Annotated in this window: 44 protein-coding genes and 1 pseudogene (2 of these 45 running past the window's edge); 26 read left to right on the forward strand and 19 right to left on the reverse strand. The window is 66.8% G+C overall.

Annotated features, from left to right (window positions below; all coding sequences use genetic code 11):
- The 3 genes from PSEWESI4_RS13545 to PSEWESI4_RS13555 form a co-directional block, all read left to right on the forward strand.
- Positions 1–377: the end of a D-serine ammonia-lyase gene (locus PSEWESI4_RS13545; RefSeq protein WP_187671732.1), read on the forward strand. Its footprint begins 979 nt before the window's first position; 377 of the gene's 1,356 nt are visible here — the last part of the coding sequence; the start codon falls outside the window, past its left edge; it ends in the stop codon at positions 375–377.
- A gap of 503 nt (positions 378–880) precedes the next feature.
- Positions 881–2,737, forward strand: coding sequence for a DUF1302 domain-containing protein (locus PSEWESI4_RS13550; protein WP_187671733.1), 1,857 nt, complete (start codon positions 881–883; stop codon positions 2,735–2,737).
- 26 nt (positions 2,738–2,763) lie between these two features.
- On the forward strand, positions 2,764–4,128 hold the full coding sequence (locus PSEWESI4_RS13555) for a DUF1329 domain-containing protein (protein WP_187671734.1): 1,365 nt from the start codon (positions 2,764–2,766) through the stop codon (positions 4,126–4,128).
- A 547-nt stretch (positions 4,129–4,675) separates the two neighbouring features.
- On the opposite strand, the gene PSEWESI4_RS13560 is transcribed toward PSEWESI4_RS13555, so the two are convergent.
- The 8 genes from PSEWESI4_RS13560 to PSEWESI4_RS13595 form a co-directional block, all read right to left on the reverse strand.
- Positions 4,676–6,100, reverse strand: a complete 1,425-nt coding sequence (locus tag PSEWESI4_RS13560; RefSeq protein WP_187671735.1) for a DUF1254 domain-containing protein — start codon at positions 6,098–6,100, stop codon at positions 4,676–4,678.
- Positions 6,101–6,125: 25 nt separating this feature from the next.
- On the reverse strand, positions 6,126–7,085 hold the full coding sequence (locus PSEWESI4_RS13565) for a SphA family protein (RefSeq protein WP_187671736.1): 960 nt from the start codon (positions 7,083–7,085) through the stop codon (positions 6,126–6,128).
- Positions 7,086–7,093: 8 nt separating this feature from the next.
- Positions 7,094–8,602 carry a DUF1254 domain-containing protein gene (locus PSEWESI4_RS13570; protein ID WP_187671737.1) on the reverse strand — a complete coding sequence of 503 codons (1,509 nt, stop codon included), beginning with the start codon at positions 8,600–8,602 and terminating at the stop codon, positions 7,094–7,096.
- A gap of 36 nt (positions 8,603–8,638) precedes the next feature.
- Positions 8,639–9,463: an SDR family NAD(P)-dependent oxidoreductase gene (locus PSEWESI4_RS13575; protein ID WP_187671738.1), complete on the reverse strand. Its 825-nt coding sequence runs from the start codon at positions 9,461–9,463 to the stop codon at positions 8,639–8,641.
- Complete coding sequence (locus tag PSEWESI4_RS13580; RefSeq protein WP_187671739.1) at positions 9,460–10,494, reverse strand: NAD-dependent epimerase/dehydratase family protein; 1,035 nt, start codon at positions 10,492–10,494, stop codon at positions 9,460–9,462. Before PSEWESI4_RS13580 ends, PSEWESI4_RS13575 begins: the two co-directional genes overlap by 4 nt.
- 2 nt (positions 10,495–10,496) lie before the next feature.
- Positions 10,497–11,030: a 2,4'-dihydroxyacetophenone dioxygenase family protein gene (locus PSEWESI4_RS13585; RefSeq protein WP_187671740.1), complete on the reverse strand. Its 534-nt coding sequence runs from the start codon at positions 11,028–11,030 to the stop codon at positions 10,497–10,499.
- A gap of 171 nt (positions 11,031–11,201) precedes the next feature.
- A complete protein-coding gene (locus tag PSEWESI4_RS13590) occupies positions 11,202–12,857 on the reverse strand; it encodes an arylsulfatase (RefSeq protein WP_210768850.1) in 1,656 nt (551 codons plus the stop codon).
- Positions 12,858–12,912: 55 nt separating this feature from the next.
- A complete protein-coding gene (locus PSEWESI4_RS13595; RefSeq protein WP_235978937.1) occupies positions 12,913–13,917 on the reverse strand; it encodes a formylglycine-generating enzyme family protein in 1,005 nt (334 codons plus the stop codon).
- Positions 13,918–14,077: 160 nt separating this feature from the next.
- Between PSEWESI4_RS13595 and PSEWESI4_RS13600 the strand changes: the two genes are divergently transcribed.
- The gene (locus tag PSEWESI4_RS13600; RefSeq protein WP_187671741.1) at positions 14,078–15,043 is read left to right on the forward strand and encodes an AraC family transcriptional regulator ligand-binding domain-containing protein; all 966 of its coding nucleotides are present in this window, start codon (positions 14,078–14,080) and stop codon (positions 15,041–15,043) included.
- Between the two features lie 72 nt (positions 15,044–15,115).
- Here the strand turns inward: PSEWESI4_RS13600 and PSEWESI4_RS13605 are convergent, their stop codons facing one another.
- Positions 15,116–15,826: a Crp/Fnr family transcriptional regulator gene (locus PSEWESI4_RS13605; protein ID WP_187671742.1), complete on the reverse strand. Its 711-nt coding sequence runs from the start codon at positions 15,824–15,826 to the stop codon at positions 15,116–15,118.
- A 154-nt stretch (positions 15,827–15,980) separates the two neighbouring features.
- On the opposite strand from PSEWESI4_RS13605, the gene PSEWESI4_RS13610 reads away from it, so the two are divergent.
- The 11 genes from PSEWESI4_RS13610 (at position 15,981) to PSEWESI4_RS13660 (ending at position 30,201) form a co-directional block, all read left to right on the forward strand.
- Positions 15,981–16,568, forward strand: coding sequence for an HD domain-containing protein (locus PSEWESI4_RS13610; RefSeq protein WP_187671743.1), 588 nt, complete (start codon positions 15,981–15,983; stop codon positions 16,566–16,568).
- Between the two features lie 45 nt (positions 16,569–16,613).
- Complete coding sequence (locus PSEWESI4_RS13615; RefSeq protein ID WP_187671744.1) at positions 16,614–17,381, forward strand: class II aldolase/adducin family protein; 768 nt, start codon at positions 16,614–16,616, stop codon at positions 17,379–17,381.
- A gap of 11 nt (positions 17,382–17,392) precedes the next feature.
- A complete protein-coding gene (locus PSEWESI4_RS13620; RefSeq protein ID WP_187671745.1) occupies positions 17,393–18,370 on the forward strand; it encodes a 2-hydroxyacid dehydrogenase in 978 nt (325 codons plus the stop codon).
- Entirely contained in the window at positions 18,367–18,672 is a 306-nt protein-coding gene (locus PSEWESI4_RS13625; RefSeq protein WP_187671746.1) for a Dabb family protein, read from the forward strand. The genes PSEWESI4_RS13620 and PSEWESI4_RS13625 overlap by 4 nt, the downstream gene beginning before the upstream one ends.
- Positions 18,673–19,115: 443 nt before the next feature.
- A complete protein-coding gene (locus tag PSEWESI4_RS13630; RefSeq protein WP_187671747.1) occupies positions 19,116–20,459 on the forward strand; it encodes an MFS transporter in 1,344 nt (447 codons plus the stop codon).
- Positions 20,460–20,597: 138 nt separating this feature from the next.
- The gene (locus tag PSEWESI4_RS13635) at positions 20,598–21,686 is read left to right on the forward strand and encodes a M14 family metallopeptidase (RefSeq protein WP_187671748.1); all 1,089 of its coding nucleotides are present in this window, start codon (positions 20,598–20,600) and stop codon (positions 21,684–21,686) included.
- 90 nt (positions 21,687–21,776) lie between these two features.
- Positions 21,777–23,477: a long-chain-fatty-acid--CoA ligase gene (locus PSEWESI4_RS13640; protein ID WP_187671749.1), complete on the forward strand. Its 1,701-nt coding sequence runs from the start codon at positions 21,777–21,779 to the stop codon at positions 23,475–23,477.
- Positions 23,478–23,504: 27 nt separating this feature from the next.
- Positions 23,505–24,311, forward strand: coding sequence for an esterase/lipase family protein (locus PSEWESI4_RS13645; protein ID WP_210768851.1), 807 nt, complete (start codon positions 23,505–23,507; stop codon positions 24,309–24,311).
- Between the two features lie 27 nt (positions 24,312–24,338).
- Positions 24,339–25,961, forward strand: coding sequence for a WS/DGAT/MGAT family O-acyltransferase (locus PSEWESI4_RS13650; RefSeq protein WP_187671750.1), 1,623 nt, complete (start codon positions 24,339–24,341; stop codon positions 25,959–25,961).
- A 159-nt stretch (positions 25,962–26,120) separates the two neighbouring features.
- Positions 26,121–27,557, forward strand: coding sequence for an amidase (locus PSEWESI4_RS13655; RefSeq protein WP_187671751.1), 1,437 nt, complete (start codon positions 26,121–26,123; stop codon positions 27,555–27,557).
- A 49-nt stretch (positions 27,558–27,606) separates the two neighbouring features.
- A complete protein-coding gene (locus tag PSEWESI4_RS13660) occupies positions 27,607–30,201 on the forward strand; it encodes a LuxR C-terminal-related transcriptional regulator (RefSeq protein ID WP_187671752.1) in 2,595 nt (864 codons plus the stop codon).
- On the opposite strand, the gene PSEWESI4_RS13665 is transcribed toward PSEWESI4_RS13660, so the two are convergent.
- Positions 30,194–31,165: an AraC family transcriptional regulator gene (locus tag PSEWESI4_RS13665; protein ID WP_187671753.1), complete on the reverse strand. Its 972-nt coding sequence runs from the start codon at positions 31,163–31,165 to the stop codon at positions 30,194–30,196. The two genes, PSEWESI4_RS13660 and PSEWESI4_RS13665, sit on opposite strands and share 8 nt — an antisense overlap.
- Positions 31,165–31,698: an OsmC family protein gene (locus tag PSEWESI4_RS13670; RefSeq protein WP_187671754.1), complete on the reverse strand. Its 534-nt coding sequence runs from the start codon at positions 31,696–31,698 to the stop codon at positions 31,165–31,167. Before PSEWESI4_RS13670 ends, PSEWESI4_RS13665 begins: the two co-directional genes overlap by 1 nt.
- Before the next feature lie 320 nt (positions 31,699–32,018).
- Here PSEWESI4_RS13670 and PSEWESI4_RS13675 point away from each other — a divergent pair, with 320 nt between their 5' ends.
- Positions 32,019–32,831, forward strand: coding sequence for a class I SAM-dependent methyltransferase (locus PSEWESI4_RS13675; RefSeq protein ID WP_187671755.1), 813 nt, complete (start codon positions 32,019–32,021; stop codon positions 32,829–32,831).
- A 67-nt stretch (positions 32,832–32,898) separates the two neighbouring features.
- On the opposite strand, the gene PSEWESI4_RS13680 is transcribed toward PSEWESI4_RS13675, so the two are convergent.
- Positions 32,899–33,687, reverse strand: coding sequence for an IclR family transcriptional regulator (locus PSEWESI4_RS13680; protein ID WP_187671756.1), 789 nt, complete (start codon positions 33,685–33,687; stop codon positions 32,899–32,901).
- Between the two features lie 101 nt (positions 33,688–33,788).
- On the opposite strand from PSEWESI4_RS13680, the gene hmgA reads away from it, so the two are divergent.
- Both hmgA and fahA read left to right on the forward strand, forming a co-directional pair.
- On the forward strand, positions 33,789–35,084 hold the full coding sequence (gene hmgA / locus PSEWESI4_RS13685; protein ID WP_187671757.1) for a homogentisate 1,2-dioxygenase: 1,296 nt from the start codon (positions 33,789–33,791) through the stop codon (positions 35,082–35,084).
- A gap of 1 nt (position 35,085) precedes the next feature.
- Positions 35,086–36,390 carry a fumarylacetoacetase gene (gene fahA, locus PSEWESI4_RS13690; protein WP_187671758.1) on the forward strand — a complete coding sequence of 435 codons (1,305 nt, stop codon included), beginning with the start codon at positions 35,086–35,088 and terminating at the stop codon, positions 36,388–36,390.
- A gap of 599 nt (positions 36,391–36,989) precedes the next feature.
- Here fahA and PSEWESI4_RS13695 read toward each other — a convergent pair.
- The 4 genes and pseudogenes from PSEWESI4_RS13695 to PSEWESI4_RS13710 form a co-directional block, all read right to left on the reverse strand.
- Positions 36,990–37,133: pseudogene (locus PSEWESI4_RS13695) on the reverse strand (SDR family oxidoreductase); the annotation flags it as partial.
- Between the two features lie 132 nt (positions 37,134–37,265).
- The gene (locus PSEWESI4_RS13700; RefSeq protein WP_187671759.1) at positions 37,266–38,351 is read right to left on the reverse strand and encodes a hypothetical protein; all 1,086 of its coding nucleotides are present in this window, start codon (positions 38,349–38,351) and stop codon (positions 37,266–37,268) included.
- A gap of 360 nt (positions 38,352–38,711) precedes the next feature.
- Entirely contained in the window at positions 38,712–41,021 is a 2,310-nt protein-coding gene (gene pvdQ / locus PSEWESI4_RS13705; RefSeq protein ID WP_456243216.1) for a bifunctional acylase PvdQ, read from the reverse strand.
- Between the two features lie 90 nt (positions 41,022–41,111).
- On the reverse strand, positions 41,112–41,639 hold the full coding sequence (locus PSEWESI4_RS13710) for a sigma-70 family RNA polymerase sigma factor (protein WP_187671761.1): 528 nt from the start codon (positions 41,637–41,639) through the stop codon (positions 41,112–41,114).
- Positions 41,640–41,826: 187 nt separating this feature from the next.
- On the opposite strand from PSEWESI4_RS13710, the gene PSEWESI4_RS13715 reads away from it, so the two are divergent.
- Positions 41,827–42,822 (forward strand): FecR family protein, encoded by a 996-nt coding sequence (locus tag PSEWESI4_RS13715; protein ID WP_187671762.1) that lies wholly within the window; start codon positions 41,827–41,829, stop codon positions 42,820–42,822.
- Positions 42,823–43,000: 178 nt separating this feature from the next.
- Positions 43,001–44,656, forward strand: coding sequence for a cyclic peptide export ABC transporter (locus PSEWESI4_RS13720; protein WP_187671763.1), 1,656 nt, complete (start codon positions 43,001–43,003; stop codon positions 44,654–44,656).
- A 219-nt stretch (positions 44,657–44,875) separates the two neighbouring features.
- On the opposite strand, the gene PSEWESI4_RS13725 is transcribed toward PSEWESI4_RS13720, so the two are convergent.
- On the reverse strand, positions 44,876–46,003 hold the full coding sequence (locus PSEWESI4_RS13725; protein ID WP_187671764.1) for a cupin-like domain-containing protein: 1,128 nt from the start codon (positions 46,001–46,003) through the stop codon (positions 44,876–44,878).
- 235 nt (positions 46,004–46,238) lie between these two features.
- Complete coding sequence (pvdP, locus tag PSEWESI4_RS13730) at positions 46,239–47,840, reverse strand: pyoverdine maturation tyrosinase PvdP (RefSeq protein WP_187671765.1); 1,602 nt, start codon at positions 47,838–47,840, stop codon at positions 46,239–46,241.
- A gap of 500 nt (positions 47,841–48,340) precedes the next feature.
- On the opposite strand from pvdP, the gene PSEWESI4_RS13735 reads away from it, so the two are divergent.
- From PSEWESI4_RS13735 to PSEWESI4_RS13760, 6 genes are all read left to right on the forward strand, one after another.
- A complete protein-coding gene (locus PSEWESI4_RS13735; protein ID WP_187671766.1) occupies positions 48,341–49,678 on the forward strand; it encodes a dipeptidase in 1,338 nt (445 codons plus the stop codon).
- Positions 49,679–49,775: 97 nt separating this feature from the next.
- Entirely contained in the window at positions 49,776–50,636 is an 861-nt protein-coding gene (locus PSEWESI4_RS13740) for a formylglycine-generating enzyme family protein (protein WP_187671767.1), read from the forward strand.
- A 125-nt stretch (positions 50,637–50,761) separates the two neighbouring features.
- Positions 50,762–51,625: a dihydropyoverdine dehydrogenase gene (gene pvdO, locus PSEWESI4_RS13745; RefSeq protein WP_187671768.1), complete on the forward strand. Its 864-nt coding sequence runs from the start codon at positions 50,762–50,764 to the stop codon at positions 51,623–51,625.
- Between the two features lie 49 nt (positions 51,626–51,674).
- A complete protein-coding gene (locus PSEWESI4_RS13750; RefSeq protein ID WP_187671769.1) occupies positions 51,675–52,532 on the forward strand; it encodes a formyltransferase family protein in 858 nt (285 codons plus the stop codon).
- 257 nt (positions 52,533–52,789) lie between these two features.
- Positions 52,790–54,127: a lysine N(6)-hydroxylase/L-ornithine N(5)-oxygenase family protein gene (locus PSEWESI4_RS13755; RefSeq protein WP_187671770.1), complete on the forward strand. Its 1,338-nt coding sequence runs from the start codon at positions 52,790–52,792 to the stop codon at positions 54,125–54,127.
- 191 nt (positions 54,128–54,318) lie between these two features.
- Positions 54,319–56,724, forward strand: a complete 2,406-nt coding sequence (locus PSEWESI4_RS13760) for a TonB-dependent siderophore receptor (protein WP_187671771.1) — start codon at positions 54,319–54,321, stop codon at positions 56,722–56,724.
- A 493-nt stretch (positions 56,725–57,217) separates the two neighbouring features.
- On the opposite strand, the gene PSEWESI4_RS13765 is transcribed toward PSEWESI4_RS13760, so the two are convergent.
- Positions 57,218–57,671, reverse strand: partial view of a non-ribosomal peptide synthetase gene (locus PSEWESI4_RS13765; protein ID WP_187671772.1) — the 3' end only. It continues 12,584 nt past the right edge of the window; the window shows 454 of its 13,038 coding nt (coding positions 12,585–13,038); the start codon falls outside the window, past its right edge — the gene reads right to left on this strand; the stop codon is at positions 57,218–57,220.

The raw sequence follows: 57,671 nt of genomic DNA on the forward strand, positions 1-57,671 counted from the left end.
ACCGCACCGAGGCCGACGGCCTGGCGGTGGGCCAGGCATCGCCGCTGGTCAGCCCGCTGATGGCCGCGCAACTGTCGGGGGTGTTCACCGTCAGCGACCAGCAGCTCTACATCTCGCTGTTCCGGCTGGCGCAGAGCGAAGGCATCGCCCTGGAACCGTCGGCCGCCGCTGGCGTCCCCGGCCCGAACTGGCTGACCGCGAGCGCAGCGGGACACGACTACCTCGGGCGCCACGGGCTCGAGCGGGTGCTGCACAACGCCACCCACGTGATCTGGACGACCGGCGGATCGCTGGTGCCACGACAGGAGCTCCAGCGCTTCCAGGCCGAAGGCCTGCGGCTGTGCGCCAAGCGGCCGCAGAGCGAGTACTTTCCGTAGCCCGAACGTCCGGTATTGCCGCTCTCTCGGTGCGCACGGCGCACCCTACCCGGATTGCATCCGGGCTACGCCTTGGGATTCCCGTGTTCGCGGGAATGACCTGGAAGGAGGCTTCACATTCGACCATCACCCTCGCCCGATGGGTACGGTCGCTCCTGCCCGCACGGCTTGCCCCCTCTCCCCCCGGAGCGGGGCGCGCAGCCAGGGCCGGGGTGAGGGACGGAGGTGTGGGCTACTGCAGTGCTCAACCCCCCCCGCGATACGGAAACTCCAGCATCCAACCGCCATCCCCCTACGCGAGCCGCCGCTAACACGGGGACCCAGTAAACAATGATGATGGATCATTCAAGCCGCTACTGATCCCGGCAAAGCCCTGTAGGACGAGGCTTCGCAGGGCACTCATACTTTCTTCCGACCCCCAAAATACAACCTAGGTGCGCTTATCCGGCCACTACCCGCTGAGTACGGTGCCATCAGAAACACAACACTCATCGGAGAGCCGCATGACAACAACAAAACGGCCCGGATTCTTCCAGCCAAACACCCTCGCCCTGGCCGTCGCTCTCAGCGCCGTCGCACCGCTGGCGCAGGCCATTACCTTCAACATCGGGGAGATCGAAGGGCAGTTCGACTCGTCGCTGTCGCTCGGTGCGAGCTGGGCGCTGCGCAACGCCGACCCGGACCTGGTCGGCAGCAACAACGGCGGCAAGTCCGGCACCCACACCACCGACGATGGCCGCCTGAACTTCAAGAAGGGCGAGACCTTCTCGAAGATCTTCAAGGGCATCCACGACCTCGAACTCAAGTACCGCGACACCGGCATCTTCCTGCGCGGCAAGTACTGGTACGACTTCGAGCTGAAGGACGAGAGCCGCCCGTTCAAGGACATCAGCGACCACAACCGCAAGGAGGCCTCCCAGTCTTCCGGCGCGGAACTGCTCGACGCCTTCATCTACCACAACTACGACATCGCCAATCAGCCGGGCTCGGTACGCCTGGGCAAGCAGGTGGTGAGCTGGGGCGAGAGCACCTTCATCGCCAACAGCATCAACTCGATCAACCCGGTCGACGTGGCCGCCTTCCGTCGCCCCGGCGCGGAGATCAAGGAAGGCCTGATCCCGGTGAACATGTTCTACGTCTCGCAGAGCCTCACCGAGAACCTGGCCGCCGAAGTCTTCTACCAACTGGAATGGGACCAGACCGTCCTCGACAACTGCGGCACCTTCTTTGGCAACGACGTGGTGCCCGATGGCTGCGACAACAACCACCGCAACCTCGTGGGACCGCAATTCCTCAACGCCTTCGAGCCGATCTTCGCCGCCGCCGGCCATGGTTATCAGCTCCAGGACGCCGAGGGTGCGCTGCTGCCCCGTGGCGGCGACCGCGACGCGCGCGACAGCGGCCAGTGGGGCCTGGCCCTGCGCTGGATGGGCGATGCGACCGAGTACGGCGCCTATTTCATGAACTACCACAGCCGTACGCCCTACTTCAGCACCCAGCCGGCCAGCCAGGCCTACCACAATGACCTGCCGGGCATGCTCGTCGGTCCGGGCGGCGTGCTCGAAAACTGCCTCGGCATGGGTCTCGGCGCCGCCTGCGGGTCGGTGCTCGAAGGCACCGCCTTCACCTCGCTGCTGGGCAACTCCAACTACTTCATGGAGTACCCGGAAGACATCAAGCTGTACGGCCTGAGCTTCGCCACCACCCTGGAGAGCGGCACCGCCTGGTCGGGCGAGATCAGCTACCGGCCGAACATGCCGCTGCAGATCAACACCGCCGACATCACCCTGAGCTTGGCCGACTCCGCCACCGGCATTCTCGGCGCACCCGCCCTGAGCCCGATCGGCAGCAAGCCCGGCGTCGACACCCACGGCTACCGTCGCAAGGAAGTGACCCAGGCCCAGACCACCCTCACCCACTTCTTCGACCAGGTCATGGGTGCCGACCGCCTGACCCTGGTGGGCGAGCTGGGCGTGACCCGCATCGGTGGCCTGGAAAGCCGCCGCAGCCTGCACGATGGCCTGAGCTACGGTCGCAACCCGGAAGTCGGCCAGTGGGCCCCGAACAACCAGCACGGCTTCTACACCTCGACCTCCTGGGGCTACCGCGCCCGCGGAATCCTCGAGTTCAACAACGTGTTCGCCGGCGTGAACCTCAAGCCGAACCTGGCCTGGTCTCACGACGTGGACGGCTATGGCCCGACCTTCAACGAAGGTTCCAAGGCCATCAGCCTCGGGCTGGATGCCGACTACCGCAACGTATACACCGCCAGCCTGTCGTACACCGACTTCTTCGGCGGTGATTACAACACCTCGATCGATCGCGACTTCGTCGCCTTCAGCGTCGGCATCAACTTCTGATCCGGCGTAGCAGAGAGAACCGCACCATGAAAGCACAAAAGCTCATCACTGCCCTGACCCTGTCCCTGCTGGCCGGTAGCGTCCTCGCCGCGGTCTCGCCGGAGGAAGCCGCCAAGCTCGGCACCAGCCTGACCCCGCTCGGCGCGGAAAAGGCCGGCAACGCCGACGGCAGCATCCCGGCCTGGAACGGCGGCCTGCCGAAGAACGCCGCACCGGTGGACGCCAAGGGCTTCCTCGGCGATCCGTTCGCCAACGAGAAGCCGCTGTTCACCATCACCGCGCAGAACGTCGACCAGTACAAGGACAGGCTGTCCGAAGGCCAACTGGCGATGTTCAAGCGCTACGCCGACACCTACAAGATGGCGGTCTACCCCAGCCACCGCACCGTGGCGGCACCCGAGCACATCTACAAGGCGGCACACACCAGCGCCCTGAAGACCACCCTGGTGGAAGGCGGCAACGGCCTGAAGAACTTCACCGACAGCCGCTTCTACGCCTTCCCGATTCCCAAGGACGGCCTGGAAACGGTGTGGAACCACATCACCCGCTACCGTGGCACCAACATCCTGCGCGTCTCGGTCTCCACCGCGCCGCAGACCAACGGCGACTACACCCTGATCCGCTACGACGACGACCTGGCGGTGCCCACCGGCATGGCGGACCTCGACCCGGCCAAGGCGGAGAACCTGCTGTACTACTTCAAGCAGCGCGTCACCGCGCCGGCGCGCCTGGCCGGCACCGTGCTGCTGGTGCACGACACCCTCGACCAGGTCAAGGAACCGCGCATGGCCTGGCAGTACAACGCCGGCCAGCGCCGCGTGCGCCGCGCCCCGCAGGTGGCCTACGACAGCCCGACCTCGCAGGTCGACGGCCTGCGCGTATCGGACAACCTGGACATGTTCAACGGCGCGCCCAACCGCTACGACTGGAAACTGATCGGCAAGCAGGAGCTGTACATCCCCTACAACAACTACAAGGCCGCCTCGCCGCAGGTGAAGTACGCCGACCTGATCAAGGCCGGCCACACCAACCAGGACCTGGTGCGCTACGAGCCGCACCGCGTCTGGGTGGTCGAGGCCACGCTGAAGCAGGGTGAGCGCCACGTCTACGCCAAGCGCCGCTTCTACATCGACGAGGACTCCTGGACCATCGCCATCTCCGAGCAGTACGACGGTCGCGGCCAACTCTGGCGCGTCGGCGAGGCCATGCTCCTGCAGGACTACAGCGCCCAGGTGCCGTGGTACGCCTACGAGACCCTCTACGACCTGATCGCCGGCCGCTACGCCACCGCCGGGATGATGAACGAGGAGAAGAACTGGATCCGCTTCGACGTCCCGACCTCCGCCTCCCAATTCACCCCAGCCGCCCTGCGTAGCGCGGGCGTGCGCTGATTCCAGCGGGCTACTCCGTTTAGGCGGCCTTTGGGCCGCCTTTTTTTATTCGCAAGACCCGCAAGGCCATACCCGTAGGGTGGGCTTCAGCCCACCGGAAGGAGTCCGACCATGGCAGGGGCTGTCTTCTGGATTCCCGCGTTCGCGGGAATGACGTGAGGGAAACTCCATCGCCCAATCGTCGTCCCCGCGAACGCGAGGAGTCAGATGAGGCGGACACTCGACGGTCACGATGGGTTATCACCCATCCTACGAGCTGGCACCCACGACGTAGCCCGGATGAAATCCGGGCCACGCGCGCTCCCGTAGGGTGGGCTTCAGCCCACCGGAAAGAGGTCGGCCATGGCGGGGGCTGTTTCTGGATTCCCGCGTTCGCGGGGAACCAGAAGACGCGGCGATATCGCTGTGCTCCCTCCAAACGAAAAAACTCCGCGGGTGGAGCACCCCCGCGGAGCAGCCGTCTCGACTATGTGATGCAGAAGCCCGGCCGCGATAGCGAGACGTAAACCGGACCGTGGCCGAGGCCACGGTTGCTGATGCGGCCCTGCTACATCTTCTTCACCTGCGGCAACGGATAGGTGCCATCGAGAATCGCCTCGTTCGGCTGGTACAGCCGGAGGAGCAGGTAGAAGTTCCCCTTCGGCGCCGGCAGCCAGTTGGCCTTGTCCGCTCCCTGGGGTTCGTCGCGCTGGATCGGGATGCTGAAGGAGCCGTCCTCGCGGATGCGCAGGCCGGCGGTATCCGAACCCACCTTGTAGCGGCCGATGGGATTGGCCACGAGCATCTTGTCGTCGGCGTTGTAGATCGTCAGCGACCAGAACGCCCCCACGGGCGGGGCCTTGGTGAAGGCCACCTCGTAGCGGTTGGTGCCGTCCAGGGGCTTTCCTTCGGCGTCGGTGTAGCGGATGGGATAGGTCGCCTCCTCGGCCAGGTTGCCGCCCAGGTAAGGACCGGACATCAGCGCGCGGCCCGGGTAGTTGAAGCCGAACTCGGTCACCAGGGTCATGTACCAGCCATTGCGCAGTACGCTCGCCGCCGCGGTTTCCTTGCCGGCTACCAGTGGCGCATCCTCCAGGGCGCGCTTGAGCCCCTTGACCTGCTCGGGCGCCAGTTTCGCCTGGTCGAAGCCATGCTCCCAGGTCAGGCCGATGCGTTCGAACTGGCCGACCAGCGCCTCATCGCCCGGCTTGAGCTGGTTGTGCCGCATGGCATAGCCGAGGTGGGTGAAGAAGCCCAGGTCGTTGCCCTCGATCGCAGGCAGCGATGCGAGCGTAGCCGGCGGCGCGACGTAGCTGGCATTGTCGAGTTGGCTCAAAGGGCGCAGATCGAACCCGGCCTGCAGGGCCCGTACCGGTTCCATCGCTTCGCCCGGGGTGACGTGCAGCCGTCCCCACAGCCAGACCTTGTCGGTGGTCGCCGCGAGGGCTTTCACGCCTGCGGGCAGCGTGCCTTGCCAGCCCGGCGGCACTATCGCGAAACGGCCCGCCTGGGTGCCGGTGGCGCGCCGGCCGATGTAGTGCTCCAGGTCGTGGTACATGCTGAAGACGTTGACCACGTAGTAGCGGTCGGCCGTGTCCGGCACGCTCAGCACATAGGGCTCGGTCAGGTTGACGACGGCGCTCATGTAGAGCGTGTCGTGGTTGGCGGTAGGCATGTCCTTGTCGGCCGGGGTCGACAGTTCGGTGGCCCAGCCGATCTGGTTCAGCGGCGCACGGTAGCTGGTGGCCGGTTTGTCGGCCGGCACGTCGATGTATTCGCGGATGATCCGCTCCAGGCGCACCAGCGGGTAACCCCAGCTATAGGCCATCACGCCCAGGGCGTAGGCTTCGGCCTCCCGCGCCTTGACGGAGTTCTCGGCGTTCATCACGGTGGTGATCAACGGATCGGGATAGGGCGCGGCGGCCAGCGCATGGGCCGAACAGACGGCCGAGGCCGCGACAAGGGTGGCGATCAGGGTTTTCAGTGGTTTCATGCGGCTTCCTCGCTTTCGTTACGGCTCAGATCGGGCTCAATGGCACCGAAAGGGTGATGAACGTCGCCGTGCCTTCCAGGCGGTTTTCGGTCGACTGTTCCTTGTAGTTTTTCAGGCGCAGCGACCAGGGCTGGCGATCCACCTCGAAATGCCAGGCGGCGGTGACGCCGAACGCCCGCGCGCGGCCCTTGAACGGCCCGAGGTTCGCGCCCCGGCCGCTGTCGTCCGTCAGTTGGCGGTAGTGGTAACCGAGCAGGCCGGCGGAGAAGTGCCGGCCGAAATGCTGTTCGGCGGCCCATTCCAGGTGGAATTCGTTGCCGCTGCGGTAGTCGGTGTGGGGGTTGCTGGCGTTGAAGGTGACGCCGGTGGCGGCCGACAGGTCCAGGCCGATCGCCGGGTCGAACCAGGTCAGCGCGGCGAAGGTATCGGCGCCCCAGTGGTTGAAGGCGACGTTGGCCAGGGCGTCCTCGTCGTAGTCGCCAATCGGAACGTTCAGCGCCACCCCGCCCTGCCAGTGGAAGTTGCCACGGTGCCAGCCGAGCATCGCCGCCAGCACCGGGTCGCCATAGGTGTAGTTGGAAGCATGCACGTCACTGGCGAAGCGGTTGCCGAGCGGCCCGGTCAGCTCGGCCGCGAAGTCGATGCTCGGCCCGCCCAGCGGCTGGCTGACGGAAAGCCCCAGGTTGCCGCCCAGCAGCGTCAGCGGCGTGGACCACAGCAGCGTCGGCATCGCCAGCCAGATGTCGGCATCGACGCCCGCGACCACCTGGCCATTGAAGGGAAACGCGTGCGAGACGCCGGCGCTGCCCGAGTAACGGTAGAGATCGTTCTGCAGGTACAGGCCGGGCGGCGGCAGCACGCCAGCCATCGGGCCACGGGAACCCAGCAGATAGAAGCCGGCGCCGTTCTCGGCCGCCAGCACCTGGCCGCTGCCGAACAGCAGGCAGCCGGCCAGGCAAGCGCCTCCACGCGATATCGCCCTCATCCTTCGCGTCAAGGCAGCAGCGGGCTGTTCATCGTCAGGCCGGGAAGCCCGTCGGCCGACGGCACGCGGGCGGTCTTCGCCTCGACGCGCTCGAAGTCCGGCATCTTGAAGCGCTTGTCGAACAGCTCGTCGCTCGCGCCATAGAAGCGCAGCGCCGGCAACGGCCGCTTGCCGCTGGTGGGAATCCAGTTGGACTCCAGCCCTTGCGGGGCTTGCGGCCCGACGTACAGGGTGACGCTGCCGTCGGCGTTCTTCTTCATCTTGTCGACGCCGTAGGAATCCAGCGTGGTGCGGCCTTCCCGGGAGTAGATGAACGCCATGGTCGCGCGGTCGTAGACCGTCAGCGACCAGAATTGCTTGACCGGCATGTCGGCCGGCACCACCAGCTTGTAGGTGGCGCCCGCCTCCAGCGGCCGGCCCTGATTGTCCGCCATGGCCATCAGGTAGTAGGCGGCCGGTCGCTCGGGGATCCGCCGGGGCACCAGGGTGCACCAGAAGAACGCCAGCGCGCGGCCGTCGATGTCGATGCGCTCCGGGTACTCGAAGCTGAAGCCGCGTTCGCTGTCCGGCAGCAGCAGCGGCACATACTGGCGGTCGGGCCAGTAGTACGTGTCCCTGGGCAGGTTGTCGAAACGCTCCTGCATGTAGTGCCAGACGTCCACCACCGCCTGGCGCATCGCCTTGCGGGTCTTCTCGTCCGGCTGGTAGGGCTTGCCGCGCTCGATGCCGAGGGACGCCAGCAGGCCGATCATGTGCCGGTCCTGGGGCCGCACCGGCTCGTAGGTGATGGTGTCGTGGAGCAACTGGAAGTAACGCTCGTCCTGCGGCAGCAGCGACGAGAAGCGCTGATCGACGGGGTCGACGAAGCGTTGCGCCGGTGGATTGCCCGCCTGCGACAGGTAGTACATCTTCAGGCGCTTCGAATAGGCGTAGGCATCCTCGGCGCTCTTGCCCGGCGCGCGCACCGAGCGGAAGGCGAAGATGATCCGATGGGTCGGCGACTCCACGTGCAGGTAGCCGGCCGGCACCTCGCCTTCGAAGTCCGGGCCGGTGAGCAGCAGCTTGCCGCCCTTGCCGGCGTCGATGCCGGACGGGCCGATGTCGGCGATGGTCATCTGCCAGGCGTCGACCACCTGCCCGTAGAGGCTGCCATCGGCGCCGGCCGGCGGCACTTCCAGCACCACCGGGCCCGCTTTCAGGTCGGAATAGGCGAAGACATAGGGGGTCGAGCTGTTCGCCGTCCAGGTCTCGAACTTCGGCGTGGCCATCCCGGACATGGCGACGATGTCGTTGTCCTTCATGTCCAGTCCGCCCAGGGTGGCCACCCGGCCACCCTGGGTCTGCACCGACGGCAGCGACCAGAGCACGGCCTCGAAGGCGCGCTGGTACTTCACCTGGTAGTCGAAATCGCTCACCGAACGGCGGTCGCCGGGCGCGGGCTGCCCGCCCACCGGTTCATCCGCCTGGGCCAGGGGCATGGTCAGCAACAGCGAAGTCAGAATGCATCTACGAAGCATGAGAACGTCCTCTCCTGGTAATGATCAACGTCCGTGTCAGCGGCGCTCGGCCTGCAAGGCCTTGGACAGGGTCTGGTCGGTGATCCAGCGCAGCAGTCCGCTGGTCTTGCGCGCCATGGCGCGCAGCAGTCGCGCCCGGAACCCCGGGGTGACCATGAACTGGCGCTTCTTCAAGCCGGCCAGGATGCCGGCCACCGCCTCCTCGACGCTGAGCACGCCGGCGGTGGCGTTGAGTGCCTCGGTGACCTTGCTGCCATGCTGGCGCTCGTAGGTCAGCAGCGGCGTGGCGATCTCACCGGGGCACACCACCGACACGTCGATGCCGCGCGGCTTCTGCTCCAGGCGCAGGACTTCGGCCAGGCCGACCACGCCGAACTTGGAGGCGCAGTAGGCGGCCTGGGTGTAGCCGCCGATGATCCCGGACAGCGACGCCACCAGCACCAGGTGGCTGCCTCGCGACATGTAGCGGAGCACGCCGGCGGCGAAATTGCGGCTGCCGATCAGGTTGATGCGTACCACCTGCTCGAAGGTTTCCGCCGGCAGCTCGGTGAACAGCGCAGTGCGCAGGATGCCGGCGGAGTTGAAGGCGAAATCGGGCACGCCCAGCATTTCCACCGCGTTGCCGATCGCCGTTTCCACCTCTGTGGACTGGGAGATGTCGACGGTGAACGCCTCGACCGCCTGCCCCGCCCTGATCCGCAGCCCTTGCAGCTCGTCGAGCACCGCACCGTCCACCTTCAGGTCGAACAGCGCCACGCTGGCGCCGTCGGCAACCAGCGCCTTGGCGATCTGCAGGCCGATCCCGCTGCCGCCGCCGGAAATGAAAGCGACGCGCGGAGTACCTTGTATCCACTTGCTCATACTCGATTCCCCATTTGCATGATCTGCCCGGCCTCGCCCGGCAGGCGCTGGCCGGCGAAGTGTTCCGCCAACTCCTTCATCGCCGCCTCGAAGCTCACCGGCGGCCGGTAGCCCAGCAGACGCCGGGCCTTGTCCGTGGAGAACTCGTTGGGGCCGCCCATCAGGCGGAAGGTCTGGCGGGTGAGGTGCGGCCGCTGCTGCTGGTTGCGCAGATGTCCCCACCACTCCAGCAGCGAGGCCATGACCCGCGCCAGCCAGTTCGGCATGCTCTTCGGCGCTGGCGTCCGGGCGGCCTTGGCCAGCGCTTCCAGGTAGGTCTTCCAGGTCACCCCGAAGCCGTCGGCGGCGATGAACACCTCGCCCTTGTCGTAGCCGGAACGGGCCGCGGCGATCAGCAGCGCGACCAGGTTGTTCACGTGCACCAGCCCGGCGTCCCAGTTGCCGGAACCGAGCAGGCAGGGCGCGCCCTCGCGCATCACCTGCACCAGGGACGTCACCCAGGGCAGGCTGCCGACGCCGAAGACGTTGGCCGGCCGCACGATGCTGGCCTTCAGGCCGCGCGCCACGCCGTCGAGGGTGACCCGCTCCTGTTCCTGCTTGCAGAACTCATAGGCCGACGAGGGCTCGCCGAGCGGGCTGTCTTCGTCCAGCCGGCCCTTGGCCAGGGCGCTGGCGAAGGCGCAGACGCTGGTGGTCACCACGAAGTGCGCCCCCCAGCCCAGCGCCAGCTCGATGGCCTGCTCGGTGCCCTTGACGGTGACGTCGACGTGGGACTGCGTGCTGCCCCAGTCGCTGACCACCGCCGCGAGGTGGAAGATGGCGTCCACCTGGCCGATCTCGCCGCGCAGCTCGACCAGCCGGCGCACGTCGCCGATCACCACCTCGACCCGCTCGCCCCACTCCGCCGGCACCGGCTCGCCGGGCAGCATCAGGGCGACCACGCGGACCTGCTCGGCCAGCAACTGGCGCACCAGGTGGCGGCCGATGAAGCCGCCGGCGCCGGTGACGAATGCACTGTGCATCTGGCTCATCGTCACTCACCAACCACGATGAGGTTGTCGCAGGCCTTGCCCTCGATGGCGCAGAGCGCGCGATAGACCGCCAGCGCCTTCTTGGCGTCGAGGATGTTGATGACCTCGCCCTTTTCGTTGATGTCGACGTTGCTGCCGAAGATGGCGAACCAGACGTCGGCGATCTCCTCGGCGTCCTCGGCCACGCACAGGGTGTGGATGGAATGCGCCGGCTCGTACAGGTAGGAACCGGCCTTGTTCACCTTGTCCGGGTATTCCTTGTAGAACCACTCGCCCTGCAGGGTGACGGCGAACACCGGGCCGGTGTGGTAGTGGGTGTCGACGCCGAAGCCCGGCTTCATGCGGGTGCGGTTGATCCACAGGTTCTGGTTCAGGTCCACGTGCAGGAGCTGGATGGTCGAGCCGTCCGGCAGGCTGACCCAGGGCAGGTCGTCTTCCAGCAGCAGGATGGCTTCGCGGGCGTGTTCGCGGGGTACGACCGGGCCTGCCTGCATGGCGGCGAGGAATTCCAGGGCGGCGTTTTTGGTCTCACTCATCGGGTTTCTCCAATCTTGTTGTGGTGTCGCGGGCTTGTCGTTCGTGTTGCGGGGTCAATCTCGAAGCGAGCGCTGCCCGGGCGCCCGCCATGACGGAACGGGCACCGGGAGAACATCCTTCGGGAATCGGGTCGTGGCGCGGCCGGGCTCAGTGGCCGAGCCGGGACGTCATCACTGCTCGGCCTGCTTGAGGATCTGCTCCTTGAGCTTGTCGAAGCTCAGCGACATGCCTTCCTGCGCCGGCGGGAACTCCTTGAAGGTCTTCAGGTGCTCGACGATCAGGCCGGTCATCGCGTGGAACACATGGGCCTTCTTCTGCACCATGTGGGTACGCGGGCCGGGCGCCTGGTCGTAGCTCTCGAAGGGGTCCTGGCGGATATTGAACAGCCACGGGATTTCCAGCGTCGTGGTGCTGCCGTAGTAGCCGTCGCGGGTATAGAAGTGGGCCTTCCACTGGTTCAGGCGCACCGCCTGCAAGCGGCTCTCGGAGTAGTAGAACAGGGCGTTGCGCGCCGACTGCTCCTGCTTGCCCTGCCAGTAGTCCAGGTTGTTCAGGCCGTCGATGTAGTTCTTCTTCACCACGCCGGTGCCGAAGTCGTCGCCCTTGGCCAGGCGCTCGCGCACGTCGGGCACGCCGGCGGCGACGGCCAGGGTGGTGAACACGTCCTCGTGCGACTGGATGCCGTTGAGCTCCGCGCCCGCCGGGATACGGCCCGGCCAGCGGGCCATCATCGGCACGCGCACACCGCCTTCCCAGGTGGTCATCTTGCTGCTGCGGTAGGGGGTGGTGGCGCCCTCGGGCCAGGTCTCGTGTTCCGGGCCGTTGTCGGTCGAATAGACCACGATGGTGTTGTCGGCCACGCCCAGGTCTTCGAGCTTCTTCAGTACCGCGCCGACATCGTTGTCGTGTTGCAGCATGCCGGCGCAGTGCACATCCTCGCCGCTGGTGTACTGCTTGCAGCGCTCCAGGTACTCGGCGGGGGCATGGGTGTAGACGTGCATGCGCGTGGTGTTGATCCAGGCGAAGAACGGCTTCTTCTCCTGCACCGCCTTGTCCATGAAGGTGAAGGACGCCGCGGTGAACTCCTCGTCCACCCGCGTCATCCGCGCGCGGGTCAGCGGCCCGGTGTCCTCGCAGCGCTGCTTGCCCCACTTGCCGAAGCGCGGGTCATCTCCCGACGGATCGCCGCCCGACTGCTCCTTGTCGGTGGCGTAGCAGTGCAGCACGCCGCGTGGGCCGAATCGCTCCTTGAATTTCGTATCGGTCGGGTAGTCGACATCCTCCGGCTCCTCCTCGGTATTGAGGTGGTAGAGGTTGCCGAAGAACTCGTCGAAGCCGTGCACCGTCGGCAGGTGCTCGTTGCGGTCGCCCAGGTGGTTCTTGCCGAACTGGGCGGTCGCGTAGCCCTGGCTCTTCAGCACCTGGGCCAGGGTCACGGTCTGCGGCTTGAGCCCCACCGGGCCGCCCGGCAGGCCCACCGCGGTCATCCCGGAACGGATCGGCAACTGCCCGGTGATGAAGGCGGCCCGCCCCGGGGTGCAGCTCGGCTGGGCGTAGTGGTCGCTGAAGATGGCGCCTTCCTTGGCTATCCGATCGATATTGGGCGTGCGATAGCCCATGGCGCCACGGCTGTAGGCGCTGAGGTTCCAGAAACCGACGTCGTCGCCCCAGATGACCACGATGTTCGGCTTGTCCGCCGGCTTCGCGAAGGACACCGTCGGCAGCAGCGATACCCCCATGGCCAGGGCGATGGCGCGCAGGCCGGGCAGCCTGCGGAGGCGCTTCAGGGCCGGCGGGACGAGTGGAGTTATCGAGCCATGGCTCATCTTGTTGTTCTCCTGGTGCAGGTACGGGGTGTCGAAGGCGTTGCCCGGCACCCTTTCAAATGGGCGGCTTGCCGCGTACCACGCAGCGAAAGCCGACGTGGCTGGTGGAGGTGTCGACCGGCTCGGCATGGCGCGCGGCCGGGCGATAGCGGAGGCAGTAGTTGGGCGCGCACAGGTGCGAACCGCCCTTGAGCACCTTGCGCGGAATGCGGATATGCGGCTGACGGGGATCATGGCTGTCGTGCTCGCGGCCGCCCCGTGGGTTCTTCGGGATGCAGCACGGCTTGGCCGCGTCCGCCTGGTGCTGCGCCGAATACCAGTCCGCGGTCCATTCCCAGACATTGCCGATCATGTCGTAGAGGCCATGGCCGTTCGGTGCGAAGGCGCCCACTGGCGAGGTGCCGGCGAAACCGTCGCTCTCCAGGTTCTCGTGGGGGAAAGTGCCCTGCCAGGTATTGGCCAGGTGCAGGCCACCGGGCGAGAGCTCGTCGCCCCAGGCGTACTCGGCGCCATCGAGCCCGCCGCGCGCGGCGAACTCCCATTGCGCCTCGGTCGGCAGCTCCTTCCCCGCCCAGCGGGCATAGGCGAGCGCGTCGGCATGGGCGACATGCACCACGGGATGGTCGTCGAGCCCGTCGAGGCTGCTGTGCGGGCCATGCGGATGGCGCCAGTCGGCGCCCTTCATGAAGTGCCACCACTGGCCCCAGTCGCGCAGGTCGACGGGCTGCGCAGGCGCCACGAACACCAGCGATCCCGCGTACAGCATGTGCGACAGCGCGCCGGGATAGTCCTGCGCCCTGGGCGGGATTTCCGCTACGGTGACGTGACCGGTCTCGCGCACGAAGCGGGCAAACTCACGGTTGGTGACGGGCGTGCGGTCGATCCAGAAGCCGTCGACGGTCACCCGATGGGCAGGGGCTTCCTCCGGGTAGTGGTTGTCCGACCCCATCAGGAAGGTCCCGCCGGCGATCCAGGCCATCTCCGGATGCACAGGTCGATCGCCTCTGGCCATGGCCACGTACTGCTTGGCGGCCTGGTCGGCCTGGGGCGTCTCGATCATTGCTGTTCTCCGAAGCTTGCTTATCATCGGACGCGCAGGCATCGTCGCCCGTATCGATCACGACAATGCCCAGGCCCACCCGCCGCAGATCCACGCCCGTTGGGAGCTGGAGCGGATGCGTCCGACGGCCACATGAGACTCCAGGCGGCCAACGGAGAACATGCTCGAAACTGACAATAATCGACCAGAAGTCGCCAAAAACCTGCCCCGCCGCCTCCACCACGGCGCCATGGGCCAGGTGCTGCAGCGCTTCCTCGGCCAGCACGGCGAAGACCGGGCGTTCGACCTGATGCAACTGGAACAGCTCTGGCAGCAGGCCGCGTCGATCGACCCGGCCATCGGCCTGCACCTGTTCTCCCACTTCACGCCCAGGGACCGCTACATCCTGGTCTACCTCGCCCTCGCCAGCGCCACCTGCGGCCAGGCCCTGCGCTTCTGGGAGCGCTACGCCGTGCTCGGCACCGAGCTGGAACAGCGCCCGATCCTGTTCGAGACCGCGGAGCAGATCGGCATGGAAGTGCGGATAGAAGGCTCGGACAACCTGCGCCGGCATGTCGGGGAACATTGCCTGGTCATGACCATGACCCAGATCCGCGAAGGCTGTATCCAGCCGGTGCTGCCGCGACGCGCCGAGTTCGCCTGGCCGCGCCCGGCCTATCACGCCGAATACGAGCAATGGTTCGGTCCCTCGCTGCACTTCTCCAGCCAGCGCACCTGCCTGCTGTTCGACAAGGACGTGCTCGACCAGCCGATGCGCGGCCATCACCCGGGGCTCGCCGAACTGATCGCCAGCGGCCTGGAACAGCGCCTGGCGCGCCAGCAACAGTTCGGCGGCCACGCCGCCAAGGTGGCGGAGCATGTCCGCAGGGCCCTGAGAGTGGGCAGACAGGCCAGCCTGGAAAGCGCCGCCGAGGCCCTGCACCTGAGCCCGCGCACCCTGCACCGCCGCCTGCGCGAGCAGGGCCTGAGCTTCCGCCACGTACTCGCCTCGGTGCGCTCCGAACTGGAACAGAACCTGGAACTGCAGGGGCTGAGCCGCAGCCAGATCGCCGAGCAACTGGGCTACGCCGACAGCATCGCCTACCTGCGCGCCCGCAAGCGCTGGCAGGAGCACAAGGAAGACTGATCACAACGTTTCCGTGCGGGAGCCCTGGCGGTGCGCACGGCACACCCTACAAAAGCGTCATGAGCGGCCCTCTCACTCCTGGGCCAACTCCTCCAACCGGTCCTGGTCGAGCACCACGATGCGTCCGTACCTCTGCTCGATCAGGCCTTCCTGCTCCCACTTCTTGAGCAACTGGTTGATCCGCTGGCGGGTGGTACCAAGGAGCTGTGCCAGGGTCTCCTGGGACAGGCGCAGCTCGATATTGAGCCCGCCCTGGGGCATCGGCGAGCCGAAGGCCGAGGCCAGCGCCATCAGGCGGCTGGCGAAGCGCTGCTCCAGCGACTGGGTGGAAAAGGCCTCGAAGCCGACCAGCAGCGCGCGCATCTGCGAGCTCTGCAGGTGCAGCAGAAACCGACAGAAAGGCGGATGGCGGGCGATCAGGGTTTCGAGGTCCGCCGGGGTGATCTGCAACACCAGGGAGGCTGTGACCGCCTGGGCGTCGTGGGCGCGCGGCAGGCCATCGAGGGCCGATACCGCACCGATCCAGCAGCCCGGCTCGTAGAAGTTCAGCACCGCCTCCAGCCCATCGCGGGAGGTGCCGCTCACGCGCAGCGACCCCTCCAGCACGATGTACAGCCCGTCGGGCTTGTCGCCCCGGCGGAACAGGGTCTGCCCCGCCGCCAGGCGGCGCTGTCGTCCATGGATCAGCACGTCGTTGCGGACGACGTCCGACAGAGCGGCGAACTCGGGGTTGGCCAGCAACGCACGATGGTGGTTTTCCGACAGCACCGAAGGGGAAGTCATACCTGATTCACCCGCATCTCCGTAGTGCAAATTCCCGACAGTCTTCTGCGACCTCTCGCCGCACCATTCTCCGGCGATCGTGGAGACCGCACAAGCCGATCGATACCGTGCGCACCTCCCCTCCACTACAACAACAAATCGCCCGGAGACCACCATGCACGCCCGCGCCACCTTCACCCGCATGGAAGACAGCACCAAGGAAGACTTCGACATCATCGTTCCCGAAGCCATGGCCTACGCCCAATCCCTGCCGGACCGGGTACTGGCCCACCTGAAGCTGCTGCAAGGCGACTTCGGCGGCTGGCCCATCGACCGCTACGACCATTGCCTGCAGACCGCCACCCTGGCGCTGCGCGACGGCCGCGACGAGGAATACGTGGTCTGCGCCCTGCTGCACGACATCGGCGACAGCCTCGGCTGCTACAACCACGCCGACATCGCCGTCGCCATCCTCAAGCCATTCGTGTCCGAAGCCAACCTGTGGATGATCGAGAACCACACGGTGTTCCAGGGTCACAACTTCTTCCACCACGTGGGCCTGGATCGCAACAAGCGCGACAAGTTCAAGGGGCACCCCTACTACGAGCGCGCCGCCGAATTCGTCGAGAAATACGACAACCCGGCCTTCGACCCGAACGGCGAGATCCTGCCGATCGAAACCTTCGAACCCATGCTGCGCCGCCTGATGGCACAACCCAGGCGCTCGGTCTACCTCGAAGACGAACAGGTCGGCGCGCGCTGACGGCGTACCCGTCCCCTCCATTCACATGACAAGAAGAGCCCAACGATGACTACCCTGCACAGCATCCCCAGCGTCAAGGACCAGGTTTGCGCCGAAGAATGGCAACTGCGCGTCGACCTCGCCGCCTGCTACCGCCTGGTCGCCCTGTACGGCTGGACCGACATGGTCTTCACCCACATCAGCGCCCGCGTGCCCGGCCCCGAGCACCACTTCCTGATCAACCCCTACGGACTGATGTTCGACGAGATCACCGCCTCCAACCTGATCAAGATCGACCAGGACGGCAACAAGATCCTCGACACGCCCTACCACGTGAACCGCGCCGGCTACACCATCCACAGCGCCATCCACGACGCGCGCCATGACATCCAGTGCGTGCTGCACACCCACACCCGCGCCGGCGTGGCGGTGAGCGCGCAGAAGTGCGGCATCCTGCCGATCAGCCAGCAGTCCACCTTCGTGCTTTCCTCCCTGGGCTACCACGACTACGAGGGCGTGGCCCTGCGCGAGGACGAGAAGCCGCGCCTGCAGGCCGACCTCGGCGACAAGCTGTTCTTCATGCTGCGCAACCACGGCCTGCTCACCGTGGGCCGGACCGTGGCCGACGCCTTCCTCAACATGTACACCTTCGAGAGCACCTGCCAGATCCAGCTCTCGGCCCAGGCCGGCGGCGAGTTGATCGAAGTCGACCCGCAGATCATCGAAGGCGTGGCCGAGGTCGCCAGCAAGCAGACCAGCGGGCTCGGCGGCGAATTCGTCTGGCCGGCGCTGCTGCGCAAGCTGGACCGACTCGACACCAGCTACCGCAACTGAGGAATCCACCGATGCCCTACAAGGCCTGCATCGCCCTCTCGCGCCGGGTGCCCGAGATCCTGCTGGAGCGCCTGCGCGAGCACGCGGACATCCGCATGCCCGAGTCCGACGCGCCGCCCGACCTCGTCAGCCTGATGCGCGAGGCCGACTATGCCCTGGTCATTCCCGGCGACCGGGTCGACCGCGCCCTGCTGGACGCCTGCCCGCGGCTGAAGATGGTCAGCACCGTCAGCGCCGGCTTCGACCACATCGACGTCGACGCCTGCACCGCCTGGAACGTGCGGGTCTGCAACACGCCCGGCGCGGTGGTGGCCTCCACCGCCGACATGGCCTTCGCGCTGCTGTTGTCGGCGGCGCGGCGTGTCGTCGAGGCCGACGCCTTCGTGCGCGCCGGTCGCTGGAACAAGGAGGCGGCGCCGCTCTTCGGCATGGATGTACACCACAAGCGCATGGGCATCATCGGCCTGGGCCGCATCGGCATGGAGCTGGCCAAACGCGCACGGGGCTTCGACATGGACGTCGCCTACCACAACCGGCGCCGGCTGAGCCCTGAAGAAGAAGAGCGCCTCGGCGTGCGCTACCTCAACCTCGACACCCTGCTGGAGCAGAGCGACGCGGTGATGGTGCAGGTGCCCTACGGGTCGGCCACCCACCACCTGATCGGCGCACCACAACTGGCGCGCATGAAACCCTCCGCCGTGCTGGTGAACACCTCGCGCGGCGGCGTGGTGGACGACGCGGCCCTGGCCGAGGCCCTGCGCCAGGGCCGGATCGCCGCAGCCGGGCTGGACGTCACCGAGGGCGAGCCCGAGGTGCACCCCGAACTGCTGAAACTGCCCAACGTGGTGCTCACGCCCCACAGCGGCGCCTCCACCCGCGAGACCCACCTGCGCATGACCCTGGAGGCGTTCGACAACCTGCTCGACGCCATCCACGGCGAACCGCTGCGCAACTGCGTCAACCCAGCGAAGAAGGAAGAATCCGCATGAGCGTTCACAGCGTCATCATCGTCTGGCTAAAGGAGCCGACCAACGAAGAACACATCGCCAGGCTGACCCGGGCCTGCGAAAGCCTGCGCGACATCCCCGGCGTGCGCGAGGTGCGTTTCGGGCCGCGCGCGGAACTCGACCGGGTCAGCCCGGCCGACGACACCTTCGACTTCGGCACCATCGTCACCTTCGACTCCCTGCAGGCGGCCCGCGACTACGGCCCGCACCCCATCCACCAGCAGGCGGCGCAGGTCAACCTGCAACTGGTGGAACGCTTCCACAGCTTCTACTTCGAGACCTGATCCACCCTCTCCCCCCACCCCTCTCCCGTAAACGGGAGAGGGGTGACTCGCGCCACAGCGCGTAGCCCGGATGCAATCCGGGGAAACCGGCAACTCCCACCTCCCGGATTGCATCCGGGCTACAGGCCTGCCGGATATTTCCGCGTGGGAAACCCTTGAGGTGCACGCGGCGCACCCTGCAAAAGCGCCCGCAACGCGCCTCCCGACTCACACGGACCAGCGGCCTCCGAGACTGCAAATTCCTGACAGTCCCGGTCGGGAAAGACCTCCACCATGTCCGCATAAAGACAACAAAAGGAGGCCTTCAAGGTGCTCATTCCGTGGTTCCGCTCCATCCCCGGCACATGCCCGTCCACACGTCGCACGTTCGCTCCCCGGTGATCCACCCGGCAACCACGCCCTGACTGCCACGGCTTCCTATCGCCTTGCCCAGGAGTCTCTCCATGCCCTCCATTGCCATTCCCGTTGCCGAGCAGGCCGCGCCTTCCGACATGGGCGCCGTCTACCGCAAGATCACCCTGCGGCTGATCCCCTTCCTGTTCATCTGCTACCTGATGAACTTCATCGACCGCGCCAACATCGGCTTCGCCCAGTTGCAGATGAAGACCTCGCTGGACTTCAGCGATGCCGTCTATGGCCTCGGCGCCACCGTATTCTTCGTCGGCTACGTGCTGTTCGAAGTGCCGAGCAACATGCTGCTGCAACGCCTCGGCGCCCGGATCACCCTCATGCGCATCATGGTGCTGTGGGGCCTGGCCTCCACCGCCACCATGTTCGTCGAGACCCCGACGCAGTTCTACATCGTGCGCTTCCTGCTCGGCGTGTTCGAAGCGGGCTTCTTCCCCGGCGTGGTGCTCTACCTCACCTTCTGGTATCCGCCGGAGCGTCGCGGCCAGGTGCTCGGGCTGTTCTGCACCGCCCAGGTGGCGGCGGCCTTCGTCACCAGCCCGGTGTCCGGCTGGATCCTGCAGAACATGCACGGCCTGTACGGCTGGGAAGGCTGGCAGTGGATGTTCCTGATCGAGGGCTCGCCCACCATATTGCTGGGCCTGCTGGTGTTCTTCCTGCTGCCCAACGGCCCGAAGGATGCCAAGTGGCTGACACCGGAAGAACGCGAACGGGTACAGCAGGCCCTGCGCCCGGACCCCATCACCGGCGAACACAGCGAGACGAAGGGCGCCCTGAGCTGTGTGTTCCGCAACCCGCTGGTCTACCTGCTGGCGTTCGGCGCCTTCGTCGCCGGCTGCGCGGGTTACTTCCTGGCCTTCTGGACCCCGACCATCATCAAGGAACTGGGTATCTCCAACCTGCAGATGGTCGGCATCTACGCGGTCATCCCCAACTTCTTCGGGCTGTTCGCCATGATCTGGTACGGCCGCCGCTCGGACCGCCATAACGAGCAGCGCCTGCACTGGAGCTTCGCCTTCATGCTCGCCGCCGCCGGCTTCCTGGGCCTGAGCTGGGCCATCAGCGCCGGCAGCCTGCCGTGGACCATCGTCGGCATCACCGTGGGCGGCTGCGGCCTGGTGGCGGCGACCCCGGTGTTCTGGTCCATGGTCACCCGCTACCTGGCCAAGGAACACGCCGCGGTGGGCATCGCCTTCATCAATACCCTGGCCAGCATCGCCGGCATCAGCCCGGCGGTGGTCGGCCTGATCAAGACGCAGACCGGCAGCCTGAGCGGCGCCATCTACATCCTCTGCGCGATGTTCGTGCTCGCCGCCGTCGCCATGGCGCTGGGCATGCGCAAGGCCCTTTCGACTCCCCCCGACGCCAGCCAGCGATAACCCGCTATCGCCTGCCATGCCCGAAACGCCCTGGCAGGCGATGCCCCGCCACACCACCGGCACGCTGCCGGTGGCGGATGGCGGCCACCCGAGCCAGAGCGCACGCCCCATCGTCCGCTCCCCTGACCGAGAATCGCCATGAGTGACAGTCATTTCTTCTCCCAGTCCTATGCCGAGGCCCGCGACAAGTTCCTCAGCGCCGCCGATGCCCGGGGCCTGGCAGTGCAGAGCCATGTGCACCCGCTACGCGGCCGCGATGGCGAAACCCTGGCCATCGACGTGGCGCGCTTCGGCGCGGCCGACGCCAAGGCGCTGCTGCTGCTCAGCAGTGCCTGCCACGGGGTGGAAGGCTTCTGTGGCTCGGGGGTGCAGAACGCGCTGCTGGCCGATCCGGATTTCCACCAGCAGGCCCAGGCGGCGGGTGTCGCCGTGCTCTACGTGCATGGCGTGAACCCCTGGGGCTTTTCCTGGTGGCGGCGCTGGACCGAGGACAACGTAGACCTCAACCGCAACTTCCTCGACTTCCACGCCCCGCGCGAACTGCCCGCCAACCCGGGTTACGACGCGCTCGCCGACGCCATCGTGCCCGACCGCTGGCCCGCGCCGGAGGCCGATGCCGCGCTCTGGGCCTATGCCGCCGAGCACGGCATGCCGGCGATCCAGGCGGCCATCTCCGGCGGCCAGTACAACCACCCGCACGGCCTGTTCTATGGCGGCGACCGGCCGACCTGGAGCAACCACGGCATGCGCCGGATCCTGGCCGAGCATGGCCGGCAGTGCGCCCGCCTGGGCTGGATCGACCTGCACACCGCCCTGGGCCCCTGCGGCCATGGCGAGCGGATTTTCGCCGGCCCGGACGACCAGGCCGCCCTGGCGCGCGCCAGGTCCTGGTGGGGCGATTGCGTGACCTCGATGCACGACGGCAGCTCGTCGTCCGCCTACCTGACCGGCGTGATGCTCGGCGCGGCGCGGGATGAATGCCCGCAGGCCGAGTTCACCGGCATCTGGCTCGAGTACGGCACCGTCCCCTCGGAAGAAAGCTGCATGGCACTGCGCGCGGACCAATGGCTGCAAGCCCATCCCGACACCGACGAGGCGACCCGCACGGCTATCCGGAAGCGTGTGCGCGACGCCTTCTACGTCGACAACGACGCGTGGAAGACCCGCATCGTCGAGCAGGGGCTGGAAGCGGCCAGGCAGGCCGTGGCCGGACTCTCCATGGCATGACCCGGCGCCGCCGGGCTGCAAATTTCTGACAGATTCGCCGCGCGTTGGAGAAGAAGATGCGCGACCAAAAATAAGAAGGAGCCTATAGACATGAATACTCCGTGGACTCGCTCGTACCCTGCAGGCGTGCGCTGGGACGCCGAACTGCCCCTCTCCGGCGTGCTGCACATGCTGGACAGCGCCGTGCAGCGCTGGCCCGAACGGCCGGCCATCGACTTCATGGGCAACAAGCTCAACTACCGCGAACTCTCCGCGCTGATCGACCGCGCCGCCGCCGGCCTGCAACGCCTCGGCGTCAAGCCGGGCGTGCACGTCGGCCTGTTCCTGCCCAACGTTCCGCAGTACGTCATCAGCTTCTTCGCCATCCTCCGTGCAGGTGGCACGGTGGTGAACTATTCGCCGCTGGATGCCGGCAAGGTCCTCGCCCACAAGATCGAGGACAGCCAGACCGACATCCTCATCACCCTCGACCTGGCCACGCTCTACCCGACCATGGCCTCGATGCTCTCCAACACCCGCCTGCGCACCCTGGTGGTCGGCTCGCTTGGCGAGTTCGGCGGCCTGCCCGAGCAGATCCAGGCGCAGTTGCTGCAGGAAGGCCAGGTCAGCAACGTGGCGTACGGCGACCGCTGCCAGTCCTTCGCCCAACTGCTGGACAACGACGGCCAGTACCAGCCCTACCCGCTGGAAGACCCGACGACGACCCTGGCCGTGCTGCAATACACCGGCGGCACCACCGGCCTGCCCAAGGGCGCCATGCTGACCCATGCCAACCTGAGCTCGGCCGCGGCGCAGGTGGTGATGACCAACATCGACAACGACAAGCTCATGCACGAGGGCCGCGAAAGCATCCTGGTGGTACTGCCGTTGTTCCACGTCTACGCCATGGTCTGCTGCCTGCTGTTCCCGATCGCCGCCGGCGCCGAGATGCGCCTGCACACCCGCTTCGACGCCGGCACCGTGATGCGCGAGATCCATGAGCACCGGGTGAGCTGCTTCCCCGGCGTGCCGACCATGTTCACCGCCCTGATCAGCCATCCCCAGGTGCGGGACTACGACCTGCACTCGCTGAAGGTCTGCGCCTCCGGCGGCGCGCCGCTGCCGGTGGAACTGATGCAGCAATTCCGGGCGCTGACCGGTTGCCAGCTCACCGAAGGCTGGGGCATGACCGAGACCTGCACCGGCGGCACCTTCACCCCGGCGGGCAACTACAAGGCCGGCTCCTGCGGCATCCCGCAGATCGGCGTGACCATCAAGCTCCTCGACACCGAGGACCCGGCGCGCAGCGTGCCCCTGGGGGAGAACGGCGAGATCGTCATCAGCGGGCCGAACATCATGTGCGGCTACTGGAACAACCCCGCCGCCACCCGCGAGAGCTTCACCGAGGACGGCTTCTTCCGTACCGGCGACGTCGGCTACATGGACGAGGACGGCTTCATCTACATCGTCGACCGCACCAAGGACATGCTCCTGTGCGGCGGCTTCAACGTCTATCCGCGGGTGATCGAGGAAGCGATCTACGCCCATCCGGCGGTGGAAGAAGTGATGGTGCTCGGCATTCCCGACGAATACCGCGGCCAGTCGCCCAAGGCCTACATCAAGCTGCGCTCTGGCCACGCGCCCTTCACCCTCGACGAGCTCAAGGCGTTCCTCAAGGACCGCCTGGGCAAGCACGAGATGGTTCAAGCCCTGGAGTTCCGCTCCGAGTTGCCCAAGACACCGGTGGGCAAGCTGTCCAAGCAGATGCTCAAGGAAGAAGTGGAAGGTCGGCGCAGCAATACGCCGGCCTGATCGCCCCTCAAGGACAAGGAGCCAAACATGGCTACCGCAATGCTCGCATCACTGGTCGCTCCGTTCCGCTGCAGGCCGGACGAACGCCGCCCCTCGCCACTGCTGCTCGCCCTGGAGAGCCGCGCCACGCTGGAATGGGCGGCCACGCCCCTGGCCCTGCCCTGGCTGCTGCGCAACGTCCCGCGTGGCGACGGGCATGCGGTCCTGGTACTGCCCGGACTGCTGGCCGGCGACAGCTCCACCGTGCCGCTGCGACGCTTCCTGCGTAACCGCGGCTACCAGACCCACGGCTGGAAGCTGGGAATCAACCGTGGCCCGCTGCCGGGCGTGGCGGAGAAACTGCTCGCCAGCCTGCGCGAACTGCACGAAAGCTCCGGGCGCAAGGTCAGCATCATCGGCTGGAGCCTGGGCGGCCTCTACGCACGGGAACTCGCCCGCGCCGAGCCCGACCGGGTACGCCAGGTGATCACCCTCGGCAGCCCGCTGTACGGCGCCCCGGAAACCAGCACCAACGCCTGGGAAATCTACCGCCTGGCCAGCCGCCGGCACGTGGAAGAGAAATTCGTGCGCCACGAGGAGCCGCCACCGGTGCCGACCACCTCGGTCTACAGCCGCGCCGACGGCGTGGTCGGCTGGGGCGGCAGCGTCGAACACAGCGGTCCGCAGACCGACAACATCGAGATCAACTGCGCCAGCCACATGGGCCTCGGCGTCAACCCGCTGGTCTGGTACGCCCTCGGCGACCGCCTGGCACAACCCGAAGACGCCTGGACGCAGTTCCGTCCGCGCGGCCTGAATCGGCTCCTGTACCCGTTCCGCGCCCCCACGCGCTGAACCGGCCCGTCTGCATCCGGAGGCACCATGAACCACCTGAACGGAATGGACGCGATGTTCCTGCACTGCGAGTCGGCCGAAATGCCCTTGCACGTAGGCTCTTTCCACGTACTGGAACTGCCCGAGGGCTACGCCGGCGACTTCTACGAAGACGTCAAGGCCTTCATCGGCGAACGCATGCACCTGGCCAGCGTGTTCACACGCAAGCTGGCCAACATGCCCTTCGACCTGTCCGACCCTGTCTGGGTGGAAGACGAAGACATCGACCTCGAACACCACATCCGCCACGTCACCCTGCCCAAGCCCGGCAGCAACCGGCAACTGGAACAGACCGTGGCGCGCCTGCACTCCAGCCTGCTCGATCGCAGCCGGCCGCTGTGGGAGCTGTACGTCATCGACGGGCTGCGCAACGAGCGCGAGGTGGCCTTCTTCGTCAAGCTGCACCACGCCGGCATGGACGGCCAGGCGGGCATCGAGATGGGTCGCGCGATCTTCGACGGCGTGCCCAGCGGACGCAAGGTCAAGCCGCCACGACCCAAGCTGCGGCGCAACCAGTACCAGTTGGGCGTGGCCGAACTGGCCGGCGCGGCGGTGCTCAACACCGGGCGCCAGTACATCAAGCTGGCCAAGATGGTGCCCGACATGCTGCGCGCGGCCAGGCACCTGCTGCCGGCCAAGGGCGAGGACGGCAAGCGCAACTGGTTCCTGCTCAAGCCGAGCGGGCTGGTGGCGCCGCGCACCCCGCTCAACGTCAGCATCACCAACCAGCGCAGCTTCGCCGGACGCACCGTGCCGATGGCGGATATCAAGCGGATCGCCAAGGCCCTCGAGGTATCCTTCAACGACGTGGTGATGGCCACGGTCTCCGGCGCCCTGCGCCGCTACCTGAAGGACAGCGAGGAACTGCCGGGCCGCTCGATGAGCGCGGCGGTGCCGGTGAGCCTGCGCGAACTGGGCGACGACACCGCCAACAACCAGGTGAGCATGCTGGTCATGGACCTGGTCACCAGCGAGGCCGACCCACTGAAACGCCTGCGCCGGATCAGCAGCGCGGCGACCCAGCGCAAGGCGTCGCTGAACAACTTCAAGTCGATCATCCCCAACGACTTCCCGATCTTCGCCGCGCCCTGGCTGATCTCCGGCCTGGCCTCCATGTACGGCCGCTCGCGCATGGCCGACTGGCTGCCGCCGCCGTCCAACCTGGTGATCTCCAACGTGGCCGGCATCCCCGCGCAGATCTACTTCGCCGGCGCCAAGGTGGTCAGCTACTACCCGGTGTCCATTCCCTGCCACGGCATGGCGCTCAACGTCACGGTGGCCAGCTACAACGGGCGCCTGGACTACGGCCTGATCGCCTGCCGGCGGGCGCTGCCGGACCTCAACGAACTGGGCGACCACCTGCTGGCCGAACACCGCCTGCTGCTCGAACTGGCCAACGCCCAGGCAGAGGCCCCCAGCGAGCCGGCCAAGGCCAAAGCCAAGGCCGCTCCCCGCCCCAAGGCCAGCCCCCTGGTCAAGGCCACGCCCCTGCCCAAGGCCAGCCGCCCGGCCAAGGCCGCGCCCAAGGCGAAGGCCAAGCCGGCACCGGCGACAACCGGCAAGGCGAGCCTCGAGCAAGAGCCAGCCAGCGGCACCAAGCAAGCCCTGTGACCGCTCCGGGGCCATGTGCCCCGGGCGTTCCGCCGACATCGCGTGTGGAGCCTTTTCGCGCCGAGCCAGCAAGGAAAAATCTGAAAGCCCACCCGGCGCAATGATGCTGAACTAAATAAGAAGTGGTCGGAGCCATCGACCCTCCAGTGGAGACGCAGCATGCATGACGAACTAGCCCATCTCGACGCCACCGCCCAGGCCCGCCTGGTCGAGCGTCGGGAAATCACTCCGCTGGAGCTGGTCGACGCGGCGATCGCCCGCATCGAACGCTTCGACCCACGGATCAACGCCGTGGTCTCGCGCCAGTTCGAGCAGGCCCGCGAACGGGCGCGGGGAGCGCTGCCCGAGGGGCCGTTCCGCGGTGTGCCGTTCCTGCTCAAGGACCTCTCCAGCGGCGCCGAACGGGGCGCGCCGCTGACCTACGCCTGCCGCCTGGGAGCCGACAACCTCGCCGACCACGACACCGAACTGGTGCGCCGCTACAAGGCCGCCGGCCTGGTGATCGTCGGCCGCAGCAACACCCCCGAGTTCGGCATCACGCCGACCACCGAACCCGCGCTGTTCGGCCCCTGCCGCAACCCCTGGAGCCTGGACCACTCGTCCGGCGGCTCCAGCGGTGGAGCGGCCGCCGCCGTGGCCGCGCGGCTGGTGCCCCTGGCCCACGCCACCGACATCGGCGGCTCGATCCGCATCCCCGCCTCGGCCTGCGGCGTGTTCGGCCTCAAGCCGAGCCGTGGCCGCAACCCTTCCGGCCCCAAGGTCGGCGAAGGCACCGGCGGGCTGCCCGGCGAACACTGCTGCTCGATCTCGGTACGCGACAGCGCGGCGCTGCTCGACGCCACCTCGGCGCCCGACTTCGGCGCGCCCTACGTCGCCCCGTTCAAGTCGCGCCCCTACCTCGATGAACTCGACGCACAGCACAGCCGGCTGCGCATCGGCGTGATGCGCGCGCCGTTCGGCGGCCAGCCCGTGCATGCCGACTGCCTGGCCGCCGTCGAATCCGCCGCCGTGCTGTGCCGCGAACTGGGCCACGAGGTCCGCGACATCGCCCCGCGCGTCAGCGACATGCCGGCCGTCGCCGAAGCCTTCTTCAGGCTGTTCGTGGTCTCCGCCGCACTGCACCTGAAAAGCCTGGAAGGCATGGTCGGCCGCCCGGCCGGCGAAGGCGACATCGAACCCCTGACCCGCGCGGTGGTATCCCTCGCCGGCCAGGTATCGGGAACCGACTTCGTCCTCGCCCAGCGCACGCTGCAGCGCATGTCCCGGGAGATCGCCGCGCTCCACGACGACCACGACCTGCTGCTCAGCCCGACCATGGCCCAACCGCCGATGGCCATCGGCGAGATCGCCTACCAGGCCGGGGAACCCCTCGAAGACTATTTCGCCCGCTCCGGCCCCTATGCGGCCTTCACCGCCGTGTTCAACGCCACCGGCCAGCCGGCGATGAACGTGCCGCTGCACTGGAACGCAACCGGACTGCCGATCGGCGTGCAGTTCGCCGCACGCCTCGGCGACGAGGCCAGCCTGTTCCGGCTGGCCGCCGAACTGGAACGCGCCCGCCCCTGGGCATCGCGCCTGCCGCCACTCATCCTCTGAGCGCCAACGCATGGCAGGTCCGAGACAGCATCCACGCGGAGTCAAGATCATGAGCAACAAGGTTCGCGTTCTGCATTCGAACGCCATCCCCCGCCAGCCGGCCCCCGGGCTGCCACGCCTGCCGGCCGCGCATATCGCCCGCCCACGCCTGGCCCAGCGACTGCTGGCCAGCGATTGCCGGCTGACGCTGCTCAGCGCGCCGGCCGGTTGCGGCAAGAGCGTGCTGCTCAACGAATGCGCGCGCCAGGCCGCCCCAGGCACCCGGGTGGCATGGCTCGACCTGCGCGGCCAGCCGCTGGCGCCGGCCGAACTGCTCACCCGGCTGGCCACCGCCCTGCAACTGGCGCCCGGCGAAGGCACGACGCAGGCGGAGATGGGCCAGTTGCTCTCCCGCGTCGAACACCCCCTGTGGATCTTCATCGACGACTACCCGCCCCAGGCCAGCAGCGAGCTGGACGCCTGCCTCGAACACCTGCTGGACCACTCGCCCCACCACCTGCGCTGGTGGGTCGGCGCGCGGCAGCGCCCGGACTGGAACCTGCCGCGCCTGCTGCTGCAAGGCGACCTGCTGGAGCTGGACGCCTCGGCACTGGCCCTGGACGACGCGGAGCTGCTGCAACTGTTGCAGCAGCGCGGGCTGGAGCTGCCCGAAACGCTGCGGGAACAACTGCAGCGGCAGAACGAAGGCTGGCTGGCCGGCATCTGCCTGCTGCTCGACAGCGACACGCAATACCTGTCGCAACGCCTGGCCTCCGGCTCGCCACTGCTGCGCGACTACATCCAGCGCGAAGTGCTGTCCGGCCTGCCCGAGCCGCTGCTGAACGCGCTCGGCATCCTCGCCCACATGCCGCGCTTCAATGCGGAGCTATGCGAGCAGGTGCTGGACGAAAACGGCGCCGAGACCCTGCTGGCCTTGCAGCAACGCCAGCTCCTGCGCGGCCTGGGCAGTGGCGACGAATGGTTCCGCCTGGCCTACCCATTGGCCACCGCGCTCAAGCGCCGCCCTGGCTACAAGCCGCCCCTGCAGGCCCATGCGCGCGCCTGCCAGTGGTTCGCGGAGCACGGCGGCGGGCGCGAGGCGGCGGAACACGCCCTGTGGGCCGGACAGCCGGAAGTGGCGGCCCGCCACCTGCAACGCTGCGGCGAGGATCAGATGATGATCGGCCACAGCGCCACGCAATTCCTGCAATGGCGCGACGAACTGCCGGCCAGCCTGTTCACCAGCACGCCACGGCTGATCATCCTGCAAGCCTGGGCGCTGATCATCTGCGCGCGGCTCGACGAAGTGCCGGCCTGCATCGACGGGATGTCGCGCTTCCTGCCGCAGCCCTGCGCCTCCCGCCAGAAGCGGCTGCTCGGCCAGTACCAGGCCGTGATCGGCGTCCTGGAGCGCCAGCAGGGCCTGGCCAGCGCGCGCCAGCACTGCCTGGAGGCCATGTCCGAACTGTGCGAAGCGGCCTGGTCGCAACGCATCCTGTGCAACCAGGCCCTGGCCCAGCAGGCCATGGTCGAGCACGACCTGGAAGCCGCCGAACGCTGCATCCTGGATGGCCTGAGGCTGGCCCGGCAGCACGGCAACCTGCGCTTCGAAGCCTTGATCACCACCGAGGCCGTCCACCTGCTGGCCCTGCGCGGCGAACACAACCGCGCCCGCGAGCAGGCCGAACAGATGCTGCAGGACCTGCGCAACGCCGGCATGGAAGGCCCGATGACCGCCCGCCTGACCCTGCTGCGCGGCAGCCTGCTGGCGGCCCAGGGCATCGACGGGCAGGCCGACGTGGCCCTGCACGGCGGGCTGGAAAAAGCCGAGCGCTACGAAGACGCCTACCTGCTGTTCGGCTACCAGGAACTGATCGACCTGGCCAGCGAACACGCCGACTTCGAGCATGCCCGGCGCCTGCTGCAACAGGCCGAACGGCAGATGCACCGGCTGCAGGTGCCCGAAGTGCGCTACCGCGAAGTGCTGCAACTGGCCCAGGGCCGGCTCTGGCTGCACCAGGGCGAACCACGCAGGGCCCTCGAAGTGAGCCAGGCGGTGCTCCAGCGCCTGCAGGCCAACCCGTTGCTGGCCCCCGCCGGCTTCTACGAACTGCTGCCGCGCGCGCGCCTGCTGCACGCCCAGGCCAGCCTGCGACTCGGCCAGCCCCTCGCCGCCATCGACGAATTGCAGGCGCTGCTGGAAGACTGCGGCCGGGCCGGCCAGCGCAGCCTGGCCTGCGAATGCCGCCTGGCCCTGGCCGAAGCCCTGTACCTCGGCCGCCAGCCGGATGCCGCCGCCACCCACCTGCAGCAGGCCGTGGCCGAATGCCGCGACCTCAACCTGCTGCAACCCTTGCAGGCCCTGAACCGCCGCCAGTCCGACTGGCTGCAGGCCTGCTCGCCGCAACTGGCCAAGCCGCACTGGCGCCAGCTCCTGCAACCCGAGGAGCCGGCCGCCCCGGTGCAGGAGTCACCGCTCAGCCAGCGCGAGCAGGCCGTGCTGGAACTGATCGCCCAGGGCTGCTCCAACCTGCAGATCGCCGAGGAACTGCACATCTCCCTGCACACGGTGAAAACCCACGCGCGGCGGATCAACATCAAGCTCGGCGTGGAGCGCCGCACCCAGGCCCTGGCGCGGGCCAAGGCCGAGGGCTGGCTCAAGTGACGGCCGCCCTCAGGGCCTGGGTGCGCCGCCAGGCCGCCGGCGGCAGCCCGTATTCGCGACGGAAGGCCCTGCTGAACGCCGTGTCGGTCTGGTAGCCCACATCCTCGGCGATGCGCGCCAGCGGGGCGTTGCTGTGGCAGAGGAGATTGGCGGCCAGCATCATGCGCCACTGTGTCAGGTACTGCATGGGTGAGCTTCCCACCAGGTTCTGGAAGCGCTCGGCCAGCACCGAGCGCGAAGTACCCGAGGTGCGCGCCAGCTCGTCCAGCGTCCAGGCGTGGGAAGGGTCCTTGTGCAGCGCGTTCAGCGCTGCGCCGACGATCCGGTCGCCCACCCCCGCCAGCCAGCCGGTGCGCCCCTCGCCCTGCTCGTTCATGTACAGGCGCAGCACCTCGATGAACAACACCTCGGCGAGCTTCGCCAGCACCCCGGCGCCGCCCGGACGGGGCGAGCGCGCCTCGGCCAGCGCATAGCGCACCGACGCCTCCAGCCAGATGCCGGCACTCGATCCGCGCACATTGACCCTCACCAGCGGCGGCAACCCGGCCAGCAGCATCTTCGCGAGCCGGGCATCGCAGGCCAGGTAGCCGCACACCAGGCGCGTGGTCGGCCCACCACCGCCATAGGCGAGCTGGCGCGGCCGGCGCAACAGCACGGCGTCCAGGCGCGCGCCGGAAGCAGGCGGGAGCCCCGGCTGGGAGGCCATGCGATGCGCGTCGCCCAGCGGGAAAATGATGGCGTCGCCGGCGACCAGATGCACCGACGGCTCCTTGCCGAGCTCGACGTAGCACTCGCCTTCGGTGATCAGGTGGAAGATCACCACGCGCTCAGCGCCAGGCTCCAGCAGCGACGCCACCGAGTCGGCGCGGGGCGATTGATAGCACCAGGGCGCGGTGAACCGGGCATTGATGAAGATGGCCCCGACCAGGCGCACGACCCGCAGGGTTTCCGACAAGGCATCCATCAGCTACCGACGACCTCGACGCGCAGAACGATCGGCACCGCCTCCTGCAACGCACAGGAAACCGGCGACAGGCGCTGGCTCTCCTCGACCAGCGCGCGCAAGCACTCGGCCGGAACCCCGGGCGCGGCGATCCTCACCAGCAGGTGCACCTCCTGCGGCCCGGCGGTCACCGTCGCGCCATCGGCGGCCGCAAGTCCCAGCAGGCCGCACATGTCCGAGCGGCTGCTGGCCACCACCTCGAGCGATTGCAGCTCGATCCCCGCACAGGCCGCGGCCATGGCGGTCCGCGTGGTGGCACACGCGGCAAGTCCGGCCCGCAGCAGCCAGCCCGGCGTAACCTGATCGCCGCTGCCACCCAGTTCGGTCGGCAGGTCGGTCAGGACCCGCGAACCGTTCGCATGACTGGCGACCACCCGCGTGCCGCCGCTCCAGCTCGCCGTGGCCGGGGCATCGTCGTGCAGGCCCGCCTCGGGGCGCCGCCGCAAGACCGACTCCGCTCGCTGCAATGCTGCCGCAATGTCCTCGCTCGCCATGGCTGGTCTCCGCGTCGGCCGGGTATCTGCAAAGTGTGGCACGTCGACACGACACGCCCAGTGCCACAGCCATGCGCAACCGCCCGGCCTGATGAATGGACGTTCGTCAGGCGGCAAACCCGGACGATCGGGCAAGGATGGCCGACGCTCAGGCAGGACGCCCGCCGCGGCCGAACGCAACAATCTCGCGGCCCGCGACGCCTTCGTCACGGGCCCATAAACCCAAGGCGCCGGGCGCGGGGCCTGACGGCCGGCATTCCGCGCAACAGGTCGCCATCATCATTCCGGCATGCTTGCCGGTACACATGGAGCCTGAAACCATGAACACTGCCGTCGATTTCAACGCACTGAAAAGCCGCCAGATGGCCGCCTGGGCGAGCGGGGACTATGCCGTGATCGGCACCACCCTGCAGCTCGTCGGGGAACTGCTGGCCGAGGCGTGCGACCTGCGTTGCGATGAACGAGTGCTCGACGTGGCCGCCGGCAACGGCAATGCCACACTCGCCGCCGCGCGTCGGGGATGCCGGGTGACCTCGACCGACTACGTGGCCGCCCTGCTCGAACGCGCCGAGGAACGGACGCGGGCGGAACACCTCCCGGTGATCTTCCAGGTCGCCGATGCCGAGGAACTACCCTTCGCGGACGAGAGCTTCGACGCGGTGCTGTCGACCTTCGGCGTGATGTTCGCGCCCGACCAGGCGCAGGCGGCGGCCGAACTGGCGCGGGTATGCCGTCCGGGGGGACGGATCGGCCTGGCCAACTGGACGCCCGAAGGCTTCATCGGCCAGATGTTCAAGACACTGGGACGCCACCTGCCGCCACCGGCCGGCGTGCAACCGCCTTCGCTCTGGGGCACCGAGGCGCACCTGCAATCGCTGTTCGGGGAACATGCCGCCGACATCGCGATCACCCGGCGGCTGTTCAACTTCCGCTATCGCTCGGCCGCGCACTTCATCGAGGTCTTCCGCACCTGGTACGGCCCCGTCCACAAGGCCTTCGCAGCCCTGCCGAGCGAAAGTGCCGTGGCACTGGAGCACGATCTGGTCGACCTGACGAACAGTCTCAACCGGGCCGGACCGGAGTCGCTGGTGGTGCCCAGCGAGTACCTCGAAGTGGTCGTCACTCGGCGCTGAAGCGCACCCCCTGGAGCGTCTGGCGCTCCAGGGGTGTTCCGAGAGTAGTTCACGGGGCCCCTGAAAATCAGGCAGGCCGCCTCCCCGCCATCCGCGCAGTGATCGCCTGGGCGGTCTCCAGCACCCGACCGGCCGCTTCGCTGTGGACATCCGCCGAAAAGGCGCTGGCCGCGCCGACCACGGTGATCACCCCGGCGAGTTGATCGCCGACCGCGAACACCGGCGCCGACAAGGCGTTCACTCCGGGCATCAGCAGGCCATGCACGTGATGCAGGCCGCTGGCGCGGATTTCCGTCATCTGCCGGTGCAGTTCGTCCGCATCGGGCACGCCGGGCAGGCCCGCCTCCCCGGCGCGCAGCGGTGCGGTCTCGCCCTCGGCCAGGTAGGCGTTGAACACCAGGCCGGTGGACGAACCCAGCAGCGGCAGCACGGAACCGACCCGGGTCACCAGGGTCACTGCCCGTAGGGGCTGTTCGACGTGCACCACGGTCGGCCCCTTGTTGCCCCACACGGCGAGGAAGCAGGTCTCGTTGAGCGAGTCGCGCAGCGCCGCCAGATGCGGCGTGGCGGCGCGCACCACGTCGAGCCGGCCGATCGCGGCGAGGCCGACGAACAGCGCCTCGGGGCCCAGGGCGTAGTGATTGGTGACGGCGTCCTGCTCGGCGAATCCGCTGGCGATCAGCGCCTGCAGGTAGCGGTGGACCTTGGCCGCCGGCATGCCGACGTGCTCGGCGAGGCGCGACAGCGAGGTGGCCGGCGCCAGGTCGGCCAGCCCCTTGAGGATGTCCGTGCCCACTTCGGCGGCCTGCACCTTCTGCCGCTTCGGCGCGTCTGCGTTGTCCCTTGGGTTGGCCATGGAGTGTCCCGGAATGCAATGGAGGCGCTGTTATAGCTTGACCCCTTCCGGCATTCAAATTACGTTATTCGTAATTCAATTACAAAAAATAAGAGGTCGCCATGAATTCCCCCACCGCGCTCTCCTACCAATCCGGCTTCGGCAACCAGTTCAGCAGCGAAGCCCTGCCAGGCGCCCTGCCCGTCGGCCAGAACTCGCCGCAGAAGGTGCCCTACGGCCTGTACACCGAGCTGCTCTCCGGCACCGCCTTCACCGTGCCGCGCGCCGAAGCCCGGCGCACCTGGATGTACCGCATCAAGCCGTCGGCCAACCATCCGCGCTACCAGCGCCTGGAGCGGCAGATCACCGGCGGCGGCCTGGGCCCGGTCACCCCCAACCGGCTGCGCTGGAACCCGCACGGGATTCCCGCCGAACACACCGACTTCATCGACGGCCTGCTGACCCTCGCCGCCACCGCCGATGCCGAGCAGGCTGCCGGCGTCAGCGTGCACCTGTACCGCGCCAACGCCTCGATGCGGCGGGTGTTCTTCAACGCCGACGGCGAATGGCTGATCGTTCCCCAGCAGGGCCGCCTGCGCCTGGCCACCGAGCTGGGCCTGCTGGACGTGGAACCGCTGGAGATCGCGGTGATCCCGCGTGGCATGAAGTTCCGCGTCGAGCTGCTGGACGACAGCGCGCGCGGCTATATCTGCGAGAACCACGGCGCCGCCCTGCGCCTGCCCGACCTCGGGCCGATCGGCAGCAACGGCCTGGCCAACCCGCGCGACTTCCTGGCGCCGGTCGCCCACTACGAGGACATCGACGCGCCGGTGCAACTGGTGCAGAAGTTCCTCGGCGAACTGTGGGCCGCCGAGCTGGACCACTCGCCGCTGGACGTGGTCGCCTGGCACGGCAACAACGTGCCCTGCAAGTACGACCTGCGCCGCTTCAACACCATCGGCACGGTCAGCTACGACCACCCGGACCCGTCGATCTTCACCGTGCTAACCTCGCCGAGCGCCACCCACGGCCAGGCCAACGTCGACTTCGTGATCTTCCCGCCGCGCTGGATGGTGGCGGAGAACACCTTCCGGCCGCCGTGGTTCCACCGCAACCTGATGAACGAATTCATGGGCCTGATCCAGGGCGCCTACGACGCCAAGGCGGAAGGCTTCGCCCCCGGCGGCGCCTCGCTGCACAACTGCATGAGCGCCCACGGCCCGGACAACGCCACCACCACCCAGGCCATCGCCGCCGACCTCGAGCCGCACAAGATCGACAACACCATGGCCTTCATGTTCGAGACCTGCAGCGTGCTGCGGCCGACCCGCTACGCGCTGGAGTGCCCGCAGTTGCAGAGCGACTACGATGCCTGTTGGGCCGGCATGGCCAAGACTTTCGAAAAGGGCAGGAACTGACATGACCCAAGCAGACAACCGCCGTAGCTGGATCGCTTCCGCCAACGGCCACCCCGACTTCCCCTTGCAGAACCTGCCGCTGGGCGTGTTCAGCCCGCCCGGCGCCTCGCCGCGCGGCGGCGTGGCCATCGGCGACGCCATCTTCGACCTCAAGGCCGCCAGCGATGCCGGCCTGTTCAGCGGCGACGCCGCCGAAGCGGCACTGGCGGCCAGCGGCGACGACCTGAACGCCCTGTTCGCCCTCGGCGCCGGCCCGCGCCGCGCGCTGCGCGAGCAGTTGCAGGAACTGCTCGGCGAAGGCAGCCCGGCACAGGCGCGCCTCGAAGCCATGGGCCAGGCGCTGCTGCCGTCCATGGCCAGTTGCACCCTGCACCTGCCGGCGCGGATCGGCGACTACACCGACTTCTACGTCGGCATCCACCACGCCAACAACGTCGGCCGGCTGTTCCGTCCGGACAACCCGCTGCTGCCCAACTACAAGCACGTGCCCATCGGCTACCATGGCCGCGCCTCCACCGTGGTGGTCTCCGGCACCGAAGTGCGCCGTCCCAACGGCCAGACCCTGGCGCCGGGCGCGGAAACGCCGAGTTTCGGACCGAGCAAGCGCCTGGACTACGAACTGGAACTGGGCATCTGGATCGGCCAGGGCAACGCCATGGGCGAATCCATCGCCATCGGCGAGGCCGAGCGCCATGTGGCCGGCTACTGCCTGCTCAACGACTGGTCGGCGCGCGACGTGCAGGCCTGGGAATACCAGCCGCTCGGCCCGTTCCTGGCGAAGAACTTCGCCACCACGGTCTCGCCCTGGGTGATCACCGCCGAAGCCCTGGAACCGTTCCGCAAGGCCCAGCCGCCGCGCCCCGAAGGCGATCCACAGCCGCTGCCCTACCTGCTGGACGACCGCGACCAGGCCGGCGGCGCCTTCGACATCCAGTTGGAAGTGCTGCTGCAAAGCGCCGCCATGCGCGAGCAGGGCCTGCCGCCGATGCGCCTGGCACTGAGCAACACCCTGAACATGTACTGGACCGTGGCGCAGATGGTCGCCCACCACAGCGTCGGCGGCTGCAAGCTGCAACCCGGCGACCTGTTCGGCTCCGGCACCCTCTCCGGGCAGCAGCCGGAAGCCTTCGGCAGCCTGCTGGAGAGCACCTTCGGCGGCAAGCAGCCGCTCTCGCTGCCCAGCGGCGAGGAACGCACCTTCCTCGCCGACGGCGACGAGGTCATCCTGCGCGCCCGCTGCCTCCGCGAGGGCCATCCCTCCATCGGCTTCGGCGAGTGCCGGGGCACCATCCTGCCGGCCCGCTGAAAACACCACGTCCCTGGGGCTGCTCCCCGATTCGTAGTGGCGACGAACGAAACGGCCAGCGGACGGGCGTCATAACCTTCGTGGACATCGCTTTTCATGTCCACCATCGGGGCTGGCCACAGCTCCGATGGTGGATCGGTGAAGCGTGATCCACCCTACGCCGAGGCGCTTCAGGACCGTAGGATGGGTTGAGCAACGCGATACCCATCAGAGGCGACGACGCCCGCGCGAGGACGGGCGTCATAACCTTCGGGTGGACATCGCTTTTCATGTCCACCATCGGGGCTGGCCACACCTCCGATGGTGGATCGATGAAACGTGATCCACCCTACGCCGAGGCGCTTCAGGACCGCAGGATGGGTTGAGCAACGCGATACCCATCAGAGGCGACGACGCCCGCGCGAGGACGGGCGTCGTGACCTTCGTAGGGTGGACATCGCTTTTCATGTCCACCATCGGGGCTGGCCACACCTCCGCTGGTGGATCGATGAAGCGTGATCCACCCTACGCTAGGCCGACTCGCTTCAGAGAAAGAAGTCCGAGCGATCCAGTCCCATGCTCACCCCGCCCTGGTTCCACGCATACTTGGCCGGGTTGTTGGCGATTTGGGCGCGGCCGGTGTGGATGTCGCTGATCATCAGCGCGCGGCAGCCTTCCTCGGCGGCGCGCTGGGCGGCGTCGGTGATCAGCACCAACTTGCCGCGCAGCAGACCGTGGCCGGGAATGTATTCGGGGTTGAACATGACGGGCTCCTGTCTAATTGTTTGACTTCGTCATTCCCGCGCACGCGGGACGGTGCTTGCACCGAACGCACGCCAGGGCGGCCCGAAGGGCGAGCGAAGCGAGTAACCCGATGACCATGCAGCTTCCGAGTATCACGGCGGTGGAGTGGGCACGACATCGGCGCGTATGCCGTCCCGCCGCGAAGGCTCGCCCAGCGGATCGGGCACGCGCGGTGGCGGTTCGAAGCGGAGTGGCGCCGCGCTGCCACCGGCGAGGCTGCCCTGGATCTGCTCCGACAGGTAGTGGGCCCCCGCCAGCACCCCGGAGTCGGGATTGCGCATCAGGTCGAGCCATGCGTCGTCGAAGTCGGCGTTCAGGTGTTGGCGAAGTTGCGCCGCCAGCTCCTGCCGGTCGTTCGCGCGGGCCATGGCGGTGAAGCCGGACACGCCCAGGGAAATCATCATGCCGGCGACCCGTCCGACCATCATCGAGGCCGCGCTTGCGGCGCCGCTGGTGGCGAGTTCGGTCACCAGCCGCTCGCTGGTCCGTTTCGCCACCGCCGATATATCCGGATCCAACGACCTGGCCCCCGTGCCGCCGGCGGCGGTGCGCACCCGGTCGATCAGCGCCACATACGCCGGCAGCCTGTCGAGCGGCTTGGCGTGCAGCAATTGGTAGAGCGAGGCGTTGTGTTCCTCCGGCGGTGCCAGCGCGATCGCCGGAATGCCCTGGAGGCGCTGGTCGAACTGCGGCAGCGGGACACCATGGCGCGGCGGAATGCGCCGCAGGCGCTCGCCGAGCACCTCGACGTAGATTTGCGTCGTCCGGCGCATGATCAGGTCCGGATCGATCTCCCTGGAGACCGGGCGCAGCACGCGTCCCTGGTACTGCTCCTGTAGATAGAGGGTCAGCCGGTCGACCGTCGGGTCGAGCTCGCCCTCGGCGCTCATCTTGTACCAGGCCACTTTCAGGGTCAGCCATTGCTGGGTCCAGTAGCTGGTGAACCAAGGGATGAAAGCGGAATCGGTGCGCTGGTAGACGAGGTCCATCCAGTCGTTCATGTAGGAGAGTGCCGAGCGCTGGGCCTGCTCTTTCGCAGCCTGCGAGGCGGCGACTATGTCGTTGTCGACCTGCCGCCAGGTGCTTTCCGGTATCTGCCGTGGCGGGGTCCGGTCCGCAGTGGCGCACCCCAGCATCGTCGTCATCAGGACGACGCCCAGGAAACGCAGGATCAACATTCCAAGCCCCGGCAGCGACAACCCGACCGCCATGGGACGGGTTTCGGCCGAACCCCTCGCGCCGCTCATAGGTGGTGTCGCTCCACGGGCCTCGACGGCCCGCCCAGCTCCTCCCGGCAAGCTCTCGCAGCGTTGCCCGCCCCACTCCAACGGAACGTCCAGCACGTCCGACCATGGTGTGCTGAGTATAGGCGGCGCGGAGGCCAGGAGAGCTTTCGCCGCTCAGCGGGGCTGGCCGAAGGCTGGCGGAAAACGCGTTGCGGTTTTCCACCCTACGCGGGCGGCGCGAGCCTCGACTGCCGTACACCTTCTGCGCCGGCACCGCTTCGGCGATCAAGCGCTTGGTGCCTCGGGCGCATCTCAGTGGCGATCCCTGAGCCTGAGGATCAGCAGGTTCGGATCGGCGTCTATCTGCTCGCGGGTGAACGGCAGCGTCTGCCATTCCTGGCGCGAGAACAGTTCCGTCTGGTCCTTGAAGTAGGGAGAGGCCGGCTCGCTGGACTGCGAGAACGCCAGCAGGCCCTTGGCCACAGGCCCCTTCTCGTCGAAGCTGACCAACTGGATGTAGCTGCTGCCGCCGACCACTTCCAGGCGGCCATCGGCATCCTGCCGGCTCTGGATGGCGTTGTAGATGCCCATGCGTCCATCGCCTCCGGGGATCGGAATCTGTACGTTGCCGCGCCTGGCGATCTGGATCTGTCCCCAGGTGGTCCGCTCCGGCCAGCGTGCCGCCTCGACCTCGCTCGCCGCCTTGCGCAACGCCCGTTCGAGCTGCCGGGCGACCTGCGGGTCCTGCCAGGCGATGCCGCGCGGGGTATGCAGCGGGTCCTGCGGGTCGAAGGGATGAAGCCAGACCGCGTCGAGTTTCGGGAGCGCCGCCACGAAACGCTGGAAGTACAGCAGCCCCAGGCCGCTATCCAGTTCCGCGCGCCGGTCCCAGGCCGCCAGCGCCGCGCAGCCGCCGGCCAGTTCTTGGTCCGTCGACCGGGAAGCGCAGAACGCCAGCAGGTCGTCCAGGACCAGATCGGCCAGGTACACCCGGTTGTCCGTCACCAGGCGGGTCAGGAAGTCCTCGCTGAACGGCTGCCCGTCGTGCGCGCCGAGCTGGGCCAGGGCGTAGCGGGCGCGCGCGCCCAGTGGCCGGCCTTCGCGGCTGACCAGCGGGGAGTAGCCGGTCAGCGGCGTGGCCGGGTTGCTCATCCAGGCGCTGTCGTTCGAGTTCTGCACGAAATCGCCGCGACGCAGCGCCGGCAGGCGTTTGCCGGCAACCACGCCAGGCTGCGCCGCCTCGGGATCGACTTGCCAGTCGCAATCGCCACGGCTGCCGTCCAGGCCGGGCAGCCCCTGGCCCAGCAATGCCTGGTCGGCGCACTCGCCCAGCCGCTCCAGCGGCACGTTGGGAACGAGCGAGGCGTTCATGTACAGGGCACTGCCCCGGTCGTCCACGGCCAGGGTGTTGACCCAGGGAATCCCCTGGATGTCCTGAATCGCCGCGCTGAAGGCGTCCAGGTCGCTGGCCTGGTTCATCGCCAGCCATTGCTGCAACACCCGCGTGTTGCCCAGGTTGACGTCTTGCAGGGCATAGGCGTGCTGCCGGTTCCAGTCGAGCATGCCGGGCCAGTTCAGCAGCGGGCCGAAGGTGGATTCGTAGATGTCGTGGCTCTGCTTCGACAGGCGCCCGTCCGGCTCGCGGACGTCGATGGACAGCGTGGTCTTGCGCAACGGCAGGCTGCGTCCGTCGACGAGGTAGCGCGTGGGGTCCTTGGGGTCCAGCGCCAGGCGGTGCAGGGTGAAGTGGCTCGACGTATCGACGGTGTGGGTCCAGGCCAGGTGCCGGTTGAAACCGATGTTCACCACCGGCAGGCCGGGCAGCGCGGCGCCCATCACGTCCAGCTTGCCGGGCAGGGTCAGGTGCATCTGGTAGAAACGCAGCCCGCCGGACCAGGGGAAGTGCGGGTTGGCCAGCAGGCGGCCCTTGCCGTTCTCGGTGCGCTCCCCGCCCACGGCGATGGCGTTGCTGCCGCGCTCCAGGGCGAAGCCGCGCAGGCGCTCCAGGCTCAGCGAGGTGACCGTGGTGGGCGTCGGCGCCGCAGCTTGCGGCGGGGCGGCGGCCAGCATGGCTTCGCTGAACTGCCCGATCCCGCCTTCGACCAGCAGCCGGCGCACGAGCCGCGCCATGTCTTCCTCTTGCAGGGGACGCAGCCAGTCGGCATCGCGGCAGGCGACCGGGCGCTTCGTCGTGGCGACCTCGCCCAGGTAGTGGTTGAAGCCGGCCACGTAGCCGGACAGCAGTTGCCGGATGGCCGGCGGCTGGCTGTCCAGGAAACCGGCAACGGCCTCGTCAGCGTTCAGCCAGCGGAAGAAGAAGTCCGAGCGCACGTTGTCCAGGCCAGTCGAGGACTGCCCTTCCCGCCCCAGGAACCGGGCCCGCTCGCCCCGCACGGTCAGCACTTCGTCGGCCAGCAGGCAGAGATTGTCCCGCGCATAGGCGTAACCGATGCCGTAGCCGAGGCCGTGCTCGTCGGCCGCCCGGATATGCGGTATGCCGAAGGAGGTCCAGCGGATCTCGGCCTTGTAGTCGGTCCGGACATCCCGTGCGCCGGCCGGCGACGCCATCATCATGGAACCTGTCGCCACCAGTGCGATGGCTGCGGAAAGAACCCTGTGCACGCTTACCCCCGTTCCGGCAATGGAAATGTCGCGCCGCGAGGCGGCGCGAAAACCATGGAGAGACGCGGGGAGAAGCCGGAAATTTAGGGGTCAGCGAGGGCGCAGGCCGGAATAGCGGCGCGCCGCGTCATCGGGGTCGGCCCTGGAGTACTCCATCTCCTTGACCCGGATGCGGCAGTGCTTCATGGCGTTGACGATGTGCTTTTCCACCATGTCCTTGGAAATGCCCATCTGCGTCGCGATCTCGTGGTGCGCCATGCCATCCAGCTTGCGCAGCAGGAACGCCCTGCGGCAATTCTCCGGCAGCTCGCTCAGCGCCCTGTCCACCAGATCGGCGCGCTGGCGCAGGTACAGCGAATCCTGGGGGGTGGACTGGTCCTTGGCCTGCAACTCGACGTCTTCGAGCGACTCGCTGCGCCGCACCACGCCACGGCGGTGGGTATCGATGGCGATGTTGATCGCCGTGCGGTACAGGTAGGCCTGCGGGTATTCCACCGCGCCGCCGCGACCACCTTCGAGAACCCGCACGTAGGCATCATGGGCCACGTCCGCCGCCAGATGACGATCCCTCAACCGGGAGGTCAAGTAGCGGACCAATTGCTGGTAGTACTGTTCCATGATCCCCCGCACCTAAAGCTCATCGCCGCTCGCCAGGAGCACGCCCGTCGGGGCTCTCCGTCCCACTGCCTTGAGCCGGCTCGCGCCGCATTCTATACTGGCAAACGGCCAAATTATAATAATTCTCATCTTTAATAGAAGCCCTCTTCGGAGGCTCCGCCCCACTCTTTCCCCGACCGGTAGCCCGATGACCCGCCAAGCCTCGTCCCCCGCTGCAAGTGACAGCCTCATCGATGAAGCGGCCTACTGGTGCATGCGCCTGCATGCGGAAGACTGCACGGACGAAGAGCGCGCGGCATTCGAGCGGTGGGTGCAGAGCGACCCGGCCCACGCCCGCGAATACCAGGCCATGCTCGACATCTGGCAGGTAAGCGAACACCTGCCCAGGCAGGCCATGCCGACCGACGGTCTTCCCCCGCCTCCGCAAGCGCCTTCCCGGCGCCGCCTGCGCAGGCCCGCCATGGCCGTCGCGGCCGCGCTGCTCCTGTCGCTGAGCGGCCTGCTGGGCTGGCAACAGGGCTGGCTGCCCAACGATATCCAGCGCTACCACGCCGGGGAAAACCTCCGCGAAGCCACCCTGCCCGATGGTTCGCGCGTCCAGTTGAACCTGGGCACCACGCTGTGGTTCAGCAATTTCCGCGACCGCCGCAGCGTGACGCTCAGCGAAGGCGAGGCTTTCTTCGAGGTCCAGCACGATGGCAGCCATCCCTTCGTGGTGTACGCGGGCAAGGGTAGCGTCACCGTCACCGGCACCCAGTTCAACGTGTGGAAATACGAGGAACAGGTGGTGGTCACCCTGACCGAGGGCTCGGTCAAGGTGCGCAGCGACGCACAGGAGGTCGACCAGGTCGCCTACCTGTCGCCCGGCATGCAGGCCCGCTACGGCAGCAAGGACGAGATGCCGCACATATCGGCCGCGAAGGCCGGGTCCCTGGCCTGGCGCGAGGGCAAGCTGGTGCTCGACGACCTGACGCTCGCCGAGGCCCTGCCCCTGATCAACCGCTACCTGGACAAGCCGGTCCTGCTGGCCGACCAGGCCACCGCCGGCATCCGCATCGGCGGCATCTACGACACCCGCAACGTCGGGCAACTCGTCCAGGCGCTGCCCAAGGTACTGCCGGTCTACCTGAGCCAGAACGCGGACGGCAATACCGTCATCAACGGTAACGAGCAGCTTTTCTAGGCCGAATCGGCATTCAGCTTCCCACGCTCCTACAGGCACGTGCCGTCACAACCCAGGGCTGCTGGAACCCCACCTCTCCCCCCTAAATCCCGCCTTGCCCTTCTCGTCTCATTAGCTCAAGGCGAGGGCCCTCTCGTCCCGCCTTCGACTCCTCCGCCACGGCTCCCGAGAAGGCCCCATGACCCCCAACGCAGAAAGCCTCGCCCACGAAACCCTGACCATCCTCAAGCCATTCTGGCCACAGGTCGTCCTCTCGGCATTCCTGGGAATAGCCGGTGGCCTCAGCGTCACCGCGCTGCTGGCCACCATCAACACCGCGATGAACGCCGAAGGCGGCCCCAGCACGCGCCTCGCCCTGCTGTTCGCCGGCCTGTGCGTCCTGACCCTGGCCTGCTCGACCCTGTCGAACCTGCTGACCAACTACGTCGGCCAGCGCGTGGTCGCCACCCTGCGCCGGGAACTGGCGGCCAGGATCCTCGCCGCGCCCATCGAGCAACTGGAACGCTACCGCGCCCACCGGCTGATCCCGGTGCTGCTCAACGACGTCGGCACCATCAGCACCTTCGCCCTGACCGTGGCGCCCATGGTGATCTCGTTCACCGTGACCATCGGCTGCCTGAGCTACCTGGCGCTGCTGTCCTGGCAGATCCTGCTGCTCACGGTGATCACGGTGATCGTCGGCAGCGGCGCGCAATACCTGGCGCATCGCTACGGCACCCGCAGCATCCAGGCCGCCCGCGACGGCGAGGACGAGTTGCAGAAGCACTACCAGGCCATTTCCGCCGGCGCCAAGGAGCTGCGCATCCAGCGCGAGCGCCGCCTGCACATGCTGGACCAGCAGATCCACGGCACCACCGAGCGCATCTGCCGCGCCAACATCCGCGCCGCCGCCATCTTCGTCAGCGCCGAGACCTTCGGCTCGATGCTGTTCTTCGCGGTGATCGGCATGGCCATCGCCTTCCAGGCCTTCTGGCCCGCCACCGACAGGACCGTACTGGGCGGCTTCGTGCTGGTCATGCTGTACATGAAGGGGCCGCTGGAGCAGTTGATCAACACCCTGCCCGGCCTCAGCCGCGCCGAGGTCGCCTTCCGCCGCATCGCCGAGCTGTCGTGGCGCTTCTCCTCATCGGAGCCGCACCTGCTGGCCGGCGACCGCCCGCTGCTGGAGGAGCCCCTGGCGCACATCGAGCTCCACCAGGTGCGCTACGACTACCCGCAGGCGGAGGGCAGCCAGGCGTTCCACCTGGGCCCCATCGACCTGACCATCCGGCAGGGCGAGATCGTCTTCATCGTCGGCGAGAACGGCTGCGGCAAGACCACCCTGATCAAGCTGCTGCTGGGCCTCTACGCGCCCCAGCACGGCGAGATCCGCCTCAATGGCCAGGCCGTCCGGGCCGAGCAGCGCGACGACTACCGGCAACTGTTCACCACCGTGTTCGCCGACTACTACCTGTTCGACGAACTGCTCCAGGGGCACTCCGAACTGCCCGGCGAAGCCCTCAAGTACCTGGAGCGCCTGGACATCGCCCACAAGGTCGGCATCCGCGATGGCGCCTTCACCACCACCGACCTGTCCACCGGCCAGCGCAAGCGCCTGGCCCTGGTCAACGCCTGGCTGGACGACCGCCCGGTGCTGGTGTTCGACGAATGGGCCGCCGACCAGGACCCGACCTTCCGCCGCGTGTTCTACACCGAGTTGCTGCCCGAGCTGAAACAGCGCGGCAAGACCCTGATAGTCATCTCCCACGACGACCGCTACTTCGACATCGCCGACCAGTTGGTGCGCATGCGCGCCGGCCAGGTGGCGACCGAACGCGTGCCGCAGCCGGCTTGAGGCGCTTGTGGGGTGCGCCGTTTATAGGGGAATGCGCACGGTGCCGACCAGCACGGCCCCCTGATCGGTGCGCGCGGCGCACCCTACGATCCAGCCATGCGGTGGCTCTTGTAGGGTGTGCTGTGCGCACCGTTCACATGGGATATCCAAGGCGTTGCCGGGAACGCCCGGAGTTGCCTCCATATCGATGCACACGGCGCACCCTACCAAGGGCGGTACTCACCAACCCCGCCCCGAATTGACCCAGAAGTTGACGGACAGCGAGGTCGAGACGGACTCGACCTGATGGAACCAGCCTTCCGGCAGGAACAGCAGGTCGCCCGCCTCCAGCACGATGCGCAGGAAGACCACCTCGCGCGCGCCGGGGAATCTGTCGTAGTCGGGTTTGTCGGGGTTCGCGTCGCAGCCTTCCAGGCCGCCCTGGGGCGAAGTGGACCAGGTCCCCAGCGCCTCGCGATGATGCGGCGCGGCCAGGATGAAGGACTTGCGCCCCCACACCTGGGCGAAGAGGTTGTCGGTATCGTCCCGGTGCAGGGGCGTCAGCGTGCCCTTGGGACCGATCCAGATACGCGGCTTGATGTACAGCGACGACTCGAAATAGTCGGGGAAGCGGATCAGCTCCAGCAGTTGGGCAGGCAGGACATTGTTGCCCATGTACGGCGGCGGGACGCCTTCCTCCACGTCCCGATCCAGGGCGGCGATGAACTCGGCCATCGAGGTGGAACGAAAATCCCGCTCGGTGGAGAAGGTCTTCTGGACGTAGTCGCCATGCCGGGTGATGCCCTGCAGCTCGGCGAAATGCACCAGCGACTCCTCGCGGCTCATGTTGAACAGCGGCCAGTCGCGCAGGGCGTCGCTGATGATCACCGGGAGCCCCTGCGGCAGGTAGTGCCGGCGGAACTCCTCCACCGACAGGCCGCCGCGCGGCCGGCGCTCCACTTCCAGCAGCGTTGCCTGGCGCGCCGAAAGCCGGTCGCTGGCCCGCTCCGGCGCGGGATAGCGCTGGTTCATGTCCCGCGCCTGCTTCGGCGGCGTGGCGCCCCGGCGAGCCGCATTGATGATCTGCGGCAACAGGGTGGCGAGCCCCATCTGCCCGCCGATCTTCAGCCGTCCGTTGGCGAACAGTTCCTCGACGTCCCGCGTCCCCTGGAGAATCCCGGCGAAGTCCTGTTCGTCGAGCTCGATGGTCACGTCGGCGGCCGGATGCCGTCCGGGCCGGATGGTCACCTGCTCGGCCACTTCCGACCAGATCGTCTTTTCCGCGGAGAAGACGAACTGGAAGACCCCTCGGGCCCCCACCGTCTGCGCACCGGCGAACAAGTTGGACAACACAGCGGGTAAATCCATGGTCGGGTTCTCCTGGGGTCTAGTGGGTGTGCCATCAATACGTGTGAACAGTTCTGGTTCCAGCCAAGCCATGCCTCGTAACGACACCCCGGCCCTCACCCCCGGCCCCTCTCCCGAAGGGAGAGGGGAGTATCCGTGAGTACCGTCGGGCTTCGTGCTCTCCCACCACGCCCGACGCGCAATCAGGGACAGGGGGAGAGATGACAGCCCTTGGTCGCACGAGTCATCGGCCTCCTCAGGCGCGCGAGGCGCCCCGGGCAAGGTGTCGCCCGTACCACGGGCGACGCGGCACGCGTCCTTGCAGGCGCTCGGACTCATCCTCGCCGGTGAAGACGATGCCCAGCGCGAGCTTCATGGTCTCGATATCCAGCTCGCCGTCGTCGTCGCGGTTGCCACGCCCCCAGGCGCCGCAACCGGCCTGCGTCGGGCCCAGCCAGGGTTCGGCGACGCGCACCCAGTGGCCGGGAGCGAACCAGGGCACGCCGTCGACCTCCTTGCGCACCACCTGGCCGGGATGCGCCTGTTCGTGGGCCAGGAACCAGTCTTCGATGCGGTCGTCGATCCAGCCATGGAAGGACCAGAACACCGGGCTGACGTGGGAGGAAAACGGGTCGCCCAGGTAATCGTTGCCGGGGCGGAACCAGCGCTCGGAAAAGTCGGCGGAGCCCCGGCCATACGCAATCGGCAGGCCGCTGCCAGGGTCGAGCGGCACCGAGGCCCAGCGCATGTGCAGCCAGTCGTGGATGCCCAGTTCGATGCGCGATCCCAACTCGCCCAGGCACAAGGTGGCGAGGTACTCGGGGTCGCGGTACCGGGCTTCCCACGCCTGGAAATCGCCGTAATAGCCTTCGCCGCTCTTGATGTAGTACAGCCACTGGTTGAATTCGTCGTCGCCCTGGGATTCCCACGCCGGCGGCACGGAAAACCCGTCGCGGTTGGCCAGGTAGTCCGCGAACGCCTGCACCCCGTGGCCGATGAATGGCCGGGGCGGCGGCAGGCTCGGCCAGGAGGGCAGGTCCTGCATGGAGCGCGCGCGCATCAGCATGTGCCGGTGCATGAACAGGAAGTCCTCCCCGGAGCCGTTGCGGTGCCGCTGCCTGCCCCGCGCATCGCGCTCCTTGCCGAGAGGACCGGCCTGCCAGCCGAGCGCCCGCAGCGCCTGGCGTCGGTCGTCATCGAGCCGGTGCCAGCGATCGCGGCTGGCATGCCACAACTGGTGGAACAGGCGGTGCCCCGGCGAAGTCAGCCAGGCCGCCAGCTCCGGCACATAGGGCAGTCGTTCGCAGGCCGGCACGAATGGCCGGCGGATGGCGACGAAGGTGACCTCCGGCGCCGACAGGCCTGCCTGGGTTCCCGACCGGCGCAAGCGGCCGCTCAGCGTTGCGTTGCCACCCGCATTCCATACATCCCAGACCTCGTCGAAGATCGCCGAGCACTCCAGGGAGCGGCCAGCCCCGTCCACCATCTTCAGGCACAGGTTCGGTGCCTTGTCGCCGGCCAGTTGGCCAAAGACCTGGAACCCCTCGCCGGCAAAAGGCGGCGCGCCCAGGTAACCGCGCAATGCCCGGCCGCCGGGGCCGACGTCCAGCAGCAGTTGCAGCTCTCCCGCCGGGATTTCGGGGAAGTCCTGGCGTCCGGCGAGGAAGCGGACGTCCCACGCCCCGACCAGCCGGTTGGCCAGCAACGCGTTCTGCAATACCGGGACAGGGGTGTCCGGCTCGTCGGACGACAGTTCGGCGGCCTCCGCCGCTTCCCATCTGCGATGGGCATAGATTCCCGCAGGCAGGGCTGCCGCCACCGCCAACCCCGTTACGAACCCTCGCCGAGAAAACTTCATGCCTTCGCTCGTTCTCCAGTCACTCCAGCGAGAACGAACGCCGGGGCGCCGAATTTATGCACGAGACGCCTCCTCGGTAGCCCGGATTGCATCCGGGCTACGTTCGGTTCGTTCGGGCTTCGCGTTGCCGGCCCATGCCCTCTCCCCCGGCCCCTCTCCCGTAAACGGGAGAGGGGTGACTAGACCTGAAACCCCGTGGCTTGGATGAAATCCGGGGAGGCCCGTGACGTCCGCTCCCGGATTGCATCCGGGCTACGTTCGGTTCGTTCGGGCTTCGCGTTGCCGGCCCATACCCTCTCCCCCGGCCCCTCTCCCGTAAACGGGAGAGGGGTGACCAAACCTGAAACCCCGTGGTTTGGATGAAATCCGGGGAGGCCGGCCGCGTACCGAGCATGTCGATACCGCTGGATGACCAGCGCTAAATTCTCCTCCCGCCCGCTCGTTCTCCCAACGAATCGACCGGTACCCGGTCGGCGAACGCCACCAACCCTGGGAGCCCCATGAGCACTCGTCGCGTCGCCTGGAAATGGCTACTCCTGAGCATCCTGTCATTGGCCGCCGTAGCGGCAATCGCCTTGCTGATCTGGTGGTTGTTCATTCGCCTGGCCTCTCCCTACCCGCCAGACGTCATGCGCCGGGCCAACGATCTGCAGGAGCGAATTCTCTCCTTCGACGCCCATATCGATATCTCGCCCCGCTTCGGCAGCGAAGGCCGGGAGGCCGACCGGGACGGCCCCACGCAATTCGACCTGGTCAAGGCCGAGCGCGGCCGCCTGAGCGGCGCGGCGCTCACCATCTGGGCCTGGCCGGAGTTCTGGACCGGCGCCAACGGACCGCACCGGCCGACGCCGGGCTTCGTCGAAGCCGCGCGGCACGAGCAGGAAGCCCGCTACCGGATCATCACCGGCATCGCCAGGGACTACCCGGAGCGCGCCGGCATCGCCTACACCCCGGCCGACTTCCGCCGCCTGGCCCACGAAGGCAAGTTCGCCATCGTCATCAGCATGCTCAACGCCTACCCGCTGGGCGACGACGTATCGCGCCTGGACGACTGGGCCGCGCGCGGCATGCGCATCTTCGGCTTCAGCTACGTGGGCAACAACGCCTGGGCGGATTCATCCCGTCCCATGCCCTTCTTCGGCGATTCGCCCGACGAGCATGGCGGTCTCTCCGAGTTGGGCCGGCAGGCCGTGGAGCGCCTGAACGACCTGGGGGTGGTCATCGACGTTTCGCAGATGTCGAGCACCGCCCTCGAGCAGGTCGCCGAACTGACCCGCGCCCCGATCATCGCCTCGCACTCGGGCGTGCGCGGGCTGGTGGACCTGCAACGCAACCTCACCGACCGGGAACTGCGCCTGGTCCAGAAGACCGGCGGCGTGGTCCACATCGTCGGCTTCTCCTCCTACCTGCGCGCCTTCTCGAAGGACACCCTCGCCAAGGTCAACGCCATGCGCGCCGGCTTCGGCCTGCCGGACGTGACGAACCTGTCCCAGGCCAGCATGCCGGCCGACCCGGCGTTCTCGATCTGGCCGGAGAAGAAGTTCGGCGAGTACGCCCGCCAGCTCTACTCCATCCTCGAAACCGATCCCCGGGCGGGCCTGAAGGAGTTCGGCGATGCCATCGACTACGCGGTGAAGAAGATCGGCATCGACCATGTCGGCATCAGTTCCGACTTCAACGACGGCGGCGGCCTGATCGACTGGGAGAACGTCGGCGACACCCGCAACGTCACCGCCGAACTCATCCAGCGTGGCTATTCGGACGCGGACATCGCCAAGTTGTGGGGCGGCAATTTCCTGAGGGTATGGGAAGAATCACAACGCTTGGCAAAACCATGATCCCGCAGTCCGTCTCCGGAGCAGGGGCAGGTTCTCCAGTACGAGCCGGACCGGAAATGCAGGCGCCTTGGCACCATTCAATCGAGGGTTGAGCAGGATGCAATACGTGAACTATCTCTTCAGCGTTCTGGCCTGTCTTTGTCTTGCCTCCACGCTCCACGCGGCGGAGCCTCCATCGACGGCGGGAGAAGTTTTCAAAGACTGCGAAACATGCCCTGAAATGGTCGTATTGCCATCCGGAAGTTTCGTCATGGGCTCGCCGGCGATGGAGCCGGGAAGACACTCCGACGAAGGCCCTCTGCGCAAGGTTACCTTCGCTCGACCATTCGCCATCAGTCGTTTCTACGTCACCGCCGGGGAATGGGATGTCTATGCGAAGGAAACAGGCATCACGCTCGAGAACGGCGACACCCGCCCCGGGCGCGAATGCATCAATGGCAAGCCACGCTACCCCCAGGGCCCACGCCAGCCAGCAGTATGCGTGGACTACGAGGATGTCCGCGCCTACATCTCATGGCTGGCTGAAAAGACGGGCAAACCCTATCGGATGATCAGTGAGGCCGAACGGGAATATGCCGCCAGGGCCGGCAGCGAAGGGCGTTTTCCTTTCGATGACAAGAACAGCTTCGACCTCACGAAACATGCAAACACACTGGGCGCGGCGGATGGTTATGAATACACCTCCCCCGTGGACAGTTTCCCGCCAAACGACTTTGGCGTTTACGACATGCACGGCAACGTCTACGAGTGGGTCGCCGACTGCTGGCATCCCAACTATGTCGGCGCGCCAACGGATGGTAGCGCGTGGATGGAAGAAGACTGCAAGGCACACCACATCCGAGGCAACGACTGGCTATCCCAATCCATTTTCTCCAGATCGGCCAACCGTAACGTCCGCAAACCCGACGTCCGGGGAGATTGGATCGGCTTCAGGGTCGCCAGGGATCTGGAGCAATGAGTAGCCCGGAATACCAGCGCCACCCTGCTCGACGAGAGTGACAACAGGCCTCTTGCCGCCACAGAAACTCCCCCGACAAACCTCCTCGATGTGCTCCTACATCCCATCTTGAATTGGAATACCAGATGCGCCACATCATTGCTTGTGCCCAAGGCTCCTTACTGACACTCCTGGTCATGGCCAACGCCCATGCCGCCGAAACTCTCCAGCCCGGCACCGTCTTCAAGGATTGCCCGGAATGCCCGGAGATGGTGGTACTGCCCGCCGGCAGCTTCATCATGGGCACCCCGGACGACGAACTGGGCAAGCAGCCGGACGAAGGCCCGCAGCACGAGGTGACCTTCGCCAGGCCTTTCGCGATCAGCCGCTTCCAGGTCACGGCGGAAGAACTCGATGCCTATATCGAGCAGACCGGCGTGGTCATCAAGAGCGGCGACGAACGCCCCGGGCGCTGGTGCGAGGCGAGCAAACCCAGCTATCCGCAAGGCCCCCGCCAACCGGCGGTGTGCATCGACTACCACGAAGTCCAGGCCTACGCCGCGTGGCTGTCGAAGAAGACCGGCGAGCGCTACCGGATGATCAGCGAAGCGGAACGCGAATACGCCGCCCGCGCCGGCTCCACGGGGCCCTTCCCGTTTCCCTTCGACGAAGAAGGGGACTACCAGATCAGCAAGCACGCCAACACCTACGGCCCCAAGGACGGCTACAGCTACAGCTCGCCGGTCGGCAGCTACCCGCCCAATGCCTTCGGCGTCTACGACATGCACGGCAACGTCTACGAATGGGTCGCCGACTGCTGGCATCCCAACTACGTCGGCGCGCCCACCGACGGCAGCGCCTGGATAGACGACGAGAACTGCGAACGGGCCCACATGCGTGGCAACGACTGGGGCGAGGCGCCGGTCTTCTCCCGTTCGGGCAACCGCAACGACCGCCTGAAAACCACTCGCGGGGACTTCCTGGGCTTCAGGGTGGCGCGGGAGCTTTGAGCCGCCCCGCCTTCGCCCGCAACCCGAACTCATCCTGGAGTATCGAACCATGAGCAAGAGCAAACTCGTCTACATCTGGTCCTTGAGAAACGCCGCGGCCGACCAGGCCGGTCAATACGTCGACTACAAGGGCGGGAGCCGCTACATGAAGTCCCCGCTGGAGTACCTCGCGGAAGCGCTGAATGAAACCCCGCTGGGGGATATCTATTCGCTGGAAGGGGTGATCTACGACGACGACATCGACTCGGCCAGAGACCGCGAGAAGATCGAGGACTACGGCTTCTCCTACCAGCCCGGCCGCAAGTGGTTCTATCCCCCGGAGCTGAAGGTACAGGGCCGGCTGCTGAACGACCTCCTGATCGCCATTCCGTCGAAATACCGCACGCTTCCCCTCGACGCCCCGGAACGCCCCCGGGGCAAGAGCCTTTTCGAAAGGCAGTTGCTGGACAAACTGCTGGAACTGGAAGCCGAAGTCGTGGTGCTGGACGGGCTGCTGGTCATCCTGGATGAACTGGTGCGCCCGGGAGCGCGCTTCCACCGCAAGATCGTCAACATCCACCCCGGCATCACCCGCCTCGAATCCCCCTACGAACGCCGTGGCGCCTACGCGACGCTCGACGCCCTGCATGGCGCGCGCGGGCAGAAGGTCATCGACTGGCAAACCATGGAGACCGAGCCGGTCAACCCGCTCATGTTCACGGGGGCCTCCTTCCACTACGTGGACAACGGGATCGACTCCGGCGAAGTGATCGTCGACGTGCTGGAAACCCCGATCGCCCCGGACGACACGATCCTGGAGCTGCGCTGGAACAACTTCAACAACAGCCTGTTCCCCGCCCTGTACCAGGGGCTGATGGTCCTCGCCAAGGAAAGGACGCACACCAGGGAACTGGCGGGAGAAGTCTGAGGGCTCCACCCGCGTCGACGACGCCCCGAAAGCCGCCTGAAACCTCCGCTCCAACGCCGGAACTCCAGCCTCTTCCAGGAGTTCCGGCCTCTTCTAAATCCGCCCCATCCCACTTCGTCTTGTCACCAAGGGCCCATGCAGGCGCGACATCGCAACGGCCCAGATCCGATTCACTACCGTCCCATGGCAGAGAGCGAGGCAACCGGCGCGGCTGGCCTGCCCGCCCCTCTCCCTCCGATCCCAGAGGAAGTGTTGACATGACTCCGACTGCAACTCCCATCCATGATGTCATCGGCGTGGGCTTCGGTCCTTCGAACATGGCACTGGCCATCGCCCTCGAAGAACTCTCGCAGGCCAGCGGCAAGCCTCTCGATGCCCTGTTCCTGGACAAGCAACAGCATTACCGCTGGCATGGCGACACCCTCGCCGAAGGGAGCGAGATGCAGATTTCCTTCCTGAAGGACCTGGTTTCCCTGCGCAACCCGACCAGCCCCTACAGCTTCGTCAACTACCTGCACCAGCACGGCCGCCTGATCGACTTCATCAACCTGTCCACCTTCTATCCCTGCCGCATGGAGTTCAACGACTACCTGCGCTGGATCGCCGAGCAGTTCTCGGATCGCGCGATCTATGGACAGGAAGTCGTGCGCATAGAGCCCGGCTTCAACGAAGGAACCATCGATCACCTCCGGCTGGTATCCCGCGACGGCCAAGGCCGCGAACACCTCCACCAGGCACACTCGGTGGTGGTGAGCACCGGCGGTACTCCCCGGATTCCCAGCGTGTTCGCACACCTCAAGGGCGATTCGCGGGTCTTCCATCATTCGCGCTACCTGTCCGGCCTCGAACGGCTCCCCTGCTCCCAGGGCAAGTCCATGCGCATCGCCGTGATCGGCTCGGGCCAGAGTGCCGCGGAAGCCTTCATCGACCTGCACGACAGCTTCCCCTCGGTGAAGGTCGACATGGTCCTGCGCGCCTCCGCGCTGAAGCCGGCGGACGACAGCCCCTTCGTCAACGAAGTCTTCTCGCCCGCCACCACCGACCTGATGTTCAACCTGTCCGCCCAGGAACAGGAGCGGCTGCTCGACGAGTACCGCAACACCAACTACTCGGTGGTCGATCCCGGTCTCATCGAACGCATCTACGGCGTGCTCTACCGGCAGAAGGTCTCGCGCCAGTTCCGCCACGCCCTCCTCTGCCGGCAAGAAGTGAAGACCGCCATCGCCACCCCGGAAGGCCTCGAACTCACCCTGCGGGACCTGACCACCGGCCAGGAACGCACCCACCGCTACGATGCGGTGATCCTCGCCACCGGCTACGAGCGCAATGCCCATCGCGAACTCCTGGCGCCGCTGCAAGGCTACCTGCAGGACTACTCGGTAGACCGCGACTACCGGGTCCTGGCGTCCCCCCACCTCAAGGCCGCCGTCTACCTGCAGGGCTTCTGCGAAAACACCCATGGCCTGAGCGACACCCTGCTGTCGGTACTCCCCGTACGCTCCGAGGAAATCGGCAAGGCGCTCTATCGGTCGCTGGGGAAAACCATCCACGCGCCCCTGGAAGCGCTGCACGCCGAAGTCGCAACAGGCACCTGAGCCCGATGCGGCATCGACAGGAAGGCCGCTGATTCAGCGGACCTTCCGTCCCCGTTCAGCCCCGTTTCCTACCGATATTCCGCCCAGCGCCCAGTGCTTTTTCCGGTTTTTCCAGATTGAAGCGTTTCACATCTCGACATGATAACCGTTCTCAATGAGATCATAGTCGACACTCCCTAACGAGAAAAAACATGCCAGCACTCCATGAACTGACGCCCCTCGCCCGGGCTCTGATGATCCGCCACATCTTCCGCAAACCCCGCATGAGCGCGGCCATTGGCCTCGCCCTCGCCATTCCGTGCATGCAGGTACAGGCACAGGAAGTGGAATTCAACATTCCCGCGCAGTCGCTCACCAGTGCTCTCCAGGAGTTCGGGCGCCAGGCGAATCTCCAGGTGCTTTACAGCCCGAAAGACATAGAAGGGAAACGCAGCACGGCGGTCAGCGGAAAAGCATCTCCCGCACAAGCCATCGCCGAACTGCTGAGATCCACCGATATCACTCATTCCATCGAGGGAAATTCGGTAATCCTCACGAAGCAATCCTTCTCCAGCTCCGCACTGGAACTGGGCACGATCGCGATCACCAGCAACGAATTCGGGACCATCACCGAAGAGAGCAAGTCCTACACGCCGGGCACGCTCGCCACGGCGACTCGCCTGGTACTGACGCCACGCCAGACCCCGCAGTCGATCACCGTCATCACCCGCCAGCACATGGACGACTTCGGGCTGAACTCCATCAACGATGTCATGCGCCATGCACCCGGCGTCAGCATTACCACCTATGACAGCGAACGTACCGAATACAACGTCCGTGGTTTCGCGGTGAACAACTTCCAGTACGACGGCATCCCGGCGACACGCACGGCGACCTATTCGGCGGGACAGACCCTCAGCGACATGGCGATCTACGATCGCATCGAGATCCTGAAAGGCTCCACCGGCCTGCTCACCGGTACCGGCACCCCCGGCGCGAGCTTCAACCTGATCCGCAAGAAGCCGACCAACGAATTCCGTGGCCACTTCACCGCGGGCGCCGGCTCCTGGGACAACTACCGGACCGAGCTGGACGTGGGCGGCCCCCTGACCGAAAGCGGCAACGTGCGTGGCCGGGCCGTGGCGGCATACCAGGACAAGCATTCGTTCCAGGATCACTACGAGAAAAAGACCTCCGTCTATTACGGCGTTCTCGAATTCGACCTGAGTCCGGATACCCTGCTGACCGTTGGCGCCGACTATCAGGACAACAAGCCGGAAGGCTCCAGTTGGGGCGGGAACATCATTTACGACAGCAATGGCAACTTCAACAAGATGTCCCGCTCGTTCAACAATGGCGCCCATTGGAGCAGTTGGGAGCAATACACCCGTACCGTGTTCGCCACGCTCGAACAGAACTTCGCCAATGGCTGGCTCGGGAAAGTGCACCTGAACCATCAGATCAATGGCTACGACGCACCGCTTGGCGCCGTCGCCGCAGGCAACCCCAACCCCGAGACGGGTTCGGGAACCAGGCTGTGGCTGAACAAATACGTCGGGGAAACCAAGGCCAACGCCGCCGACATGTACCTCACCGGTCCCTTCGAACTGTTCGGGAAAGAGCATGAATTCGTAGTCGGCGGTAGCGTTTCCAAGAAGCGCTGGCAGAGCAAGTCCTACAACCGCCCGGCGAGCTACAGCAACCTCGTGGATGACTACTACGAATGGAACGGGGACATTCCCGAACCGGAGTGGCAGTTCAGCCGCGAGTATGACGAGATCACTCGTGAGCAGGGCTTCTACACCACCGGCCGCTTCTCGCTTACCGACGACCTGAAACTGATCCTCGGTGGCCGCGTCTCCGACTATCGCGGCGAGACCGTGACGAAGACCGGCGTAGTCACGCCCTACATGGGCCTGGTCTATGACCTGAACGACAACTTCTCGCTCTACGGCAGCTACACCAGCATCTTCAGCCCGCAGACCGTGCGGGATGAACAAGGCAAGGCCCTCGATCCGCTGGAAGGGGACAGCTACGAGACCGGCATCAAGGGCGAATTCTTCGAAGGCCGCCTGAACACCAACCTCGCCTATTTCGAGATCAAGCAGGACAACTACGCCGTACAGACCGGCAACAAGGCACCCGACGGCACCAACGCCTACCGCGCCGAACAGGGCGTGACCGTCAAGGGGTACGAAGCCGAACTGTCCGGAGAGCTGGCGCCCGGCTGGCACCTGCAGGGCGGGTACACCCATCGGACCGCCAAGCGCGACGGCAACAAGGTCTCCACCATCGCGCCGGAAGACCAATTCAACATCTATACCAGCTACACCCTGCCCGGCCGCTTCAACGCCCTCACCCTGGGCGGTGGCGCACGCTGGCAGAGCAAGACCTGGGCAACGCTGAGGAAGCCTGTCGGCGGAACGGACGACTTCACCCAGGGCTCCTTCTGGCTGGTCGACCTGATGGCCCGCTATCAGGTCACCGAGAATGTCTCCACCACCCTCAACGTCAACAACCTCCTGGACAAGAAGTACTACTCCATCATGGACTTCTACAGCGTCTACTCCTGGGGAGAACCCCGGAGCGTAACGGCCAGTGTTCGCTGGGACTTCTAGGGGCTTGGACAAGCCAGCCCGGCAATAGCCTGGCACCATCAGTCCAGCTACATCGGACTGACTCCATCAGAAGCCAGGGGTTCTTCCCCTGGTTTCTGCGTTTTGGTGGACAAGCAAAGCGTTGTCCACCCTACCCAAACCAACAGTCATCGTAGGGTGGGAAACCGCGAAGCGTTTCCCACCAGAATAGCCAGGTGACCTTGCCTGGGTGACCGACAGAGGTCGAACCCACGACTACCGCTCAAAGAGCAGGTGGACAAGCAAAGCGTTGTCCACCCTACCCAAACCAACAGTCATCGTAGGGTGGGAAACCGCGAAGCGTTTCCCACCAGAATAGCCAGGTGACCTTGCCTGGGTGACCGACAGAGAGCGAATCCGCGACTACCGCTCAAAGAGCGGGTGGACAAGCAAAGCGTTGTCCACCCGAATCAACAGCCATCGTAGGGTGGGAAACCGCGAAGCGTTTCCCACCAGAATAGCCAGGCTACCTTGCTCAGCTCACCACACCCACGGCTTCACTCAAGAAGCGCTCCTCATGCAGGATCGAGTAGTGGTCAGCCACGCAGAACGACTCGAAGCCTCCCTCGAACGATAGCCCCCTGGAGAACTCGAGGGCGTCTGCCTCACGACCCTCGACCCACCAAGCATGCGGCCTGCAAACCAGGCCTGAAAGGTCCGAGCCTTCCCAGCGCAGCCTGCCGAGGGTTACGAACGCCCCGAACACCTGAACCAGTTCCTCCCCTGTCAGCCCGAAGCGCAGCTCTTTCCCCCTGGCGGCTTCGCGAATGCCATCTGCGGCACTTTCGAGCACGCTTCCCTCCATGGCGGAAAGCACCGCCGGGCCCACCTCCGAGTCGGCCAGGAAGATGCGCAGGAACTCGCTCAGCACATGCCGTGGGTCCAGATCGTCGAACGCTCGCCCATCCTTCATGGGAGCATCGACCATT

Source organism: Zestomonas carbonaria (assembly GCF_904061905.1).
Taxonomy (GTDB): Bacteria; Pseudomonadota; Gammaproteobacteria; order Pseudomonadales; family Pseudomonadaceae; genus Aquipseudomonas; species Aquipseudomonas carbonaria.

What these genes read in the sequence shown, in the direction of transcription:
- PSEWESI4_RS13550 (WP_187671733.1), top strand. Translation starts at nt 881, where the DNA reads ATGACAACAACAAAACGGCCCGGATTCTTCCAGCCAAACACCCTCGCC.
- PSEWESI4_RS13555 (WP_187671734.1), top strand. Translation starts at nt 2,764, where the DNA reads ATGAAAGCACAAAAGCTCATCACTGCCCTGACCCTGTCCCTGCTGGCC.
- PSEWESI4_RS13560 (WP_187671735.1), bottom strand. Translation starts at nt 6,100, where the DNA reads ATGAAACCACTGAAAACCCTGATCGCCACCCTTGTCGCGGCCTCGGCC.
- PSEWESI4_RS13565 (WP_187671736.1), bottom strand. Translation starts at nt 7,085, where the DNA reads ATGAGGGCGATATCGCGTGGAGGCGCTTGCCTGGCCGGCTGCCTGCTG.
- PSEWESI4_RS13570 (WP_187671737.1), bottom strand. Translation starts at nt 8,602, where the DNA reads ATGCTTCGTAGATGCATTCTGACTTCGCTGTTGCTGACCATGCCCCTG.
- PSEWESI4_RS13575 (WP_187671738.1), bottom strand. Translation starts at nt 9,463, where the DNA reads ATGAGCAAGTGGATACAAGGTACTCCGCGCGTCGCTTTCATTTCCGGC.
- PSEWESI4_RS13580 (WP_187671739.1), bottom strand. Translation starts at nt 10,494, where the DNA reads ATGAGCCAGATGCACAGTGCATTCGTCACCGGCGCCGGCGGCTTCATC.
- PSEWESI4_RS13585 (WP_187671740.1), bottom strand. Translation starts at nt 11,030, where the DNA reads ATGAGTGAGACCAAAAACGCCGCCCTGGAATTCCTCGCCGCCATGCAG.
- PSEWESI4_RS13590 (WP_210768850.1), bottom strand. Translation starts at nt 12,857, where the DNA reads ATGAGCCATGGCTCGATAACTCCACTCGTCCCGCCGGCCCTGAAGCGC.
- PSEWESI4_RS13595 (WP_235978937.1), bottom strand. Translation starts at nt 13,917, where the DNA reads ATGATCGAGACGCCCCAGGCCGACCAGGCCGCCAAGCAGTACGTGGCC.
- PSEWESI4_RS13600 (WP_187671741.1), top strand. Translation starts at nt 14,078, where the DNA reads ATGCTCGAAACTGACAATAATCGACCAGAAGTCGCCAAAAACCTGCCC.
- PSEWESI4_RS13605 (WP_187671742.1), bottom strand. Translation starts at nt 15,826, where the DNA reads ATGACTTCCCCTTCGGTGCTGTCGGAAAACCACCATCGTGCGTTGCTG.
- PSEWESI4_RS13610 (WP_187671743.1), top strand. Translation starts at nt 15,981, where the DNA reads ATGCACGCCCGCGCCACCTTCACCCGCATGGAAGACAGCACCAAGGAA.
- PSEWESI4_RS13615 (WP_187671744.1), top strand. Translation starts at nt 16,614, where the DNA reads ATGACTACCCTGCACAGCATCCCCAGCGTCAAGGACCAGGTTTGCGCC.
- PSEWESI4_RS13620 (WP_187671745.1), top strand. Translation starts at nt 17,393, where the DNA reads ATGCCCTACAAGGCCTGCATCGCCCTCTCGCGCCGGGTGCCCGAGATC.
- PSEWESI4_RS13625 (WP_187671746.1), top strand. Translation starts at nt 18,367, where the DNA reads ATGAGCGTTCACAGCGTCATCATCGTCTGGCTAAAGGAGCCGACCAAC.
- PSEWESI4_RS13630 (WP_187671747.1), top strand. Translation starts at nt 19,116, where the DNA reads ATGCCCTCCATTGCCATTCCCGTTGCCGAGCAGGCCGCGCCTTCCGAC.
- PSEWESI4_RS13635 (WP_187671748.1), top strand. Translation starts at nt 20,598, where the DNA reads ATGAGTGACAGTCATTTCTTCTCCCAGTCCTATGCCGAGGCCCGCGAC.
- PSEWESI4_RS13640 (WP_187671749.1), top strand. Translation starts at nt 21,777, where the DNA reads ATGAATACTCCGTGGACTCGCTCGTACCCTGCAGGCGTGCGCTGGGAC.
- PSEWESI4_RS13645 (WP_210768851.1), top strand. Translation starts at nt 23,505, where the DNA reads ATGGCTACCGCAATGCTCGCATCACTGGTCGCTCCGTTCCGCTGCAGG.
- PSEWESI4_RS13650 (WP_187671750.1), top strand. Translation starts at nt 24,339, where the DNA reads ATGAACCACCTGAACGGAATGGACGCGATGTTCCTGCACTGCGAGTCG.
- PSEWESI4_RS13655 (WP_187671751.1), top strand. Translation starts at nt 26,121, where the DNA reads ATGCATGACGAACTAGCCCATCTCGACGCCACCGCCCAGGCCCGCCTG.
- PSEWESI4_RS13660 (WP_187671752.1), top strand. Translation starts at nt 27,607, where the DNA reads ATGAGCAACAAGGTTCGCGTTCTGCATTCGAACGCCATCCCCCGCCAG.
- PSEWESI4_RS13665 (WP_187671753.1), bottom strand. Translation starts at nt 31,165, where the DNA reads ATGGATGCCTTGTCGGAAACCCTGCGGGTCGTGCGCCTGGTCGGGGCC.
- PSEWESI4_RS13670 (WP_187671754.1), bottom strand. Translation starts at nt 31,698, where the DNA reads ATGGCGAGCGAGGACATTGCGGCAGCATTGCAGCGAGCGGAGTCGGTC.
- PSEWESI4_RS13675 (WP_187671755.1), top strand. Translation starts at nt 32,019, where the DNA reads ATGAACACTGCCGTCGATTTCAACGCACTGAAAAGCCGCCAGATGGCC.
- PSEWESI4_RS13680 (WP_187671756.1), bottom strand. Translation starts at nt 33,687, where the DNA reads ATGGCCAACCCAAGGGACAACGCAGACGCGCCGAAGCGGCAGAAGGTG.
- hmgA (WP_187671757.1), top strand. Translation starts at nt 33,789, where the DNA reads ATGAATTCCCCCACCGCGCTCTCCTACCAATCCGGCTTCGGCAACCAG.
- fahA (WP_187671758.1), top strand. Translation starts at nt 35,086, where the DNA reads ATGACCCAAGCAGACAACCGCCGTAGCTGGATCGCTTCCGCCAACGGC.
- PSEWESI4_RS13700 (WP_187671759.1), bottom strand. Translation starts at nt 38,351, where the DNA reads ATGTTGATCCTGCGTTTCCTGGGCGTCGTCCTGATGACGACGATGCTG.
- PSEWESI4_RS13710 (WP_187671761.1), bottom strand. Translation starts at nt 41,639, where the DNA reads ATGGAACAGTACTACCAGCAATTGGTCCGCTACTTGACCTCCCGGTTG.
- PSEWESI4_RS13715 (WP_187671762.1), top strand. Translation starts at nt 41,827, where the DNA reads ATGACCCGCCAAGCCTCGTCCCCCGCTGCAAGTGACAGCCTCATCGAT.
- PSEWESI4_RS13720 (WP_187671763.1), top strand. Translation starts at nt 43,001, where the DNA reads ATGACCCCCAACGCAGAAAGCCTCGCCCACGAAACCCTGACCATCCTC.
- PSEWESI4_RS13725 (WP_187671764.1), bottom strand. Translation starts at nt 46,003, where the DNA reads ATGGATTTACCCGCTGTGTTGTCCAACTTGTTCGCCGGTGCGCAGACG.
- pvdP (WP_187671765.1), bottom strand. Translation starts at nt 47,840, where the DNA reads ATGAAGTTTTCTCGGCGAGGGTTCGTAACGGGGTTGGCGGTGGCGGCA.
- PSEWESI4_RS13735 (WP_187671766.1), top strand. Translation starts at nt 48,341, where the DNA reads ATGAGCACTCGTCGCGTCGCCTGGAAATGGCTACTCCTGAGCATCCTG.
- PSEWESI4_RS13740 (WP_187671767.1), top strand. Translation starts at nt 49,776, where the DNA reads ATGCAATACGTGAACTATCTCTTCAGCGTTCTGGCCTGTCTTTGTCTT.
- pvdO (WP_187671768.1), top strand. Translation starts at nt 50,762, where the DNA reads ATGCGCCACATCATTGCTTGTGCCCAAGGCTCCTTACTGACACTCCTG.
- PSEWESI4_RS13750 (WP_187671769.1), top strand. Translation starts at nt 51,675, where the DNA reads ATGAGCAAGAGCAAACTCGTCTACATCTGGTCCTTGAGAAACGCCGCG.
- PSEWESI4_RS13755 (WP_187671770.1), top strand. Translation starts at nt 52,790, where the DNA reads ATGACTCCGACTGCAACTCCCATCCATGATGTCATCGGCGTGGGCTTC.
- PSEWESI4_RS13760 (WP_187671771.1), top strand. Translation starts at nt 54,319, where the DNA reads ATGCCAGCACTCCATGAACTGACGCCCCTCGCCCGGGCTCTGATGATC.